56 protein-coding genes and 1 other annotated feature (2 of these 57 running past the window's edge) are annotated in these 57,671 nt (G+C 30.3%); of the genes, 49 read left to right on the top strand and 7 right to left on the bottom strand.

Going from position 1 to position 57,671, the window contains the following annotated elements; all coding sequences use genetic code 11:
* The 19 genes from L1S47_RS08800 to L1S47_RS08890 all read left to right on the top strand — a co-directional run.
* Window positions 1-212: the 3' portion of a TIGR02530 family flagellar biosynthesis protein gene (locus tag L1S47_RS08800; RefSeq protein ID WP_238883225.1), read on the top strand. The gene continues 190 nt to the left of window position 1, outside the view; the window shows 212 of its 402 coding nt (coding positions 191-402); the start codon falls outside the window, past its left edge; its stop codon occupies window positions 210-212.
* Between the two features lie 74 nt (window positions 213-286).
* Window positions 287-2,920: a flagellar hook-basal body complex protein gene (locus tag L1S47_RS08805; RefSeq protein ID WP_238883226.1), complete on the top strand. Its 2,634-nt coding sequence runs from the start codon at window positions 287-289 to the stop codon at window positions 2,918-2,920.
* A 59-nt stretch (window positions 2,921-2,979) separates the two neighbouring features.
* Complete coding sequence (locus L1S47_RS08810) at window positions 2,980-3,171, top strand: flagellar FlbD family protein (protein WP_202768316.1); 192 nt, start codon at window positions 2,980-2,982, stop codon at window positions 3,169-3,171.
* Window positions 3,172-3,184: 13 nt separating this feature from the next.
* On the top strand, window positions 3,185-3,997 hold the full coding sequence (locus L1S47_RS08815; protein WP_238883227.1) for a motility protein A: 813 nt from the start codon (window positions 3,185-3,187) through the stop codon (window positions 3,995-3,997).
* Window positions 3,990-4,721: an OmpA family protein gene (locus L1S47_RS08820; protein ID WP_238883228.1), complete on the top strand. Its 732-nt coding sequence runs from the start codon at window positions 3,990-3,992 to the stop codon at window positions 4,719-4,721. The genes L1S47_RS08815 and L1S47_RS08820 overlap by 8 nt, the downstream gene beginning before the upstream one ends.
* Before the next feature lie 6 nt (window positions 4,722-4,727).
* Window positions 4,728-5,186, top strand: coding sequence for a flagellar basal body-associated protein FliL (gene fliL / locus L1S47_RS08825; protein ID WP_238883229.1), 459 nt, complete (start codon window positions 4,728-4,730; stop codon window positions 5,184-5,186).
* A gap of 11 nt (window positions 5,187-5,197) precedes the next feature.
* The gene (locus tag L1S47_RS08830) at window positions 5,198-5,590 is read left to right on the top strand and encodes a flagellar biosynthetic protein FliO (protein WP_238883230.1); all 393 of its coding nucleotides are present in this window, start codon (window positions 5,198-5,200) and stop codon (window positions 5,588-5,590) included.
* A complete protein-coding gene (gene fliP / locus L1S47_RS08835; RefSeq protein ID WP_238883231.1) occupies window positions 5,583-6,338 on the top strand; it encodes a flagellar type III secretion system pore protein FliP in 756 nt (251 codons plus the stop codon). The genes L1S47_RS08830 and fliP overlap by 8 nt, the downstream gene beginning before the upstream one ends.
* 9 nt (window positions 6,339-6,347) lie before the next feature.
* Entirely contained in the window at window positions 6,348-6,617 is a 270-nt protein-coding gene (fliQ, locus tag L1S47_RS08840) for a flagellar biosynthesis protein FliQ (RefSeq protein WP_238883232.1), read from the top strand.
* Between the two features lie 10 nt (window positions 6,618-6,627).
* Window positions 6,628-8,454 (top strand): fused FliR family export protein/FlhB family type III secretion system protein, encoded by a 1,827-nt coding sequence (locus L1S47_RS08845; protein ID WP_238883233.1) that lies wholly within the window; start codon window positions 6,628-6,630, stop codon window positions 8,452-8,454.
* A 23-nt stretch (window positions 8,455-8,477) separates the two neighbouring features.
* Window positions 8,478-10,541 (top strand): flagellar biosynthesis protein FlhA, encoded by a 2,064-nt coding sequence (gene flhA / locus L1S47_RS08850; protein ID WP_238883234.1) that lies wholly within the window; start codon window positions 8,478-8,480, stop codon window positions 10,539-10,541.
* Window positions 10,542-11,705 (top strand): flagellar biosynthesis protein FlhF, encoded by a 1,164-nt coding sequence (gene flhF / locus L1S47_RS08855; RefSeq protein ID WP_238883235.1) that lies wholly within the window; start codon window positions 10,542-10,544, stop codon window positions 11,703-11,705.
* Window positions 11,699-12,553, top strand: coding sequence for a MinD/ParA family protein (locus L1S47_RS08860; protein ID WP_202768326.1), 855 nt, complete (start codon window positions 11,699-11,701; stop codon window positions 12,551-12,553). Before flhF ends, L1S47_RS08860 begins: the two co-directional genes overlap by 7 nt.
* A 9-nt stretch (window positions 12,554-12,562) precedes the next feature.
* Complete coding sequence (locus tag L1S47_RS08865; protein WP_238883236.1) at window positions 12,563-13,198, top strand: flagellar brake domain-containing protein; 636 nt, start codon at window positions 12,563-12,565, stop codon at window positions 13,196-13,198.
* Window positions 13,199-13,217: 19 nt separating this feature from the next.
* The gene (locus L1S47_RS08870; RefSeq protein WP_202768328.1) at window positions 13,218-13,943 is read left to right on the top strand and encodes a FliA/WhiG family RNA polymerase sigma factor; all 726 of its coding nucleotides are present in this window, start codon (window positions 13,218-13,220) and stop codon (window positions 13,941-13,943) included.
* A 36-nt stretch (window positions 13,944-13,979) separates the two neighbouring features.
* The gene (locus tag L1S47_RS08875) at window positions 13,980-14,540 is read left to right on the top strand and encodes a hypothetical protein (RefSeq protein WP_238883237.1); all 561 of its coding nucleotides are present in this window, start codon (window positions 13,980-13,982) and stop codon (window positions 14,538-14,540) included.
* 29 nt (window positions 14,541-14,569) lie between these two features.
* A complete protein-coding gene (locus tag L1S47_RS08880) occupies window positions 14,570-14,734 on the top strand; it encodes a hypothetical protein (RefSeq protein ID WP_202768330.1) in 165 nt (54 codons plus the stop codon).
* Window positions 14,731-15,510, top strand: a complete 780-nt coding sequence (locus L1S47_RS08885; protein WP_238883238.1) for a flagellar hook-basal body complex protein — start codon at window positions 14,731-14,733, stop codon at window positions 15,508-15,510. The genes L1S47_RS08880 and L1S47_RS08885 overlap by 4 nt, the downstream gene beginning before the upstream one ends.
* An 11-nt stretch (window positions 15,511-15,521) precedes the next feature.
* Window positions 15,522-16,295: a flagellar basal-body rod protein FlgG gene (locus tag L1S47_RS08890; protein ID WP_238883239.1), complete on the top strand. Its 774-nt coding sequence runs from the start codon at window positions 15,522-15,524 to the stop codon at window positions 16,293-16,295.
* Between the two features lie 124 nt (window positions 16,296-16,419).
* Here L1S47_RS08890 and L1S47_RS08895 read toward each other — a convergent pair whose 3' ends face one another.
* On the bottom strand, window positions 16,420-18,063 hold the full coding sequence (locus L1S47_RS08895; RefSeq protein ID WP_238883240.1) for a putative manganese-dependent inorganic diphosphatase: 1,644 nt from the start codon (window positions 18,061-18,063) through the stop codon (window positions 16,420-16,422).
* 210 nt (window positions 18,064-18,273) lie between these two features.
* On the opposite strand from L1S47_RS08895, the gene L1S47_RS08900 reads away from it, so the two are divergent.
* From L1S47_RS08900 to L1S47_RS08910, 3 genes are all read left to right on the top strand, one after another.
* Window positions 18,274-20,817: a calcium-translocating P-type ATPase, PMCA-type gene (locus L1S47_RS08900; RefSeq protein WP_238883241.1), complete on the top strand. Its 2,544-nt coding sequence runs from the start codon at window positions 18,274-18,276 to the stop codon at window positions 20,815-20,817.
* A gap of 142 nt (window positions 20,818-20,959) precedes the next feature.
* Complete coding sequence (locus L1S47_RS08905; protein ID WP_238883242.1) at window positions 20,960-21,880, top strand: transposase; 921 nt, start codon at window positions 20,960-20,962, stop codon at window positions 21,878-21,880.
* Window positions 21,881-22,058: 178 nt separating this feature from the next.
* The gene (locus L1S47_RS08910) at window positions 22,059-22,271 is read left to right on the top strand and encodes an aspartate 1-decarboxylase (protein ID WP_373689054.1); all 213 of its coding nucleotides are present in this window, start codon (window positions 22,059-22,061) and stop codon (window positions 22,269-22,271) included.
* 72 nt (window positions 22,272-22,343) lie between these two features.
* Here L1S47_RS08910 and L1S47_RS08915 read toward each other — a convergent pair whose 3' ends face one another.
* Window positions 22,344-23,687, bottom strand: a complete 1,344-nt coding sequence (locus tag L1S47_RS08915; RefSeq protein ID WP_238883243.1) for a PLP-dependent aminotransferase family protein — start codon at window positions 23,685-23,687, stop codon at window positions 22,344-22,346.
* Window positions 23,688-23,815: 128 nt separating this feature from the next.
* Between L1S47_RS08915 and L1S47_RS08920 the strand changes: the two genes are divergently transcribed.
* Window positions 23,816-25,129: a 6-phospho-beta-glucosidase gene (locus L1S47_RS08920; RefSeq protein WP_238883244.1), complete on the top strand. Its 1,314-nt coding sequence runs from the start codon at window positions 23,816-23,818 to the stop codon at window positions 25,127-25,129.
* A gap of 70 nt (window positions 25,130-25,199) precedes the next feature.
* Here L1S47_RS08920 and L1S47_RS08925 read toward each other — a convergent pair whose 3' ends face one another.
* Window positions 25,200-25,613, bottom strand: a complete 414-nt coding sequence (locus tag L1S47_RS08925) for a hypothetical protein (protein ID WP_238883245.1) — start codon at window positions 25,611-25,613, stop codon at window positions 25,200-25,202.
* Between the two features lie 260 nt (window positions 25,614-25,873).
* Here L1S47_RS08925 and L1S47_RS08930 point away from each other — a divergent pair, with 260 nt between their 5' ends.
* From L1S47_RS08930 to L1S47_RS08940, 3 genes are all read left to right on the top strand, one after another.
* Window positions 25,874-26,089 (top strand): HypC/HybG/HupF family hydrogenase formation chaperone, encoded by a 216-nt coding sequence (locus tag L1S47_RS08930; RefSeq protein ID WP_202768339.1) that lies wholly within the window; start codon window positions 25,874-25,876, stop codon window positions 26,087-26,089.
* An 11-nt stretch (window positions 26,090-26,100) separates the two neighbouring features.
* Window positions 26,101-27,171 (top strand): hydrogenase formation protein HypD, encoded by a 1,071-nt coding sequence (hypD, locus tag L1S47_RS08935; RefSeq protein ID WP_238883246.1) that lies wholly within the window; start codon window positions 26,101-26,103, stop codon window positions 27,169-27,171.
* A gap of 156 nt (window positions 27,172-27,327) precedes the next feature.
* Window positions 27,328-28,068: an NUDIX hydrolase gene (locus L1S47_RS08940; RefSeq protein WP_238883247.1), complete on the top strand. Its 741-nt coding sequence runs from the start codon at window positions 27,328-27,330 to the stop codon at window positions 28,066-28,068.
* Between the two features lie 90 nt (window positions 28,069-28,158).
* On the opposite strand, the gene nadC is transcribed toward L1S47_RS08940, so the two are convergent.
* Genes nadC through nadA form a run of 3 tightly spaced genes read right to left on the bottom strand, consistent with a single transcriptional unit; the run spans window position 28,159 to window position 31,196 of the window.
* Window positions 28,159-28,998, bottom strand: coding sequence for a carboxylating nicotinate-nucleotide diphosphorylase (gene nadC / locus L1S47_RS08945; protein WP_238883325.1), 840 nt, complete (start codon window positions 28,996-28,998; stop codon window positions 28,159-28,161).
* A complete protein-coding gene (locus L1S47_RS08950; RefSeq protein ID WP_275297806.1) occupies window positions 28,976-30,280 on the bottom strand; it encodes an L-aspartate oxidase in 1,305 nt (434 codons plus the stop codon). Before L1S47_RS08950 ends, nadC begins: the two co-directional genes overlap by 23 nt.
* Before the next feature lies 1 nt (window position 30,281).
* Window positions 30,282-31,196, bottom strand: a complete 915-nt coding sequence (nadA, locus tag L1S47_RS08955; RefSeq protein ID WP_238883248.1) for a quinolinate synthase NadA — start codon at window positions 31,194-31,196, stop codon at window positions 30,282-30,284.
* Window positions 31,197-31,411: 215 nt separating this feature from the next.
* On the opposite strand from nadA, the gene L1S47_RS08960 reads away from it, so the two are divergent.
* The 14 genes from L1S47_RS08960 (at window position 31,412) to holA (ending at window position 46,179) form a co-directional block, all read left to right on the top strand.
* Window positions 31,412-32,314 carry a DUF4003 family protein gene (locus L1S47_RS08960; protein ID WP_238883249.1) on the top strand — a complete coding sequence of 301 codons (903 nt, stop codon included), beginning with the start codon at window positions 31,412-31,414 and terminating at the stop codon, window positions 32,312-32,314.
* A 50-nt stretch (window positions 32,315-32,364) separates the two neighbouring features.
* Window positions 32,365-33,408 carry a DNA polymerase IV gene (locus tag L1S47_RS08965; RefSeq protein ID WP_238883250.1) on the top strand — a complete coding sequence of 348 codons (1,044 nt, stop codon included), beginning with the start codon at window positions 32,365-32,367 and terminating at the stop codon, window positions 33,406-33,408.
* A 19-nt stretch (window positions 33,409-33,427) separates the two neighbouring features.
* A complete protein-coding gene (locus L1S47_RS08970) occupies window positions 33,428-33,760 on the top strand; it encodes a hypothetical protein (RefSeq protein ID WP_238883251.1) in 333 nt (110 codons plus the stop codon).
* A gap of 72 nt (window positions 33,761-33,832) precedes the next feature.
* Window positions 33,833-34,507, top strand: a complete 675-nt coding sequence (gene deoC, locus L1S47_RS08975; protein ID WP_238883252.1) for a deoxyribose-phosphate aldolase — start codon at window positions 33,833-33,835, stop codon at window positions 34,505-34,507.
* A 356-nt stretch (window positions 34,508-34,863) separates the two neighbouring features.
* Complete coding sequence (locus L1S47_RS08980) at window positions 34,864-37,161, top strand: AAA family ATPase (RefSeq protein WP_238883253.1); 2,298 nt, start codon at window positions 34,864-34,866, stop codon at window positions 37,159-37,161.
* A gap of 236 nt (window positions 37,162-37,397) precedes the next feature.
* Window positions 37,398-37,736 (top strand): anti-sigma F factor antagonist, encoded by a 339-nt coding sequence (gene spoIIAA / locus L1S47_RS08985; protein WP_238883254.1) that lies wholly within the window; start codon window positions 37,398-37,400, stop codon window positions 37,734-37,736.
* An 11-nt stretch (window positions 37,737-37,747) separates the two neighbouring features.
* The gene (gene spoIIAB, locus L1S47_RS08990) at window positions 37,748-38,176 is read left to right on the top strand and encodes an anti-sigma F factor (protein ID WP_202768348.1); all 429 of its coding nucleotides are present in this window, start codon (window positions 37,748-37,750) and stop codon (window positions 38,174-38,176) included.
* Window positions 38,177-38,194: 18 nt separating this feature from the next.
* Window positions 38,195-38,950 (top strand): RNA polymerase sporulation sigma factor SigF, encoded by a 756-nt coding sequence (gene sigF, locus L1S47_RS08995; RefSeq protein ID WP_238883255.1) that lies wholly within the window; start codon window positions 38,195-38,197, stop codon window positions 38,948-38,950.
* Window positions 38,951-39,128: 178 nt separating this feature from the next.
* Complete coding sequence (gene spoVAC, locus L1S47_RS09000; RefSeq protein WP_238883256.1) at window positions 39,129-39,584, top strand: stage V sporulation protein AC; 456 nt, start codon at window positions 39,129-39,131, stop codon at window positions 39,582-39,584.
* 15 nt (window positions 39,585-39,599) lie between these two features.
* Window positions 39,600-40,628 carry a stage V sporulation protein AD gene (gene spoVAD / locus L1S47_RS09005; RefSeq protein WP_238883257.1) on the top strand — a complete coding sequence of 343 codons (1,029 nt, stop codon included), beginning with the start codon at window positions 39,600-39,602 and terminating at the stop codon, window positions 40,626-40,628.
* Window position 40,629: 1 nt separating this feature from the next.
* Complete coding sequence (gene spoVAE, locus L1S47_RS09010) at window positions 40,630-40,989, top strand: stage V sporulation protein AE (protein ID WP_202768352.1); 360 nt, start codon at window positions 40,630-40,632, stop codon at window positions 40,987-40,989.
* Between the two features lie 71 nt (window positions 40,990-41,060).
* Window positions 41,061-43,403: a cation-transporting P-type ATPase gene (locus tag L1S47_RS09015; RefSeq protein ID WP_238883258.1), complete on the top strand. Its 2,343-nt coding sequence runs from the start codon at window positions 41,061-41,063 to the stop codon at window positions 43,401-43,403.
* Between the two features lie 49 nt (window positions 43,404-43,452).
* Window positions 43,453-45,120, top strand: coding sequence for a ComEC/Rec2 family competence protein (locus L1S47_RS09020; protein ID WP_238883259.1), 1,668 nt, complete (start codon window positions 43,453-43,455; stop codon window positions 45,118-45,120).
* 18 nt (window positions 45,121-45,138) lie between these two features.
* Window positions 45,139-46,179, top strand: a complete 1,041-nt coding sequence (gene holA, locus L1S47_RS09025; RefSeq protein WP_238883260.1) for a DNA polymerase III subunit delta — start codon at window positions 45,139-45,141, stop codon at window positions 46,177-46,179.
* Between the two features lie 32 nt (window positions 46,180-46,211).
* Here the strand turns inward: holA and rpsT are convergent, their stop codons facing one another.
* Window positions 46,212-46,475, bottom strand: a complete 264-nt coding sequence (rpsT, locus tag L1S47_RS09030) for a 30S ribosomal protein S20 (RefSeq protein ID WP_202768356.1) — start codon at window positions 46,473-46,475, stop codon at window positions 46,212-46,214.
* 189 nt (window positions 46,476-46,664) lie between these two features.
* On the opposite strand from rpsT, the gene gpr reads away from it, so the two are divergent.
* From gpr to dnaJ, 9 genes are all read left to right on the top strand, one after another.
* A complete protein-coding gene (gpr, locus tag L1S47_RS09035; protein WP_238883261.1) occupies window positions 46,665-47,639 on the top strand; it encodes a GPR endopeptidase in 975 nt (324 codons plus the stop codon).
* Window positions 47,640-47,715: 76 nt separating this feature from the next.
* A complete protein-coding gene (locus L1S47_RS09040; protein ID WP_238883262.1) occupies window positions 47,716-48,777 on the top strand; it encodes a stage II sporulation protein P in 1,062 nt (353 codons plus the stop codon).
* A 79-nt stretch (window positions 48,778-48,856) separates the two neighbouring features.
* Window positions 48,857-49,195, top strand: a complete 339-nt coding sequence (locus tag L1S47_RS09045; protein WP_202768359.1) for a hypothetical protein — start codon at window positions 48,857-48,859, stop codon at window positions 49,193-49,195.
* A 303-nt stretch (window positions 49,196-49,498) separates the two neighbouring features.
* On the top strand, window positions 49,499-51,304 hold the full coding sequence (lepA, locus tag L1S47_RS09050) for a translation elongation factor 4 (RefSeq protein WP_238883263.1): 1,806 nt from the start codon (window positions 49,499-49,501) through the stop codon (window positions 51,302-51,304).
* Between the two features lie 90 nt (window positions 51,305-51,394).
* Window positions 51,395-52,525, top strand: coding sequence for a radical SAM family heme chaperone HemW (gene hemW, locus L1S47_RS09055; RefSeq protein ID WP_238883264.1), 1,131 nt, complete (start codon window positions 51,395-51,397; stop codon window positions 52,523-52,525).
* Between the two features lie 235 nt (window positions 52,526-52,760).
* Entirely contained in the window at window positions 52,761-53,792 is a 1,032-nt protein-coding gene (gene hrcA / locus L1S47_RS09060; RefSeq protein ID WP_202768361.1) for a heat-inducible transcriptional repressor HrcA, read from the top strand.
* A 10-nt stretch (window positions 53,793-53,802) separates the two neighbouring features.
* Entirely contained in the window at window positions 53,803-54,423 is a 621-nt protein-coding gene (grpE, locus tag L1S47_RS09065; RefSeq protein ID WP_373689049.1) for a nucleotide exchange factor GrpE, read from the top strand.
* A gap of 33 nt (window positions 54,424-54,456) precedes the next feature.
* Window positions 54,457-56,310: a molecular chaperone DnaK gene (gene dnaK / locus L1S47_RS09070; protein ID WP_238883266.1), complete on the top strand. Its 1,854-nt coding sequence runs from the start codon at window positions 54,457-54,459 to the stop codon at window positions 56,308-56,310.
* A gap of 88 nt (window positions 56,311-56,398) precedes the next feature.
* Window positions 56,399-57,556: a molecular chaperone DnaJ gene (dnaJ, locus tag L1S47_RS09075; RefSeq protein WP_238883267.1), complete on the top strand. Its 1,158-nt coding sequence runs from the start codon at window positions 56,399-56,401 to the stop codon at window positions 57,554-57,556.
* A gap of 65 nt (window positions 57,557-57,621) precedes the next feature.
* Window positions 57,622-57,671 (top strand) — a sequence feature (sodium ion sensor (DUF1646 type); this cis-regulatory element may regulate processes involved in with the transportation of sodium ions) (it continues 7 nt past the right edge of the window).

Raw genomic sequence — 57,671 nt, forward strand, 5'->3', positions numbered from 1 at the left:
TAAGTGAAATTAATTTCACACAAGCAGACTATAAAGAACTTGAGAAGGGGTTAGGAAAAGCTAGAGAAAAAGGTTCAAAAAATACCTTAATGTTATATAAAGACGTAGCTATAATCGCTTCAGTTCAAAACAATACCATAATAACAGCAGTTGATAAAACAAGGGCACAGGAAAATGTGTTTACAAATATCGATAGTGTAGTAATATTATAGGCTGGACCTTATTAGGAAGCCTAAGCCTGTGGAATGACGGAAGCAGGAAAAAATGAATTTATGGAGGTCAAAAAATGTTAAGATCAATGTATTCAGGTATAGCTGGTATGAAAGCTAACCAAACTAAATTAGATGTTATAGGTAATAATATATCAAACGTTGGAACAACAGCTTTTAAAGCTTCAAGAGCTACATTCCAAGACACATTATATCAAACAGTTAAATCTTCAATGTCACCAAACAACAACCAAGGTGGAGTTAATGCTCAACAAGTAGGTTTAGGTGTTCAACTTGCAAGTATTGATACTATAATGACTAACGGTATGATGCAACCTACAGGAAGAGCATTAGATGTTGCTATAGATGGGGATGGATTCTTCATGGTTAGTAGCGGACCTACAGTATTTGGCGATAAAACATTACAAGTAAGCCAAAGAGCTGGAGCACACAACATAACAGAACAATCACTTGCAACATCAGGTTCTCAACTTATGTACTCTAGAGATGGAGCATTTGTACTTGATGAAGAAGGTAATCTTCTTACTGCAGATGGATATAGAGTAATGGGTTACTCTCTAACAAACGATGATAATGGAATAGATGCATCAGGATTATCGCCAGCAGAGGAATCAATTGGAGACCTTAATTTCTCCTTCGGACCAGGATCACAACTTAATGGCTACAGTATAGCATTAGGTGAAGTTGGACCAGGTACTGTAACTTCAGCTACAGTAGACAAAGTAAGTAAAAAGATAATTTTAAGTGGAGATTTTTCTACAAATTCAACTTTAAATTCAGATCAAGTGGAATCAGCTCTTAATAAAGGTATATCAGCAGCAGGTATATCACAAAGAATTAATGTAAAAGGAAATATACCAAGATATGCTAACTTAGGTAGTGATCAAATTCTTGGAGGATCTGATGATACAGCTCCAAGTTCACTTAATTTCTTAGGTGTTAATTTTAAGTTTGAACCAGGTTCTAAGTTAAATGGATATTCCTTTAAATTAGGAAAGGTATCAGATCCAGCTACAACTGCAGATATTACTGGAAAAGTAATTACAATTAATGGAGACTTTTCAAATGGAACAGTAACTGCATTAGATATTATAAACGCAGTAAATACTAAACTTGACTCAGTTGGTGGGTTCAACAAACTTTCTTCTGATTATACAGGTTCGGTAACAAGTGGATTATCACAACTTAAAGATACCTTTGATAGTACAGGTAATAATGGAAGTGCACCAACAGCAGTAACTGCAGCAGGATATGGTATTACTTTCACAGGAAAAAGTTCAGCTTTAAATGGATTTAAAATAACAGTTGCTGATGATAAAACAAAAACTCCAAGTGTAACAGTAGATAGAAGTCAAAATACTATTACTATAGTTGGAGATTTAGCTGGAGCTGGTGTAAATTCAGGAACTCCATATAGTGCAGCACAGCTTCAAACTGACTTAAATAATAAATTAAAACAAAGTGGAATAGATCCAACTGTATTAACTACAACAGTAGGAGGAAGCTTTACAGGAGCAGCAAATTCAACTACTACTGTAACAGTTGATAATGCAGGTAAAGAATTTACAGCACCTACAACAGTAGATTTCCTTGGCTTAAAAGTAACTTTACCAAAAGGCTCAACTTTTAATGGATATACTATTAAAGCTGGTGACTTAAATGCAACTGTAACTAATGTTAATGTGGATACAGCAACAAACACAATAACAGTTGATGGACCATTCTTACAAGGAACTGTAACAGCAACTGATCTTGCAAATCAATTAAATTCAAAGCTTACACCAGCACCAGTAGCACCAAATTTAGCTGCTGTAACAGGAAACTTAACATCACTTTCATATCAATCAGATATAATTGATGGTGGTTCTGATTTAAAAGCACCAGGAACTGTAACAGTAGATGGTATGACATTCGCACCAGTTCCAGGAGGTTCTTTAAATGGATACACAGTAAGAATGGGAACTGTAACTGCAGGAACTAAAACAAGTGCTGATGTTGATGAAAAATCTAAGACAATCACAATTAATGGTGATTTCCAAACATTTGGAGCTACTGACGTAGCAACAATACAAAATGCTGTTAAAAAAGCACTAGCTGGAAAGAGTATTTCTCAAGGAATTACTGTTTCAGGAGTACCAGGATTAGTACAAGGAGAAACTCAAAGAACAAGTGGGGGTACTCCAGTACAAAGTATTGATACTGATGGAACAATAGAATATGTTGATGGAACAAAGGATCTTAAAGCATATGATGAAAAGCTTAAAACTTTAAGAATCCCAGAAAGTGTTAAGGTTCCAGGAACTAGTGAAACTTTAAAAGTTAAGTCTTACACAATAGATAAAACTGGAGTAATTAAAGCAGTTCTTGAAGATGGATCCGTTGCCGCACTTGGTCAAATAGCAATTGCCGGATTTAAAAACCCAGAAGGTTTAAGTAAATTAGGTAAGAACCTATATGCACAATCAGCAAACTCTGGAGAAGCAACAGTAAAGAGTGGATTAGAAACAAAGGGTGAGGATAACTCACAAGGTTTTGGAGATACTGTACAAGGGATGCTTGAAATGTCAAATGTTGACTTAGCAGAACAATTTACTAACATGATTGTTACAAATAGAGCGTTCCAAGCTAGTGGAAAGATGATTACTACTGGTGATGAAGTTCTACAAGATATAATTAACCTAAAAAGATAAAAATTAGACTATTAGGGAGCTTCTCTTTGAGAAGCTCACTAATATAAATTGGAGGAATTATGATAAAGTTAACTGGTATGAATGGAAAAGATTTTCTTCTTAATGCTGATCATATTGAAAAAGTAGAAGAAGTTCCTGAAACTTTAATAACATTAACCAATGGAAGAAAGTACATAGTGTTGCAATCTACAGAAGAATTAGTTGATGAAGTAATAAAATATAAGAATAAGATATTCAACATAAAGATCTAGGAGGCGCTAATTGATGAAAAAATCAGATAACCTAACTTTCATTGGGCTTATCCTAGGTGCAATTGTACTTATCATAGGGATGGCCATAGGAGGAAATAGTTTACTGATATTTTTGAATATACCAGCTTTATTTATAACTGTAGGTGGGTCAATTGCAGCATTATTCGTAAATTATTCGGTAGCAGAAATAAAAGATATAGGAAAATTATTTGGCCAATCGTTAAAAGAGAACAAATTTACAGGTGTAGACCTTATTATACAATTTTCTCATTTCTCTAAAAAAGCTAGAAAAGAAGGATTATTATCGTTAGAAAACGATATAGCTATTCTAGAGGATGACTTTATGAAGAAAGGTCTTCAAATGGTAGTGGATGGGTTTGAAGCTGATACCATCAAAGAAATTTTAGAACTTGAAATTGATGAATTGGAGAACAGACAAGAAAAGGGAGCTACTATTTTTAAAGCCTGGGGAAGTTATGCACCAGCTTTCGGAATGATAGGTACTCTTATTGGGTTAATCCAGATGTTAGCGGGACTAAATGATTTAAACACAATTGCATCTGGAATGGCAAAAGCATTAGTTTCAACGTTTTATGGTGCAATAATTGCATATTTATTCTGTAATCCAATTTCACAAAATCTTTTAGTTAAAAGTTCTAAAGAAGCTTCCTTTAGAGGGATGATTCTTGAAGGGATTCTTTCAATCCAAGAAGGAGTAAATCCTAGGATAATTGAAGAAAAATTAAGCACTTATTTATCACAAAAAGACAGATTAGAATATTTAAGATGGAGTTCTTCTATAGAAGGAGAGAGTCTAAATGGTTAGGAAAAGAAAAAATAGAGGTGGACAGTTGAGTGGTGATGAATGGTTAGGAACATTTTCACACACAATAACGATAGTACTAATATTTTTTATACTTCTATTTTCATTTTCGTCAGTAAATGAAAATAAATTAAAAGGAGTTTCAGAGGCACTCAATAATATTGTTAATGGCGGAGGAACTAATATTTTATCAAATAATCAAAGTACTCCAGAAAGTGACAAAGTAGACACATCTAAAGTTACTACAGAAGATACATCATCTGTAAATACAAATAAACAAATGCTTAGCAAGGTAAATGATTTTATTAAAGAGAACAACCTTGGGAGTGTAACAGAGGTAAAAAGTGACAAGAGAGGAATTACTATAGACCTTAAGGATACAATATTGTTTGAATCCGAGAAGGCTGATTTAATTCCAGAGAGTAAGAATGTTTTAGATAAATTGAGTACACTATTATCATCAATTAATAATGAGATTATTATTGAAGGTCATACAGATAATGTACCAATTAACAATTATAAGTTTTCATCAAATTGGGAATTGTCTTCTATAAGAGCTGTTAATATTGTTAGATATTTTACTGAAGTAAAAAAACTTGAACCATCAAGGTTTGAAGCATCTGGATATGGTGAATTTAGACCTTTAGTAGATAATTCAACACCAGAAAATAGAGCGAAAAATAGAAGGGTAGATATTTTGATAGTTGCAACTAGTAAAGGAGAGTAAGGGATTATGGCAGAGAAAGAGAAAAAAGATAAGAAAGAGAAAAATGGTGGAAAAGGCAAATTTTTAATATTAGTGATTTTAATTGTTGCTGTGGCAGGAGCTGGAACATTTGGGGGAGTTTATTTTTACATGAAATCCCATGGATCGGCTGCTGAAAAGACTGTTGAAACAACTTCATTTGAACTAAGTAAAGAAGGTCAATTAATTAATCTTAAAGACAAAAGATATGTTAAAGTTAAGGTAACTCTTGTATATGATATTAAAAATACAAAATTGGCAGAAGAACTTACAACTAAGACGCCAATAATTAAAGATAGAATAATTAATATTTTTAACTCCAAGACTGCAGATGAAGCATTATCTAATAAAATAGCAATTCAAAAAGAATTATTGAAACCAATTAATGCAGAGTTAACTAAGGGACAAATTATTGAAGTTGTCTTTGATGATTTTGTAGTTCAATAAAGGGAGATAAAATGACTGATACAATTGAATTAGTATTTAGATTAGCTATTGTATTACCATTAATATTATTTTTACTAATAATAACATTAAGATATATAAATAAAAAATCAAACACTTTAACTAATGGAAGATATCTTAATGTAGTTGAAAGAATTCAAATTAGTAAGGAATGTTATATAACTATTGTAAAGATGGGAGAAATAGGGGTTGTTATGGCTGTTTCCCCGGGAAATACTACAGTAGTAAAAGAATTATCAAAAGAAGAATTAGAAAGTATCATGAGAGATAAAAAACAATCTCAGCAAGAACTTATAGATACATATCAGAAGTACGTATTAGCTTGTTCAGATACATTAAAGGATAAATTAAAGAAATTTAGAGATAGAGGAAGAGGCAATGAATAAGAAAAGAGTATTTAAATATTTACTAGTTTTTTTTGCAATATTTTTAACATTTAGTAATAAGGTTTTAGCAGCTGAACCTCAGTTTAATGTATCTGTTAATCCTGGTACTACTCCAACTGATTTTGTAACAGATATAAAGTTACTTATTTTCTTAACAATCTTGACATTATTACCTTCATTTATAGTTATGGTAACATCATTTACAAGAATTGCAGTGGTATTATCATTTCTAAAAAATGCATTAGGCGTTCAGCAGGCTATACCATCACAAGTTATGGTTGGACTCACCTTATTTTTAACATTATTCATAATGCAGCCAGTATATACAGATATAAATGCAAATGCACTTCAACCTTATATGCAGAATAAAATTACTCAACAGCAAGCAATTGACGCAGGGTCAAAACCTTTAAGGGAATTTATGTTGAAACAAACTAGGCAAAAGGATTTGAAGTTATTTATTGAAACTTCAAAACTTGATCAAACTAAAATCGATAAGGATAATGTTCCACTTTATGTAGTGGTACCTGCATTTGTTATTAGTGAGCTAAAAACTGCATTCCAAATAGGATTCTTGATTTTCTTACCATTCTTAATAATTGATATGGTAGTAGCATCAGTTCTTATGTCCATGGGTATGTTTATGTTACCACCAGTAATGGTGTCCTTACCATTTAAATTATTACTATTTGCAATGGTTGATGGATGGTATTTAGTTGTTAAATCTCTAATTATGAGTTTCTCGTGAGGTGTACAAATGAGTGAAACAATGGTTTTAGGAATAGTAAAAGATACATTAGTTACTGCACTTAAGGTATCTGCTCCATTTTTGGTAGTAGCGCTTGTAGTTGGATTAATAATAAGTATTATTCAGGCTACCACACAAATACAAGAACAAACATTGACTTTTGTTCCTAAGTTAGTTGCTATTGCAGCTGTAGGATTAATTTTAGGTAGTTGGGTTTTACATCAACTTCTTAGTTTTACGGAGAGAATATTTCAAATAATTGCAACAGTTGCAAAATAGGAGGAGAATCTTGATTAACACAGTATATTTTTTAGCAATTTTCTTGATTTTTCTAAGAATAGGTTCTTTTCTTATTATAAGTAGAATATTTTTTCCATCAGGAACACCAAATGTAGTTAAAGTATTTTTTGCATTTATTTTATCATATATGATAATAACAGGAATAAATTATGATCAGCTTAAGACAATTAATGATAATTTTGCGCTGATTTTTAATTGCGTAAATGAAGTAATGACTGGAATAATGCTCGGAATTATTGTGAATTTATGTTTTGAATTCATAAAGTTTGCTGGTGCATGGATGGATATACACATAGGGCTTAGTATGATAAACTTGTTTGATGTAACATCTCAAAGTAGCTCCACTTTGCTTAGCAATATATTTCATTGGATTGCACTAATGGTTTTCTTTTTAATAGATGGACATCATATGTTAATAAGGGCATTAATTGAAAGCTTTAACGTTGTGCCTCTAGGGCAAACAATTGTTTATCAAGATACTTTAGATCAAGTATTTTTAGCTTTTAGTAAATATTTTGTAATAGGTTTGAAAATAGCAATACCAATTGTATTGATAATTATAATTGCAGACCTTTGTATGGGTTTAATTTCTAGAACAGTTCCACAGTTAAATGTTATGATACTGGGAATGCCTTTAAAGATATTAGTAGGATTTTTAGCAATAATGGTTGCATTACCAACATTAGTTAAATTTATTATTGGTGCATTTAATGTGTTGCCTGATATTTTTAAAGGAATTTATGGTGCTGTCCCCATGGTTTTAATCTTTGCAGATGAAAAAACTGAGGAAGCAACCCCTAAGAAGAAAAGTGAATCTAGAAGAAAAGGTCAAATTGCTCGTAGTAAAGATGTTAATCTATCATTAACGCTACTTGCATGTACTTTACTCATATCACTATTAAGTGGGTATATGGCTAATAATTTTAGAAGTGATATGATTTATTTTCTCAGCGAAAATTTTAATAAACAGCTTACAGAACTTACTGCAAGAAATTATATCATAACAGCTCTTTATAGAATTGCAATAAATGCATTACCAATTATTTTACCAATTACAGTAGCAGGGGTAGTGGCATCATTAATGCAAACAGGCTTTTTAATTACTGGTGAATCAATAAAACCATCACTAGGGAAGCTGAATCCTTTAAAGGGATTTAAAAATATGTTTTCTAAAAGAAGCTTTTTAGAATTAGGTAAAAATATTATCTTAATAATTTTAATCGGATATTTAAGCTATAGCTTTGTTATAAGTAATTTTAATAGCATATTGAGTATGGGAAGTGTTTATTTACCCTCAATAGGAATAGAAATAAAATCATTAGTAATGGGGATATTTACCAAAGTAACCTTATTGATGATTGCATTGTCTTTAATGGATTATATTCTACAGGTGAGAATATTTAATAAAGAGATGAGGATGTCAAAACAAGAAGTAAAAGAAGAATATAAGCAAATGGAAGGAGATCCTCAAATTAAGGGTAAAATAAAGCAAAAGCAAAGAGAAATAGCTTCAAGAAGAATGATGCAAGCTGTTCCAGATGCAACTGTAGTAATTACAAACCCTACACATATAGCTGTTGCATTAAAGTATGAAGAAGGCGGAATGGAAGCTCCTAAAGTAGTGGCAATGGGTGCAGATCATGTAGCTATAAAAATAAAAGAAATAGCAAAAGAAAATAAAATTCCAATTATAGAGAATAAGCCACTTGCTAGAGCAATGTTTGATACATTAGATGTTGACTCAGAAGTTCCTGCAGATATGTATCAAGCAATTGCAGAAATTTTAGCTTTGGTATACAAAATGAAAAAGTCGTAGTATAAAAGGATGGATGAATATTTATGGAAGCCTTTGGTAAAAATAAGTTAAAAGATAATATAGGAGTAATATTTGCCTTTTTAGTTATTGGAATAGTACTTATGATTATTATTCCATTGCCTACATGGTTATTAGATATTTTAATTGCAATAAATATTACTGTTTCAATTGTAATTATATTAACTACAATGTTTACAACAAATGTATTGCAATTATCTGTATTTCCTACGTTGTTATTAATTACTACATTATATAGGTTAGCACTTAACATAACATCTACAAGACTTGTATTATCACAAGGTGATGCTGGAACAATAATATCAGCATTCGGTGGTTTCGTTGTTGGTGGAAACTACACTGTAGGTATAATAATATTTATTATTATTATGGTTGTTCAATTTATAGTAATTACTAATGGTGCTGGTAGAGTATCTGAAGTATCTGCAAGATTTACTTTAGATGCAATGCCAGGAAAGCAAATGAGTATTGATGCTGATTTAAATGCAGGGCTTATTGATGAAGCTGGTGCTAAGAGAAGAAGAGAAGATCTACAATTAGAAGCAGATTTTTATGGAGCAATGGATGGTGCTTCGAAGTTTATTAAAGGTGATGCCATAGCAGGTATAATTATTACATTAGTAAATATACTTGGTGGAATAATAATTGGTGTACTTCAAAGAAATTTGCCATTAGCGCAAGCAGCACAAGATTATGTTAGATTAACAGTTGGAGATGGACTTGTATCTCAGATTCCTGCATTATTAATATCTACGGCTTCTGGTATATTAGTTACACGTTCAGGATCAGCGGATAATCTTGGAGAAACTTTAGGTAAACAATTAACAGCCTTTCCTATAGTTTTGGCTATGGCTGGAATAATTACATCAATAATAGGATTACTTCCAGGATTTAACCCGATCCCCTTCTTTATAGCAGGAGGAGCATTAGGAACTGCATCATATTTCCTATTCAAAGAAGAAAAGCAAAAAGAAGAGATGGAATTTCTTCAAGCTGAAGATGATCAAATGGAAATTGAGAGCAAGGAGCCGGAAAATGTTATGAATTTAATTTCTGTAGAGCCTATGGAAGTTGAAATAGGATATGGATTAATTCCTTTAGCGGATGAAAGTATTGGTGGTGATTTACTCCAAAGAATAGCATCTGTTAGAAGACAATGTGCTATTGAAATGGGGATAATAGTCCAACCAATAAGAATAAGAGATAATCTTCAACTAAAAACTAATGAATATGTAATTAAAATTAGGGGTACGGTGGTAAATTCGGCAGAATTAATGTCTAGTATGCTTTTATGTATGGATCCAACAGGAGAAAGTACAGATATTCCAGGTATTAGAACTATAGAACCTACTTTTGGATTGCCAGCTGTATGGATAAATAAAGATCAAAAAGAAGAGGCTGAAATAAGAGGATTTACAGTTGTAGACCCTACTACAGTAATGGTTACACATTTAACTGAAACAATTAAAGCACATGCGTTTGAGCTTTTAGGAAGACAAGAAGTTAAGATGATTGTAGATAATACTAAAGAAAAATACTCAGCTGTTGTAGAAGAACTTATACCAGATTTACTTACTATTGGAGAACTTCAAAAAGTATTACAAAATCTTCTTAAAGAGAAAGTTCCAATAAAGGATATGGTTACAATTTTAGAGTCTTTAGCAGATAATTCAAGAAATACTAAAGATCTAGAACTTTTAACTGAATATGTTAGATTTGCGTTATCAAGAACAATATGCAATGGGTTAATAGATGAGGACAGAGCAATAACAGTTGTTACCTTGCAACCAGGAATTGAAGATCTAGTCGCAAATAATACTCAAAAATCAATACAAGGTTCATTCCCAGCAATAGATCCAGATACAACTACTAGAATATTCAACGGAATAAGAGATGTGGTTGAAAGAATTAATTTCTATAATAATCAACCTATAATTTTGGTATCGCCTAAAATAAGACCTGCGTTTAGAAGGCTTATAGAGATGGTATTTCCTCATATAATGGTTATTTCATTAAATGAGATACCAAATGATGTAGAAATTAGAACCGAAGGAGTTGTAACTATATAGATGATAATAAAGAAGTACATAGTAAAAAATATGAATGAAGCTATGACAAGAATAAGATATGAACTAGGGAAGGATGCCGTAATTCTTAGCAATAGAAAGATAAGAAAAGATGGAATTAAAGGTTTTTTTTCACCTAAATTATTAGAAGTTACAGCTGCAGTTGAGAAGCTTCCGGAAGCAAAAACTGAAAAGAAAAATAAAGGTGAAGTTGAAAATTCCATTGATTCTTTAAGAAAGATAATGGAAAGAGAAATATCTAATAGAAGTACTGAAAATAGAGACTCACTATTTGAAGAAAATAAAGCAACTGAAAGTATTAAAAAAGATACTTCAGATAGTCAGCTTAAAAACGAAATGCAAGAAATCAAATCAATGCTTGCTAAGGTCATTGATAAAGATGAAAATGCAATAAAAGATGAGTTTGATGAGTTCTTAGATGAAAGAGATATTGAAGAAAAATATATACAAGATTTTAAAAATGATTTAAATAATAATCTATCTTTTGAGGATAAAAAAGAACAACTTAGGGAATATCTAAGAAATATAGTACAAATTGATTCTAAACCATTATCCGGAAGAGTAGTATTTATAGGACCAACTGGGGTAGGCAAGACTACAACAATTGCAAAAATTGCAGGAAAGTTATCATTGATAGAAAGAAAAAAAGTAGGCCTTATTACTATTGATACATATAGAATTGGTGCTGTTGAACAATTAAAAACATATGCAGAAATAATGGGTATAACCTTAGAAGTAGTAATTACACTTAAAGAGATGGAATTAGCAATAGAAAAACTAAGTGATTGTGATGTTATATTAATAGATACTACTGGAAGAAGTTCTAAAAATAAGATGCAATTATCTGAATTAAGAGCTTTTGTTGAGAAAGCAAAACCGGATGAAACATATTTAGTAATTTCATCAATAATTAAAAATAAAGATATAGAAATTATACTGGATGGATATAAATTATTAAGCTATGATGGTATAATAGTAACAAAGCTAGATGAAACTTCTGTGTATGGTGGATTAGTTCAAATAATAAAAGAATCTAATACTCCAATATCATATATTACTACGGGTCAGTCAGTTCCAGAAGATATTAGAGCTGCTGACAAAGAAGAAATAGTGAAACTTATTCTTGGGGAGGATACTGTATGCTAGATCAAGCTGTAAAACTCAGAGAATTAGCTGGTCAAGATTTAGGAAAAACCAGAAGTAAGATTTTAACTATTACCTCTGGAAAAGGTGGAGTAGGTAAAAGTAACATAGTAATTAATCTAGCTATTGAACTTCAAAAGCAAGGAAAAAAAGTTCTAATTTTTGATGCTGATATTGGAATGGGAAATGATGATGTCTTAATGGGGATATTCCCTAAACATACTTTGTTTGATATCTTAAATGATGAAATGTCCATTGATAAGGTTTTAGTTGAAGGGCATATGGGGGTTAAACTTTTATCTGGGGGTTCGGGTATAAATCGAGTTGAAGATTTATCTGAAAGAGAGAGAGAAAAGTTTTTAGATAAGATTCAAAAACTAGATGAATATGATTATATTCTTATTGATACAGGAGCAGGAATTAATAGAAGTGTATTAGCATTTATTTCTTGTTGTCAAGAACTGATTGTTGTTACAACACCTGAACCTACATCATTAACAGATGCATATAGCTTATTAAAAGCAACAAAGCATTTTAAAATCAAAGACAAAGCAAGTGTAATAGTGAATAAATCTCTTTCGTTCAAAGAAGGTCAAGATACCTTCAACAAGTTCAAAAGCGCAATTGATAGATTCTTATTTTTAGAAGTAGACTATTTGGGTGCAGTTCTTGAAGATAGAAAACTTGTTCAAGCAGTAAGAGAGCAATCACCATTTACCATATCATATCCTAACAGTGATGCAGCAAGATGCATTAAAGATATTGCTAAAAAATTAGAAGGGGAAGTAAATAATCAAGCCAATATTGGAGCAAATGGATTATTTAAAAGAATTTTTAGTATATTTTCTTAGGGGGAAATGATGAAATCACTTAGAATTGGGTTAAATAGGGTTGTATCAATATTTTGGAAAGATGAAAAAGTATATAAGGCAAGTGTTCAAGATGAGGAAGAAGGTTTCTTCTACATAAATTTGCCAGTTTGTGACGGAGAGTATTTATTCTTTGTAGAAGGGCAGAAACTATCGATGCTCTTCAATGATGAAAATAATATATATAAATTTGAAACTACGGTTATAAAAAGAACTTTAGTTAATCAAATGCCATTGTATAAACTAGAAATTCCAGAAAATTATGAAAAAGTTCAAAGAAGAGATTATGTAAGAATTGAGTTTGTACAAAAATTACAATATGTAAGATTAAGTGATAAAAATGAAGAATTAGATGATGAGTATAAAGCAGCATTACTACTAGATATTAGTGGTGGTGGATTAAGAATGAAATCAAAAGAAAAGAATTCTATAAATGATAAAGTTCTAATAAATATTTCTTTTGAAAATGAAATAGTTGGCATAATAGGAAGAATAGTTAGAATAAGTAAATCAGAAGATAAAGAATTTATATATGGAATAAAGTTTGATGAAAATCAACGATCTTCTAGGGAAAAAATAGTTAGAATAGTATTTAAATTAATGAGAAAACAAAGAGGGTTAGTTTAGAATTTAAGGGGGAAAGACCATGGAATTAACTGTACCTGATCAATCAAAAGAACAGTTAGTAGAAAAATATATACCTTTAGTAAAATATATAGCTTCAAGGGTAATAATAGGTAAAACTAAATATATTGAGTATGACGATCTATTGGGATATGGTATGGTAGGATTAATGGATGCGATTAATAAGTTTGATTATAGCAGGGGAATGAAATTTTCAACGTATGCATCTATAAGAATTAGAGGTTCTATGATTGATGAAATACGAAAGAATTCCCCCATCACAAAAGGTGCTATAGATAAGCTCAATAGATATAATGAAGCGGTGGAAAACCTTCAAAGGAGATTGCTTAGAGAACCTACAAATGACGAAATTGCAAAAGAGCTAGGTATTTCAATTAAAGATATTGGAGAAATAGAAGGTTACATAAATTATATTTCTGTTCTATCATTAGAAGACATAATATTTTCAGATGATGAAGATGTTACTGTAAAAGGAATGATTCAGGATAAGAATAGTCCTTCACCAGAAAAAGAAATGGAGGATAAGGAAGAAATAGAAATGTTACAAAAATCCTTAGAAATGCTCAATGAGAAAGATAGAATGATACTTAGCCTTTATTATTATGAGTCATTGACTCTTAAGGAAATTGGGAAGGTACTTGAAGTATCAGAGTCAAGAGTTTGTCAATTACATAGTAGAGCAATAAGAAATCTAAGAAGTAACATGAAAACTTTAAATTATACATAAAAAAAGAATTAAGACTATACATAAAGTGGGTGTGCTATGGCAGTTTTCATTATAATAATATCTATTGCTCTAATTTACATAAACTATAGAGCATTGAAAAAAGATAATAATTCAAGTTTTAGTGACATATTGGCTCATAAGGAAGAAAATATTAGTGATATACAATATGAAGTTGGTAAATTGAGACGAGAGTTTAGTGAAACTATTCTAGAACTCCAAAAAGAGATTATTGAGTTAAAAGCTAGGGACAGAGGCAATGAAAGTAATAAAGATGATTTAGATATAAAGAAAAATGGTACATATTTCGATAATGAAAATGTGGAAGAATTTGAAGAAGTTGATGAGAATGAGACTATACAAGTAAATGATTCCAATGGCGATAAAGATATTGAGCTATCTTCAAAAAAAGAGTATTCTAATGATATAGAAGAAAATAAAGTTGATGAAGTTGATGAAAATCAATCTAAAGACAAAGTAGAGTTAGTTAAGGAACTAATAAACAAAGGGTATGATGATGATAAAATATGCGAAAGCCTTTCAATTGGAAAGGGGGAAGTACTATTAATACGAGGATTGTTAAAAAATTCAAAGAATTAATTAATTTTTTAAGTGATAAAAAATTACTAATGGGAATTGGAATTGGTATGATTTTAGCAACAATACTAATGTTAGGATTTAATAGGAACAAGGAACTTTCAAAAAGTCAGATTGAAGAGAAGGCAAGATCATTTGGAATGTTATATGAGGATGAATGTAAAGTGATTTTTAATAAGGATGTGACAACAAAATGATAAGAGGATTATATACGGCAGTTTCTGGATTAGTTTCACTAGAAGCTAAACAAGATTCAATAACCAACAACTTAGCAAATGCAAATACAAATGGATTTAAAAGTGATGATGTTAAATTAAAGAGTTTTAAAGAAGTTTTAATTGAGAATAGAGATAAGGTTTCTGGCGGAATGAATGTAAGAAACCAACTAGGTTATTTAAGCTTAGGATCAGCTATAGATGGTACATATACAAAATGGACTCAAGGTTCAATTAATGATACTAATAAGGATACAGATTTTGCAATTGAAGGTGCTGGATTCTTTGTAGTAAGAACTAATACACCTGAAGGTGTGAAAGAGCATTATACCAGAGATGGGAGCTTCAGGATCGATGCTCAAGGGTATTTAACTACTAGTTCAGGTGATGCTGTTATTGGGACCAATGCATCTGGTGCACAAGGGCCAATATATGTTGGAAATGGTAAACTTGCTGTTGATGGTAGTGGAAATATTAATGTTGATGGAAAACCATCAGGTAAATTATTAACAGCTAATTTCCAAGACTACGGTACTCTTAAAAAAGTTGGGGACAACCTATACGAAGGACAAAATCCAAATTACCAAGCAAATACTTCTATTAAGCAAGGTGCATTAGAAAAGAGTAATGTAAACATAATGAGCGAAATGGTTGATATGATTTCGGTAATGAGAAGCTTTGAAAGTAATCAAAAAGTTATACAAACTATTGATGAAACTTTGGGTAAAGCTGCAAATGAAGTTGGAGCTGTTAGGTAGGAGGATGATGTATGTTTAGAATATTATGGAATTCAAAGAGTGCAATGAATGCTAATCAAGAGAAGTTAGATTCTATTTCAAATAATTTAGCTAATGTAAACACAACTGGTTATAAAAAAGTTGATGCTCAATTCAAAGATTTACTTTCAGAATCGTTTGATAGATTAGGCTATCCTGTAAATGATAAAGACGCATACACTGGAACAGGCGTTAGAACTACAGAGTGGTCAAGAGATAAAACTCAAGGACCTATGCAGGAAACAGATATACCAACTGATGTGGCGATAGATGGAAAAGGTTACTTTAGAATACAAGCACCAACAGGTGAAGTAGCTTATACTAGAGCTGGTGCATTCAACATAGATCCAATGGGGAGACTTGTAGACTCAAATGGAAACAAGCTATATGTTGAATATGCTAATGGATATTCAGAAGGAAATCCTAAATTAGATAGCAAGAATTTAGTGATAAATCAAGACGGAAGCATTTTGCAAAAAAATGGAGGTAAGTCTGAAAAGATAGGAACTATTCCTTTGTATAATGCAGTCGGTGATGATTCTATGGTTTCAATTGGAGAAAACTTATATTCACCAAAGCCAGGAGTAAATATGTTTAGAGAAACTGATGCTGATATAAATCAAGGTTATTTAGAAGGATCAAATGTTGATATGGCTCAAGAATTTACTGATATGATAATTACTCAAAGAGCTTTTCAATTAGCATCAAAAGGTGTTACCACTGCAGATGAAATGTGGGGCATGGTAAACAATATGAGAGGTAAATAGCATGTTTAATATGTGCTAATTTTAAATAACTATATACTTGTTTGTATATAGTTATTTTTTATTTTATAACAATATTAAATAAATAAATAAAAAATGTTTGGCCTTATAGCCAAACATTTTTTTATTATAATGATGTTATTGTATTAGTTAATGGTGGTATTACCTGCTTCTTTCTTGATAATACACCAGGTAAGAATGCAGTATTATCTACAAGATTAATATTAAATGTATGCTCAACAATTTCAGGTCTAGAACCAGCAACTAAAATTTGAGAACCTTCATTTAAGATATCAGTTAGTAGTAATACAACAAGCTGTAAGTCATTTGCAGCAGCTTTATTATTCATGTATTCAAGCATCTCAGCTTTTAGTGGCATAAAGCCTTCTATATCCATTGTATTAACTTGAGCTACACCAATTTTGGTATCTTCTATGGTAAAAGGTTTGAAATCTTGGTTGAATATTTGTTCAACAGTCTTTCCTTTTAATGAAGTACCAGCTTTAAACATTTCCTTTGCGAACTCTTCTATGTTTATTTCAGCGATATTGGCAAGTCTCTTACATATGGTTTTATCAACCTCTGTGCAAGTAGGACTTCTGAATAGCAAAGTATCTGAAATTATAGCTCCGCATAATAGCCCAGCAGCTTCTCTAGATGGTCTAATACCATTTTCAAAGAATCTCTTAGCAACTATAGTTGAAGTTGAACCAACAGGCTCATTTCTAAAGTAAATAGGGTTACTAGTTTGTATATCAGCAACTCTATGATGATCTATAATTTCTAGTATTTCAGCATCTTCAAGTCCATTGATAGATTGACTTCTCTCATTATGATCAACTTGTATTATTTTCTTTTTGAAGTTTGGTATCAAGTGATATCTAGAAACTGTTCCAATAACCTTGTTATTAGTATCAATAACTGGATAGTTTCTAAATCTAGTTTCTGCCATTACACTTCTAATATCATCTACTAAGTCATCAGATGATATAGTAACAAGCGATTCTTTTGCCATTACAAAATCAACAGGTATAGATTGAACAACCAATCTTGAGGCTGTGAAAGAATCGTGTGGTGTTGATATAACTGTTATATTATTTTTCTTAGCTTCCTCAAGTAATTCATCACTTAGGACAAAAGATCCAGTTAATATAAGAAGTGATACCTTGCAGTCAATAATTGCTTCTAAAGCTTCGGCTCTGTCCCCACCAACTATAACAACATCACCCTCTTGAATATATTCTTTAAATCCTTGAGGTTGCATAGCAGCAACTAATATCTTTCCAGGGAATACTTTCGTATCTTCATTTATTGTAAGAGGTTTAGCTGATAGAGTATCAACTATATTATCTATAGTAGTCTTACTCTTAGCTAAAATTTTATTATCCCATATATCCATATAACTAGAAACAATGTTAGAAATAGATAATATACCAATTAAATGTGTATTAGAATCAACCACAGGAACTGATTTCATATTTTTTTCTTTCATTATGTTCCAAGCTGTTTTTATTGAAATATCTGCCCCAAATGGAGTGAATCTGTCGAAATTCAAATCTTTTACCTTTAACTTAATTGTTTCTAAGAACATTGGTTTTTCGACATTAAAAAAGTCTAATATGTATTGAGTTTCTTGATTTACGTTACCTAATCTTACAGGTATTGCAGGAAGTTCTCCCGTTTTATTTTTAAATTCCGCATATGCATAAGCAGCACAAATAGAATCGGAGTCTGGATTCTTATGGCCAGTTACATAAATTACATCTTTCATTAAATTGCCTCCTTAGTAGTCACTTTATAGTATTATTCTAAATTTAAATGTTGTAATTGTAAAGGGGACAGAGGAATCAATATTATAAAAAGACAAGAATTTTTGAAATTAGCAATTTTATTTATAAGATTTTATATTTAAAAATTTTTCATAATTAATATATGTATACACATATATTAAGTTAAAGGCAATATTAAAGGAGGAGCATAAGTGATTGAAGAAAAAGAGCTCTTATTAGGATTAACTAATAAAGAAGCAGAGTTTAGAATGAAAAAGTTTGGACCCAATGAATTAACTAAGGGAAAAAAGAAATCGCCATTTATGGTTTTTATATCTCAATTTAATGATTTAATGATTTGGGTATTATTAGCATCAACAGTAATATCTTGTTTCATGGGTGATACTGCAGATGCCATAACAATTATTATAATTGTGCTTATAAATGGAATTTTGGGATTTATTCAGGAATATAGAACAGAAAAATCACTAGATGCATTAAAAAGTTTAGCAGCACCAACTTGTAAGGTAATAAGGGATGGAAATATGAGAGTCATAAATGCAATAAATTTGACAGTTGGTGATTGGGTTGATTTAGAAGCTGGGGACAGAGTGCCAGCAGATGGTATATTAGTTGATGGAAATGGACTAACAGTTGATGAGTCTTTATTAACCGGAGAGTCAGTCGGGGTAAATAAAGATACAAGAGACAAGCATGGAAATGTATATATGGGGACAACGGTACTAAAAGGTAAAGGTTTAATGAAAGTTTCAACTATAGGTATGGGGACAGAGATGGGAAAAATAGCAGGACTCCTTCAAAATATAGAGGAGGAAAAATCTCCATTAAAGGACAGACTTGAGTCATTAGGAAAAGTATTAGTATTCTTATGTTTAGGAATATGCGCAATTGTAACAGTAGTAGGTGTAGCTAGAGGGAATAACCTTGGAGATATGTTCTTATTGGGGGTAAGCCTAGCTGTAGCAGCTATTCCAGAGGGACTTCCTGCCATTGTTACCGTTTCTTTAGCACTTGGTGTATCACGTATGTTAAAACGAAATGCGTTAGTTAGAAAACTACCAGCTGTTGAAACATTGGGTTGCACTTCGGTAATTTGCTCAGATAAAACAGGAACATTAACTCAAAATTCAATGACTGTCAAAGAAATATATATTGATAATAAAATATACAATTTAGATAAAGGAGAAAAGGTAAGAAATGAGGTATTTATTAAAACATTAATATATTGTAATGATTGTAATTATAATTTAAGTGAGAAAAATATTGATAAAGCTTTGCATGGAGATCCAACAGAAACAGCATTAGTTAAAGCTTTTTTTAAAGACGTACAATTGTTAAAGACATTTATTAGCAATAAGAGAAGAGTATTTGAAGTACCTTTTGATTCAAACAGAAAGATGATGTCAGTAATTATTAGGGAAAATGGAAAGGAAACTTGTTACACTAAAGGGGCTCCAGAAAAAGTTTTAGATAAATGTAGCTATATAGTTGAGGATGGAAGAATTAAGCCATTAACTTCAACAAAGAAAAAAGCAATATTAAATTGTGTTGATAGTATGTCCAATAGGGCTTTGAGATGTCTAGCTGCAGCATATAAAGATGGGTTTTTAGAAAAAAATGATGGCTTGGAAAAAGGGTTAATCTTTATTGGAATAGTAGGAAGTATAGATCCTCCAAGAGAAGAAGCTAGAGATGCGGTATTACAATGTAAGCTTGCAGGAATAAAACCTGTTATGATTACTGGTGATCATAAAAATACAGCTTTTGCAATAGCTAAGGCATTAAGCATTTGTAATTCAAGTGATAGTGTATTAACTGGTGATGATATAGAGGCATTGAGTGATAGGGAATTGGAGAGAGAGGTAGAAAAGGCAAGGGTATTCGCGAGAGTAAACCCTAACCACAAATTAAGAATAGTAAAAGCCTTAAAAAAAAGAGGTAATATAGTAGCAATGACTGGTGATGGGGTAAATGATGCCCCTGCAATTAAAGAAGCAGATATAGGAATTTCAATGGGAATTTCGGGGACAGACGTAACAAAAGAAGCATCTTCAATGATATTAATGGATGACAATTTTACTACAATTGTAGCTGCAGTAGAAGAGGGTAGAGTTATTTATGATAATATAAGAAAGTTTATAAGGTATCTATTGTCATGTAACTTAGGAGAGGTATTAACAATGTTCCTTGCTTCAATTTTTTATATGCCAAACCCACTTACACCAATACAAATCTTATTTGTAAATCTCGCAACAGATGGTTTGCCAGCAATTGCCTTAGGAGTAGATCCTCCAGATAAAGATATAATGTCTCAGAAACCTAGGGATAAAAAAGAAAGTATATTTGCAAGAGGACTTACTGAGAAAATTATGGTGAGAGGAACACTTATAGGTATATGTACATTGATGTCTTTTATAATTGGACAATACTTAGGCTTTGATTTGAAAACCTGTAGAACCATAGCATTATGTACTTTAGTAATGTCACAATTAATTCATGTATTTGAATGCAGATCAGAAAGACATTCAATATTCGAAATTAAACTCTTTACTAATCCTTATTTGTTGGGTGCGGTTCTAATTTCGATATCTATGATAATGTGTATATTGTATATTCCATTTTTTAGAGATGTTTTTCAAACACAAGCTTTAAGCCTAATGAATTGGGGAATAGTTATATTCTTCTCAGGAATAATTGCAACTATAAATTCAATTTATTTATATATTAAAAGGTAGAACAAATTAGAATGGAATCTTAAGGGGACAGAGGGAGAAAAAGTAATAAAACCAAAATTTAATATAGATCGATGTATATCACCATTCATTAATGACAATAATCACAAATATTAGAAGTTAAATTAATGGATGGTGATTTTTTGTGGCTAGAACATCTAGAATTAAGAGAAAACATGGTATATATCATATTATGGTTAAAAGTATACCAGAATTGAGATTATATAATGATAACGAGGATAAAGATAAATATCTTAAAATTATAAAAGAAAAGCAGGTGTTATTTGGGTTCAAAATTTATGCATTCTGTATTATGAGTAATCATGGACATTTTATAATAGACTCGAATGGGGCAGATATTTCTGAAATAATGCAATCTATAAATTCGAAATATGCATTTTATTTCAATAGAAAATATAAAAGAAATGGGCATCTTTTTCTAGATAGATTTAAAAGCAAATTAATTAATGATGATAGATATTTGTACTTATTGTCACTATATATACACAGTAATCCTAAGGATATTAATATATATAGAAACTCATTAGAAAATTATTATTATTCTAGTTTATCAAACTATTTTTATGGAAGAAAAGATAAATATAATATTGTTGACACAAGTAGAATATTGTTTTTATTTTCAAATAATATTAAAACTCCAAGGAAAAATTATAAATTAGCCATTGAAAACTACAACAAGCTGAAACATCAGGATATTAATTTTAAAAATGATATAAATAAGGAAATAGTTGAGCTAAAGAATAATAAAAGCAATGGTAGAGATTTAAAACATTCCATAGATAAAATAACTAATTATCTAAGTGAAAAATTTATGATAGATAAATCACTTATGAATTTAAAATATAATAATGAAGTAAATATTGTAAAATCTTTTTTGTTTCTTTTTATGAGGTGTTTTTGCAAAATGAAGGTAAGAGAAATATATGATATTTACAATAATCATTCAATAAATACAATATATAAGCTAAGTAATTCAGGAGTTGCTCTTATGCTTAAGAATCCCAATTACGCATATATAATGGATGAATATTTATCAGTAATATAAAATAATTAATAATTTTTTATTACTAAAACTATTTCTAACAATGGATTTACTGTGATACCTTTTATATTAGGTGGTGCTAGATTGAGCTGTAATTGATGGGGTAAGCTGATTTATTAGGTTATGAAAAAGTACAAATTGTAGATGGGAATAATTAAGATACATTTGAAACATAAACAATATAAATAAAGCTGGGGACAGAGGAAGTAAAAATTTCTTCCTAAATGGAGCAGCAACTCGTATAATTAAAGGGAGCTACAAGCTTATTTTAATGGCATACTGTGAAATGGATAAAGAAGAGGTGAAAACTCATAAACCAAAGGTAGTAGTTCTGGAAGCGGGAAATAATATTAGTTTAGTAACAAGTTATGAAAAGTATGAGGGATTTTCGTAACTTTTCATATGATGTCGTGAAATGAATGAAATTATAAAATAATAATGTAAAAGTTTAATGGATATCAGTATTTTATTGATATCCATTTTTTAATAGAGTTATAATTTCATCCATACCTGTAATAATTTCATTGGTATTAGGCTTTGCTACACTTAATCTTATTCCTTTTTTATAGGTTGAATTTGATAAAAAGTAAGGTCGACCTTTAGCAATTTTTATGCCTCTGTCCCCCAATTTCTTAGCAAATAAATCCTCATTTATATACTCAGGGAGAAATATGTAAGAGTAAAATCCCCCGGTTGGCTTAGTGAAAGATATATTTAAATTTGATAGTTCATCCATCTTTTCTTTTAGAAGGTTAAGTCTAATTTTATGCTCTGTCTTTATTGACTTTATATGTTTTGATAAAAGATTACTTTTAAGATAAATCTCTAGAGTGGCTTGAGACACTAATGAAGGAGCAAAATAAGAGTAATAATATGAATAATTTGCATGTAACTTGAAATCATCGATTAAATTATCAGGTACTACAGTTAGACCAAGTTTTATCCATGGAATTATCTTGGTAAAACTTTTTAAATATATAAAGTGATGATGATCTCCGTATGAATATATTGGATCATACTTAGAATCAAATTCAATATCACCAAAATAGTCGTCTTCAACTATATAAACATTATATTTTTTAGCTAAATCTGCAATTGCTAATCTTTGAGATTTTGAATACCTTGTGCCTAGGGGATTATGATTCCTCGGTATAGTATAGAAAAATTTAATATCACCATATTTGAAGATATGTTCAAGTTCATTTAAATCAATACCATACTCGTTACGCTCAATTCCTATTGGCTTTATACCAGAGTTTTCTAAGAATGAGATAAAGTATCTGTAAGTAGGATTTTCTACTAAAATATTTTTTTTATCATTTGGGAAAGGCATATTCGTTAATATACTTAAAATTTGCTGTATTCCAAGATTAATAAATATATTATCAACCGATGTAAAAACTTGAAATTTTGCAAGGTAGCTTGGTAATAAGTGTCTTAAAGAATCAATACCATAAACATCAGGATCAATAGGTTGATTTGCATAGATATCTACAGCTCTGTTAAGACAATGTTTTAAATCAGGAGTTAGAATTTTACCTATATTGGGATTACCCGTAGAGAAATCTATAAATGTATTTGGCATTGATATAGGTGTGATATGCTCCTCAACAACATAATATCCGCTTTGGGGGACTGAGTAAATCAAATGACTATTCTTTAACGATTCATAAGCTTTAATAACAGTTGATTTACTACAGTTATAAGCTATAGATAAGTCTCTAACAGAAGGCAATTTCTTTGAGGTTTTATATTTTTTGCCGTTAATATCATTTTTTATATCATAAATGATTTGTTCATACTTTGTCATAGATAACCCTCCAAACTGTACTGGTACAGTTTAATTATATCTCAATTGAATAATCGATTTCAATGATATAACATTAATCTATAGACGAAATAAATATAATTTTCTGTAACTAAAAGGAGGAATAATTTATGGATGGATTAAAGATAGTTACTATCGGCGGAGGCTCAAGTTATACACCAGAATTAGTTGAAGGATTTATCAAAAGACATAAGGAATTACCAGTTAGAGAACTATGGTTAGTTGATATTGAAGCTGGAAAACATAAGCTTGAAGTAGTTGGGGATTTAGCTAAAAGAATGGTTAAAAAAGCTGGAGTACCTATGGAGATACACACAACGCTAGATCGAAGAGAAGCTTTAAAAGGAGCAGATTTTGTTACTACTCAATTAAGAGTTGGACTTTTAGATGCAAGAATTAAAGATGAAAGAATACCATTAAGTCATGGAGTAATTGGACAAGAAACAAATGGTGCAGGGGGAATGTTTAAAGCATTTAGAACAATTCCTGTAATATTAGATATAGATAAAGATATGGCTGAACTTTGCCCAGATGCTTGGTTAATTAATTTTACAAATCCTGCTGGAATTGTAACAGAAGCATTACTTAGACATGGAAAAAATAAAAAAGTAATCGGATTATGCAATGTTCCTATTGGAATGGAAATGGCTGTAGCTAAAATGTGTAATGTAGAGCATGAAAGAGTAAGAATGGATTTCGCAGGTTTAAATCATATGGTTTATGGTTTAAATATATATGTAGATGGAAAAAGAGTAAATGAAGAAATAATTCAAACAATTAGTGAAGGAAAGGTAGACGGGATAGTAAAAAATATAAAAGACTTCGAGTGGACACCTGAATTTATCAAAGCATTAGGCGTTATGCCTTGCCCATATCATAAGTATTATTATCAAAGCAAAAATATGCTTGAGGATGAATTAAAGGAATTTGCAAAAGGAGAAACAAGAGCAGAAGTCGTAAAGAGATTAGAAGATGATTTATTTAAGCTTTATGATGATCCAAATCTTGATATTAAACCACCTCAATTAGAAAAAAGAGGAGGAGCATATTATAGTGATGCTGCATGTAGATTAATTAATTCTATATACAATGACAAAAAGGATATCCAAGCTGTAAATACAATAAATAATGGAGCAATTGCAGACCTACCAGCTGAATCAGCTGTAGAAATAAGTTGTATCATCACAAAGGATGGTCCTAAACCAATAAATATAGGAAAATTACCAGTACAAATTAATGGATTAATTCAGCAAATTAAGAGTTTTGAAAGGACAGTAGTTGAAGCAGCAATATCTGGGGATTATAACTTAGCATTGTTAGCATTAACAATTAATCCATTGGTAGCGGATGAGAAAATGGCTAAGATTCTTTTAGATGAGTTATTAGAAGCACATAAAGAATATCTACCTCAATTCAATAAATAATTTTCAGTCAATAAAAAAACATCTCATGAAGTTAAAACATGAGATGTTTTTTGTTTAAGCTTAAGAAGCGTTATCCCCTCATTCTTGGAGTTGGTTGCTTCATTTTTTTAAGTTGAGAATGGTCAATAGGAACTAAATCCACTTTTGTTGTTAAATTGATTAGGTTCATTATAGTAATTAATTCTGAACCATCTTTTCCTTTTTCACCTTTTAGGCCCATAACAATAACCTTATGACCTTGATTAACTTGAATGAAGTCAGGTTTCTTGAACCAACGACCTTTTGTATAACTACATTTGATAACCATTTTACTAGTGTCTGGTTTTACTATTATTGTGGCAGTTATTTTGTGGAAAATCCATAGAATGGTTTTTTCCTCTATTTTAGTGGATAGAATATTTCCTTGGAATTGAGTCATTCTATCACCATACTTCTTTATGTAGTTATCAGTATAGTACTTTTGCATTTTTTCTTTAAAACCCATAAATATAGCTCCTTTGCAATAAACATTATTATGAAATCTATTATATAAACATAAAATAACAATGTAATTATAACATAACACAATTGTTAATAAAATAGTAAAAATATATTTATATCTAGTATTTTCATTTTCACAAAATGATACTTAAATTAATAATTTATTAACAAAATAATTTATTTAATTTAAAAAGATTGATAAAAAGTGGAATTTATATATGTAAATATGATAAAATATTATTATTAGGTTTAGGAGGGGGTTAAATGGGAATTACAATACCACTTAAAGTGATTGAGATTAAGGGTAATGAAGCAGTGGGTGAAATTAACGGAATGAGAAAAAATGTTAGAATAGATTTTATTGATTCATTAGAAGAAGGAGATTATATATTAATTAATTCAGGAGTAGCATTAAACAAAGTATCAAAGAAGGATGCTTTGGAAATAAAAGAGTACATGGACAGTATGTCAAAGCTTTAAAGGAGAATTGAATGAGAGGAATTAATCTTGTTATTAAGGATACGGTCAATAGAATTAATGATTATAAAGATGATATTAATATAATGGTGTTTAGTGAAACACATATTTCAGCAATAGAGAAGTATGTATTAAAGGATATTTTAAATAGTAACTTTAAATTTTCTATAGGAAGTAGCTGTCCAGTAACGCTTATTCCCCCATATTATATTGATTATTTATATAATTTAGCGCTGACAGAAGATGTTATTCTTGCAACTTACGGGGAATTGCTTAGAATTCCAGGAAGCTCAAGTGAGATTACCTTAGAAAAAGCAAAAGTTAAAGGTGCAAGTATACAAGTGATTTTTTCAAGTTTAGATGCTATTAACATAGCAATTCATAATCAAAGTAAGAAAGTCATATTTCTTGCAACAGGCTTTGAAACAAATATTGGAGCAACAATAATTTCTTTAACTGAGGCTATAAATAAAGAATTGAATAATTTTTATATACTTTCACTTCATAGACGTATAAAAGGAATAATAAGTTATTTTGTTAATGAATCAAAAGAAAAAGTAGATGGATTCATTCTCCCAGGAAATATTTCGCTTATTATTGGTGAAGAAGGATATAGTTTTATTAATAAACATAAGATACCATCAGTTATAACTGGATTTTCTTTTCTAGATATAGTAAGCTCAGTGGAAATGATTGTTAATCAGAAGATAAAAAAAGAAGCTAAAGTTGAGGATAACTATAAATTATTTATACCTTATGATGGAAATGGACTTGCTAAATCACAAATAGAAGAATTCTTTTATTCAAAAGCTGGAGATAATAGAGCCATAGGGAAGTTAGAGGAATCTATATATTCACTTAAGAGTAGGTATGATAGATATGATATTGAAAAAATATATCCATTAAGTAAATATATAGGTCAGACAGGTAGTGGTGAAAACAAGATATGTGAAAAAGTAATTAAAGGAGAACTAAACCCTACTAAGTGTATTTATTTTAAAAATGAATGTAAAGTTAGCACACCAATAGGTCCTACTATGGCATCAAGTGAAGGTGCTTGTTATGTATTAAATAAATATTTGTAATATATAATAAAAACACAATGAGAATAAATAGAAATGCAGATAATTATAATGCATTTAGTATTCTTTACATGTGTTTTTATCTTTTTTATATAAAGATTATTTTACTTTTGAAAAACCAATAGTAAAATTAAGTTAGTGAATGAGAGGTGTATATAAATGGAAGATCGAGAAAACTTAACAGAGGAAGAATTCCTAAGAAATTATGATAGTTCAAAATATAAAAAGCCATCTGTAACAGTAGACAATATTATTTTCTGCATTAATAATTTGGGGGACAGAGACACCAAAAGTAATGAAACAAAAAGTGAAGACACCAAAAACTTGGGGGACAGAGGCACAAAAACTGTTGAATATTTTAATTGTGATATGGAAGTTCTTCTTATTAGAAGAGGAAATTATCCTGATAAAGGGAAGTGGGCTTTCCCAGGAGGTTTTATCGAAATGGATGAAAACTTAGAGGAGTCGGCACTTAGAGAATTAAGAGAAGAAACATTCATTGAAGGATTGGATTTTCAGCAATTGCAAGCATTTGGGGATGTAGGCAGAGATAAGAGGGATAGGATAATTACTGTAGCCTACTTGGCGTTAATTAAGGAGAAGAAGGAAGCAAAAGCAGGTGATGATGCTAAAGAAGCAAGCTGGTTTAAGGTTGAATGTAGAAAAACTCCTATAAATAATAATGCAGGAGAATATATTTTGGATATTTGTCTTAGAAATAATGAACTAGAAATTTGCCCTAAAGTCAAAGTAATAAGTAAAAAAGGCTATATATTAGAGAATAAGTCCTATGAAATAATAGATAAATCAGATATTGCTGGGGATCATGCAAAGTTATTAAGTGTTGCCATAGAAAAAGTTAAGGAAATAGAAAGACTAAAAAGTTATGAAGATAGATAGTAATACTAAATTAAAAGAGAGCTGCACTTGAATAATAATTTCAAATGCAGCTCATTTAGCTCTCATAGCATTCATTGTTCTTAAAACATACTATTTAATTTCTCTAAGATTTTTCATAGATAGGTCTAAAGGAGTCACGGAATGTGTTAATGCGCCAGAAGATATATAATCTATTCCAAGATTACTGTAATTCTCTAGATTGTTAAGAGTGATATTACCAGAACATTCAACTAAACATTTTCCATTAATAAGAGACAAAGCTTCTTTAATATTCTCAATACTCATGTTATCTAACATAATAATATCAGCACCTGCATCTAAGGCTTCCTTGACCATTTCTAGGGTTTCAGTCTCAACTTCAATCTTTCTAACAAATGAATTATTATTCTTAGCTAGTTCAACTGCTTTTTTTACACTTCCAGCAAAGGAAATATGATTATCTTTTAAGAGAACTCCATCAGACAAATTTTGTCTATGATTTTCTCCACCTCCAACTTTAACAGAATATTTTTCTAATATTCTTAGGTTAGGCGTGGTTTTTCTAGTATCCAAAATTTTTGTTTTAGAACCCTCAAGAATTTTAACAGCTTTATTTGTTGTAGTTGCTATCCCACTCATCCTACCTAAAAGATTTAGAGCAACTCTTTCCCCCATAAGTATATTATGAGTGTTGCCAACCAATTCTCCAATTTTTTCACCAGTGAATGCTCTGTCCCCATCATTTTTATATAAAGATACAACAACATCTCCTAAAATAGCAAAAACTCTTTTAAATACATCTAGTCCTGCCAATATTCCGTCCTCTTTGGCAAGTAAATCAATTTTACTTATAGAACCAAGTGGAATAACTGAACTTGCTGAAATGTCTTCAGTTGGAATATCTTCTACTAAAGCATCTTTAATTATTTTATCGACTATAAGAAAATTCAACATTTATATTATTTGCACTCCTTTTAAATAAGTTTATTGTATTAACTTTGTTTTCATAAATAAAGTTATTAATATTGCCGTCAATTAATGGATGATTCATATTAATAATTGGAATATCACATATACAAGAATTAATAGATTTAGCTGCTCGTCTTGAAAATACAAGGGCTTCTAAAATAGAATTTGATGCTAATCTATTGGCACCATGAACTCCTGTACAACTTGTTTCTCCCACAGCATACAGGTATTTTAGAGAAGATTCAGAATGCGTATTTACCTCTATGCCTCCCATAAAATAGTGCTGGGCGGGAGAGACTGGTATAGGTTCTTTAGTAATATCAATCCCTTTATTAAGACAATTTTCATATATAGCAGGAAATCTATTTTTAATAAAATCTTCATCTAAAAATGAAATGTCTAGAAAAACATTAGGAACATTAAATTTTTTCATTTCATCAAATATTGCTTTTGAGACAACATCCCTTGGGAGAAGCTCATTTATAAACCTCTGTCCCCTCGCATTTAGCAATTTTCCCCCCTCGCCTCTAACAGCTTCGGAGATTAAAAAACGTCTTGAATCTGAATTGTTATCATATAAAGCTGTAGGATGAATTTGGATGTATTTAAGATCTTTAAGCTTTATTTTATGCTTTAATGCTATGTTTATAGAATCACCAGTCAAGGCTCTTTGGTTAGTAGAATTTGCAAACAGCCCCCCTATACCACCTGTAGCAAGAACAACTACTTTAGAATGAATAGAGATTTGATTATCATTAATTAAAACTTGTCCGCCCACACAACAACGATTTTTTACTATTATATCTAGAAGAGTTGTATCTTCTAATATGGTAATATTCTTATGCTTTTTAACTGAACTTACTAATGTTTCTTGTACTGATTTTCCTGTTGAGTCTTTAACGTGAACAATTCTATTAATGCTGTGAGCACCTTCTCTTGTAAACTTAAAACCTTCAGGTGTTGAATCAAAAGGAACTCCTAAAGCTTCCAATCTCAATATATTTTCCATTGATTCCTTAGCCAGTATTTCTACAGCTGCAACATCATTTTTATATTTGCCAGCTTTTAAGGTATCACTTATAAATAGGGGAATATCTTCATCTGAAAGAGCAGTGGAGATACCTCCTTGTGCTAGATAACTATTGGTATCATTTAGTTTCCCCTTTGTAATAATGGTTACATTGATATCTTTATCTAAATTCAGTGCAAGATAAAGACCAGAAATTCCACTACCAACAATTAAAACATCTGTGTATTTTTCCAACTTAATCCCTTCTTTGTGATAAAATATGCATATTTTCTAAAGATTTATATGCTTTGATTCTTATATCATCGTCTATATTAATTTCATTTATGTTATCTCTTAACGATAAATAAATATCTTCTAAATTAGTTTTTTTCATATTAATACAAGTCATAGTAGTACCAGGCACATAAAATTCCTTATCAGGACTCTTTTTTTTCATTTCATGAAGTACTCCTGATTCAGTAACTACAATAAATTCTTTGCTTGGAGAAGTTATTGAATAATCTATTATTTCCCCAGTGCTTCCAAGAAAATCAGCTAATTCGCGTATTTCCTTTTCGCATTCAGGATGAACTAATATCTCAGCCTCAGGCTTTATTCCCTTTATAGCTTGTACATGTTTAGCCTTTACTTTCTTATGTGTTATGCAATATCCATCCCATAAGTAAAATTTCTTATCAGGAAATTGTTCTGCAATGTATTCGCCTAGATTTTTGTCAGGCAAAAAGATTATCTCCTCATTAGGTATATTTTTTATAATATTAACTGCAGAGGAGGATGTTACGCATACATCACAAAGGCTTTTAACATCTGTATTTGAATTGATATAGCAAACAACAACTGCATTTGGATGTTCTTCCTTAAAATCCTTTAACTTATCTGCACTTGCCATGTCTGCCATCGGACAGCCTGCATCAGGATTTGGGAAAATAATTTTTTTGTTAGGTGAAAGAATTTTCGCACTTTCTGCCATAAATTTTACTCCACAAAAAACAATAGTATCTGCAGGAGAATTCATAGCTACCTTACTTAGATAATAAGAATCACCAACATAGTCAGCTATATCTTGAACATCATCAGACTGATAATAGTGTGCTAAAATAAGTGCATTTTTTTCTCTTTTTAGTTTGTTTATTTCCTCAATTAAATTCATAAATTCACACTCCAAAGTATATTTACAACTGTATATACAGCAGTATATCATTACAGTAAACTTTATTCAACTATGGAGGAAAATTTATAGTTTTGTAGCATAATTTAAGAAAAATTTAAATATTGTTAATTTGACTAACAAAAAAATAAATGTAATAATTATAATAGGTTATTAAATAACTTATAAAATAATATGATTAACTGGAGTTGTTTTACATGGATAAAGTTAGAAGGTTATCAAATATAATTATAGACAAATATAACAGAGTAAAATTAGATTTAAGATTTGATGGGGAATATTTAAATTACTTTGCAGCCTTACTTGAAATGGTTAATAAGAAGGAAGTTAATACAATCAATGTGAAAAATATAAGGAAGTATTTTTCTAAAAATACTCCTTGGCATTCATCATTTAGAGGGACAGGTTTATACATAGTTTCATTGCTGATTTCACTAAAGCATGAGGACTATAAATTTAAAGTAGATGAATTAATAAAAATAGAAGAAGAATTAATTTCGATGGGGTATAAAGAAGGTGGGTACCTAGCTTTAGCATGTTACATTTTATCTGAGTATGGAAAAGAGGATTTTGTTAATAAGTTTCATAATATTTTTATTAAAATTCAAAGGAAAAATTCCAAGATTACTTGGGAAGAAGATTATCCAATAGTGGCTTTGATGGTAGCTAAAGAAATTACATTAGAATATATTGAAAAAAATTATAATGAATGTTTTAATTTATATGAGAACTTAGAAGCTAAAAGTTCAAATATCACTCAAGATATTGTGAATATGTCTTTAATATATAATGAAAAGTTTGATATTAACGAAAGTATTATAGATAATAAATTTGAACATCAATATGCTATTTTATATCCTTTATTTTTTAAGGATTATAATAAATACACAAATAAATTCGAGAGATGCCAAGACTTTCTTGAAGAACACACTGAGTTACAATTGTTCATGGATAAAAGCTTTAGAAAATTTTTGTCTTTTGCTCTAGTAATAATTAATGAAGAAAAACTAATTAAGGATGAAATTTGTGAGCTTATTGCAATTTGTATATTTAACTTTACAAAGACACAGGAAATGTCTATTTTAAGCGAATTAATGTAATTAAGAGTTAATTCAATTAAAATTCACATAATTGTTTGAAAAGAGGAGTTATGGAAAGAAGAATAATTCATGTAGATATGGATGCTTTTTTTGCCTCCGTAGAGGTTATGGATAACAAATCCTTGAAAGGGAAACCCGTTATTGTTGGTGGAACAAGTGAAAGAGGGGTTGTATCAACATGTTCATATGAGGCGAGAGCTTATGGGGTACATTCTGCCATGCCTATTTTTATGGCTAAAGAAAGGTGTCCACATGGAGTTTTTCTGCCAGTAAGATATGGACGATATAAGGAGATTTCTAAAAAGGTATTTGATATATTAGAAGAGGTTTCTAATATAATAGAACCCCTTTCTATAGATGAGGCATACATAGATATAACCTCTTCAAAGTTTGAGCCAATAGAAGCAGCTAAATATATAAAGAATAGAGTTAAGACAGAACTTGGTTTAACAATATCTGTAGGGATTTCCTATAATAAGTTTCTTGCAAAACTAGCATCAGATTGGAATAAACCTGATGGAACCATGGAAATAACAAAAGAGATGATGCCGGAAATTCTATTTCCATTACCTATTTCAAAGGTATATGGATTAGGGGTCAAATCAGTACAAAAATTGAATAATATCGGGGTATTTAAGGTGCATGAATTATATAAATTACCTAAAGAATTATTTTCATATTATTTTGGTAAGTTTGGTAACGAAATTTACGATAGAATAAGAGGCATAGATAATAGACCAGTTAAAATAAGTCATGAAAGAAAATCTATAGGTAAGGAAACAACTTTGAAACATAATACCAATAACATAAATGAGCTAAGACCTTACTTGGATAATTTCTCAAGAGAAATAGCATATTTATTATCTCAAAGAGAATTATCAGGAAGAACCGTAACTATAAAATATAAGACCTGGGATTTTAAATCCCATACAAGAAGCAAGACGCTTAATACTTATATAAATAGTTATGAAGATATATTTAATGAGTCTTTCAGTATTTTATCAGAAGAGAACATAGAAGAAGACCTAAGACTTATAGGGTTATCCATTTCTTCATTAAAAGAGAATACTATGTATCAAATGAGATTGTTTTAAATCTACTTATGGAGGAAAGATGAAAAGACTAGCGAAATGGGGAAGCTTTACTTTCTTAATTTTATTTAATATTTTTTTGAGTTTATTTTACTTATTTTATACAGTTGGTTTTAAGTGGAGAGGTCTAGAATTTGATTTTGTATCATCTGCTATTCTATCAATAATAGGAGGACTGCTAATTTTATTTATTCTTATTTCCTTGGGAATAAAAGCAATAAAATACTATGTTTTAATACCTTTGGAGGTATTACTCATAATAAACTTACTAATGGTATTTCCTATTGGATTAAATAATATAATATTGTATTTTATACAAATTGCATTATTTTTAATTTATATAGTAGAGAAATAAATAAGGTAGACATAATGTGAAATTTGCTTTATAATTTGTTTGAAAAAGTTTTCGAAGGTGAGGTTTTAAATTATGAATGGTAATGAATTAGCTAAAATAATAGACCATACTATACTTAAACCAGAAGCAAGTATTGAAAGTGTTAAAAAGATATGTGAAGAAGCAGTAAAATATAATTTTGCATCTGTATGTATTAACCCTACAAATGTTAAGTTAGCTGCTGAATTGGTAGCAGGAACAGATGTTAAAGTTTGTACAGTGATAGGATTCCCTTTAGGAGCTAATACTCAAAAAGTTAAAGCATTTGAGACAGAAGATGCAATAGCAAATGGTGCACATGAAGTAGACATGGTTATAAACATAGGAAGACTTAAAGATAAGGACTATGACTATGTAAGAGAAGATATAAAAGCTGTTGTTAATGCGGCAAAAGGTAAAGCGCTTACAAAAGTAATAATTGAAACATGTCTTTTAACTGATGAAGAGAAGGTAATGGCTTGTAAGCTTGCAAAAGAGGCAGGTGCTGATTTTGTAAAAACCTCAACAGGATTTTCAACTGGTGGAGCTACACCAGAAGATATAAAATTAATGAGAGAAATAGTAGGTCCTGATATGGGAGTTAAAGCATCTGGTGGAGTTAGAAGTTTGGCTGATGCTGAAGCAGTAGTTGCCAATGGAGCAACAAGAATAGGGGCTTCATCTTCAATAGAAATAGTTGAAGGAAAAACAGCAAAAGGAAACTATTAAAAAGTTAATAAAATATTATTTAAAAGATCGTCAGTTCATAAATGTGTCCTGACGATTTTTTTACTCTTTAGGAATTTATAATATTTTATGGTTGTGTATAAAATTATAAGTTTGAATTATCATTTAAGGATTCAATGGATATCACTAAAGAGTAAAAAAAAGAATTAGTCGCCTGCCAAATTTTCCTCACATGCGTTTGGAAAGGCAGATGCGAGAAAAAAATCGACGGCTCATAATCGCCTTGGCGATTTTTTTACTATTTAAATAAAAACTATGCCTAAAATAGACTATTTGGAATATTTATATATAAACAATTATTTTAAGGAGGAAACTACTCTCGCGAGTGGTTAAAGCCTATGAAGAGAATATTGCCAATAGATGAAGTTATATATAATATTGATTTAAATAATGCATTCCCCTTAAGGGAAAAAATTAACCTTCCAGAGTATTATGATGTATATAAGAAGATTAAATTTGCTTTTAATATTAATAAGGAAGGATACAATGTGTATGTTGTAGACTCCTTTTCAAAGGATAAGATAGAAAATATCATGAATTATGTAAAAGAATCTCTTAGTAGTAAGGAGAGTCCAAAAGATATTTGTTATGTAATATATGAAGATTCAAGATATCCAACACCCCTTTTAGTAAAAAACTCCTTGGGGAAAAAATTGAAAAAGGTGATAGAATCCATCAAAGAAGATTATTTTGATGCTATAGTTGATTTTTATAATTCTTCTGACAACAAGGAAAAAGAAGATATCCTTGATGACATTTATAAAAAGAGAAGTCAACATATAGGAGTGTTAATAGATTTAGCAAAAAATCAGGGATTTGATCTTAAGTCAACCAGTCAAGGTTTTGCATTTATTCCACTTAAAGAAGGCATAGCTATGACAGAAAAGGAATATGACACACTTAAGCATAAGGATAGAGAAGATATACTAAATAAAGCAAGCAAGCTAAAAACTGATGCAGCTGAAATATTAGAAGAGTTAAAGGAGTTAGAGATAACTTCAATTAAGAAGATAAAAGACATATTAAAAGAGTATCTTAAGAAAATTCAGTTAGCAAATGAAAGTAAATATGCAAAAGATCTTGCTGATGATGAAAGCTCTTTAGAATATTTTAAATTTGTTAATTATGATATTCAAGAGGCATTAATAGAAAATTATACTATGAGTTTTGATGATGATGAAGATAAAATCATAGAAATAATAAATAAATATGTAGTAAATGTAATAGTAGACAACAGCGATAATAAAATCCCTAGAGTAATATTTGAAGAAGATCCAACTATAAACAATCTTTTAGGAAATATAGAATATGAAAATCATAATGGAGTGTATACAACAGATATCTCATTAATTACAGCAGGGTCTATTTTAAAAGCGAATGAGGGATGTTTAATTTTACGTATGAGTTCCTTAGTTAATAATGCAGGGAGTTACTACTATTTAAAAAAGACTCTTTTAAATCAAAAGGTTTCCTATGATTTTAATAGGGGGTATTTTGAACTTCTATCATTAAATGGACTTAAACCATTACCAATTGATGTGAATTTAAAGGTTATATTAATTGGAGATTTTGAAAGTTATGATTTGTTATATAACTATGATGAAGATTTTGAAAATTTATTTTCATTAAGATCACAATTCAATCCAGTTGTAGATATAAATAATCAAGTTATTTCTGAGATTATGAACAGTATCTTAGAGGTGGTTGATAATAATAATCTTCATAAAGTTACAGAATCTGCCATAAAAGAAATATTTAAATATTTATCACGTAAGGCTTCTAATCGTAAAAAGATTTATATAAATAAAAAAGAAATTGAAAAAATATTATTTTTAGCAGATAACTATTCCAAGATATATGGAAATGAAATCACGGAAAAAGCCATAATTGAAGGATTATATGATCAGGAATTAGTGGAAAAAGAAATATTAAAATCTTATGGTGATAAAAAAATTCTTTTGGATGTTATGGGTGAAAGAATCGGAGCAGTAAATGCATTATCAGTCATAGATTTAGGATATTTAAGTTTTGGAAAACCTATTAGGGTAACTTCTATTTGTACAAAAGGGCAAGGAAGAATAATTGATGCTCAAAAAGAAAGTAATTTAAGTGGTAATATTCATAGTAAATCTGTAGCTATAATACATGGGGTATTAAGTAATTTTTTCTCAGCCTATGAGACGATGCCAGTAGATTTCCACTTGAGTTTTGAGCAAACTTATGGAATGTTAGATGGAGATTCAGCATCGGTGGCTCAATTAGTATCAATTCTTTCCTCACTAAGTAAAATACCAGTAAGACAAAATATAGCAGTTACAGGATCCATAAATCAATTTGGAGAGGTACAGCCTATTGGAGGAGTTAATGAGAAAATTGAAGGGTTCTTTAATGTATGTTCTCTAATGAATAATGTGGAGAATAAGGGGGTACTTATACCTTCATTAAATGCCGATGAGATTGTTCTAAACCCAAAGGTTGAAAGAGCGGTAAAAGAAGGAATATTTACTATATATACTATGGATACTTTATCAGATGCATTAGAAATTCTTATGCTAAAAGAAGGAGAGACTATTGAAAATCTTCTTGGTACATTGAAAAGTGAAGTAGATAAATATAAAAGTATGAAAAAGTTATAAAACTAAAACAAACCTCAAGAAATAACTAACGTAGTTCTTGGGGTTTTATTATGATTAAAATTGAAGCAGTGATTAGTTCAACTTAAAACCCTATAAAAGTAATATAAATTCAATAATAAATAAAAATCCTTTGACTACATAAGTAATAATATGGTAATATAAGGAAAAAGAAGGAAACAACGGATAAAGAAAAGGAGGTGTGGAACTCTAAAGTAATTTACTTTGGAGTAAAAGTTATGTATCTAAAATTCAATAAAAGTAATGATAAATTAATAGTAACTTTAAGAGGAGAATTAGATCATCATAGTGCTGAAGAAGTACGTGTTAAAATAGATGATAGGATTGATAGAGATGGAGTTAAAAATTTGATATTAGATTTTTCTGCAGTGACATTTATGGATAGCTCTGGCATTGGCGTAGTAATAGGAAGATATAAAAAATTATCAAGTAAAAGTGGAAAAGTTGTTATTGCAGAAGCCACAAAAAATGTTAAGAGAGTATTTGAGCTTTCGGGATTATTTAAGATTATTAAGGCTTATGATAGCATAGAGGAAGCTATAAACTGCAATAATTAGGGGGAGTGAAGATGATTGATAATAGTATGAAAATTGAGTTTTTAAGTAAGTCAGAAAATGAGGCATTTGCGAGAGTTGCTGTAGCTGCTTTCGTATCACAATTAGATCCAACTCTTGAGGAGTTAACAGATGTTAAAACTGCAGTTTCTGAAGCCGTTACAAATTCTATAATACATGGATATGAGAATAATCCTAATGAAACTATAAAGATAGAAGTTTATATAGAAGGTAATGAAGTTAAGGTAATAATTGAAGATCATGGAGTTGGTATCGAAAATATTGAAAAAGCAAAAGAACCACTTTATACTTCAAGACCTGACCTAGAGCGAAGTGGAATGGGATTTACTGTAATGGAAAGTTTTATGGATTCCTTAGAAGTTGAAAGTGAGTTAGGCAAGGGGACAAAGATTATATTAGAAAAAAAGTTCAACTCAGTATAGGCTAGGTGATGAAGTTATATGAGTAAAAGTGATATGAAAATAGATGAATATAACTACAACGATAATTCAGAGTTAATTAGATTATCAAAAGCTGGAAGTAAAGAAGCTATGGATAAACTAATCCAAATGAATATGCCGCTTGTTGCTTCCTTAAGTAAAAAGTTCCTAAACAGAGGTTATGATTATGAGGATATACTTCAAATAGGGTCAATTGGACTAGTGAAGGCTATTAAAAATTTTGATGATTCTTATAATGTAAAATTCTCAACCTATGCAGTTCCAATGATAATAGGAGAAATTAAGCGCTTTTTAAGAGATGATGGAATAATAAAAGTAAGTAGGAATACCAAAACACTAGCTAAAAAATTACATTTCTTTAAGGAAGAATTAACTAAAAAATTAAATAGAGAACCAACACTAGAAGAGCTTTCAGAGTACTCTTCAATAGAAAAGGAAGAAATCGTTTTTGCACTAGAGTCAACTTCCTCCTTGCAGTATCTTTATGATACTATACATCAAGAGGATGGTTCTCCGGTACTTCTAATTGATAAATTGAGTGAAACTGGAATTGAAGATACAAGTATGGTTGATAAAATAGCTTTAAAAGAGGCTTTGAGAGGTATAGATTTAAAATCAAGACAAATAATCCTATTGAGATATTTTAAAGATAAAACACAAGTTGAAGTGGCAAGATTACTGGGCATTTCTCAAGTACAAGTTTCAAGAATTGAAAAGAAAGTTTTATCAGAAATGAGAAAAAAATTAGGAGATTAATATAGGGTTTTTCATAGAAAACTTAATTTATTCTTATATGAATAAGTTATCAGTTGAACTTAAAACCCTATAAATAGTTCTATGGTTATATATATAATGCATTATATATTAATAATCATAGAACTATTTTTTTGGGAAATAATAAATATATCTCGTAAATAGAAATGGGGAATGTAGTTTGAATAAAAAAGAAGGAAAAATAAAAAAAGAATTCTATAAGCTTTCAAAGGAGTTAGAACCAAAGCCGAAGCTCTTAAGAAATTGCATAAATGCTTTTTGGGTAGGAGGTCTTATCTGTGTAATTGGACAGGGATTAACAGATATACTTTTAAACTTTAATATATCAAGAGAAGATGTAGTAATTTGGATTCCGATAATAATGATATTTATTGGAGCACTATTAACTGGAATTGGGATATATGATAAGATTGCTTCTTTTGCTGGTGCAGGTACTGTTGTTCCAATAACAGGATTTTCAAACGCTGTGGTATCTCCTGCAATTGAGTTCAAAAAAGAGGGCTTTATATTAGGAGTAGCAGCCAAAATGTTCACAATTGCGGGACCAGTTCTAGTATACGGAATAGGGACATCTGTAGTAATTGGAATTATACATTACTTTATTAATTTTCTATAAGAAAGAGGGATAATTATGAAGAACAAACGCAGAGGGTTACAAACTGTAGAGCTTCAAAATCCTCCTAAAATAATTGCTTCATCAACTACTGTAGGCCCAAAAGAAGGAATGGGTCCATTGAGTGAATATTTTGATACAATTTTAGAAGATGATAAGAACGGTAAAGAAACATTTGAACAAGCAGAAAGTTCTATTATGTATAGTACTATAAAAGATAGCATAAGAAAGGCAAATCTTAGTGAAACAGATATCAATTACTTATTTGCAGGAGACCTTTTAAATCAATTGACCTCATCTAATTTTGTTGCAAGAGAATTAGACATTCCTTTCTTTGGACTCTATGGAGCATGTTCTACTATGGCAGAATCATTAGGATTAGCTTCATTAATAATGGATGGAGGATTTGCAAAATACGTAGTAGCAAGTACATCATCACATTTCTCAGCTGCAGAGAGGCAATTTAGATTTCCTTTAGAATATGGGAGTCAAAGACCAGAAACAGCACAATGGACCGTAACGGGTGCTGGGGCAATGGTTTTGGCGAATGAAGGTAATTTTCCTAGAATTACTCATGTAACCACAGGGGTTGTAAAAGACTATGGAATTAAAGATGCAGGAAATATGGGAGCAGCTATGGCGCCAGCAGCAGTGGATACAATCTGTAGAAATTTCAAGGATTTAGGAAGAGGCCCTGAAGATTATGATATAATAGCTACTGGTGATTTGGGGAAATTCGGGAAACAATTGACTCAAAGATTAATGATGGAATATGGTTATGATATGAGTAAATGTTATATAGATTGTGGAGAAATAATTTATGATAACGAGAAACAAAAAACTAATTCTGGTGGCAGTGGCTGTGGATGCTCAGCTGTAATAGCATGTGGTTATTTATATAAGAAATTAATGGCAGGAGAAATTAAGAGAGTATTTTTAGTATCAACAGGTGCACTAATGAGCAATACATCATCACTTCAAGGAGAAAGTATTCCAGGTATAGCACATGGAGTAGTAATAGAGTATGATAAAGAGGGAGTGATGTAAGGTGAATGATTATTTAAGTTCATTCATAGTAGGAGGAACTATTTGTGTAATAGCTCAAATATTAATGGATAAAACCAAGCTTACTCCTGGAAGAATACTAGTAGTATTTGTAACACTTGGTGCGATACTTGGTGCTTTTAATATATATGATAAGTTGCTTGAAATAGGCAAAGCGGGAGCAAGTGTTCCTTTGCCTGGCTTTGGAAACGCATTAGCAAAGGCAGCAATTAAGGAAGTTGATGAAAAAGGTTTAATTGGAGCATTTACAGGAGGAATAAAAGGAACGGCTGGGGGAATAACGGCAGCAGTATTTTTTGGTTATGTTATGGCATTGATTTTTAATCCTAAAACAAAATCCTAAGGACTAAGGGCTTAGGATTTTTGAATATTGGACGATAAATTATATTATACATTTTGCAGGGAGTGATTTTTTTGATTAATTGGTATTTGAACTCCTGGAATAAGGTAGTAGAATTTCTAGAAAGTGATATTGATTATGGGTTAAGTGAAGCAGAGATTTTAAAAAGAAGAGAGAAATGGGGAAATAATAAAATAAATATTATTTTTGAAGAAAAAGCATGGAAATCTATTTTGAAATCTATCAAGAATGTTTGGTTCATTATACCCATTTTAATTTGTATTTATGGAGTTTATTTAGGAAAATATATTAGTTCGATTTTTACATTAGCGATTCCTATTGGAATTTTAATTTTTAAATTAAGACAACTTGTCAACAGAAAGAAAGAAATGACAACGTTAAGTGCTATTAGCTATGGTAAAATTACAGCTGTTAGGGACGGTAGAGAAAGGCTAATTAATTCGGAAGAATTGGTAGTAGGAGATATTGTAATAATAGATGACAGATCCATTATTCCAGCAGATATTAGGATAATAAGTTCTGATAACTTAAAAGTAAACGAGAAAAGCTTAACAGGAGAAGAGTTTTTATCAGAGAAATATGAAAGTAAGTTAACTCAAGAAATAACAAGTTTAGGTGAAATTAAAAATATACTTTTTAAAGGTACCAAGGTTGTTTCTGGACAAGTTACAGGAATAGTTATCGCAACCGGTAACTATACACAGCTTGGTAAGATAATGAATATGCTAAATAGCACTAATATTAGAAAAGAAACTATAAATGATAAGGCAGAAAATCAATTAAATAAAACACTTACCTTATCACTATTATTTGGGATAATAGTAATTGTTTTAGGAACAATGCTTAAAGGAACAGATGAAAACTTTATATTTAGTATACTTATATCATCTACCTCTTTTGGAAGTATTATTGTAATGATGTTATTTTTAAGGTTAGTTAATAAAACTGCTGATAAAGAGAATATCAATATATTAAACCCTTCATGGATTGATTTGATAGATGATATTGAAGTATTATTTATTGATAAAGTAGGATCAATTTCTAAAACTCATATGAATGTATCAAAGATTTTTACAGATGGAAAGTATACTAACTTAGAAGAGGATGACAAGTCGAATTTCAACTTTATTAGACTTATGGAAATAGGCTTATTAGTTAACAATGCTACCTACAACTCTTCTGATGATAGTGGAACAGGAGATTTAAAAGATATAGCAATACTTAAATATGCAGGGATAAAGCATATCTATAAAGCTCAAGTAGATAGTAAAAATAGAAGAGTATTTGATATTCCAATGGATTTTAGTAAGCGTATATATACAACAATAAATAAGGTTGGAAAAGGATATAGAGCTAATATAAAAGGTAACCTAGATGAGCTTCTTGATTGTTGCACTCATATAATGAAGGATGGAGTAGAAGTAGAATTTACAGATGAAGAAAGAGAAGTAATAAGGGAAAAAGATTATGAAATATCTAAAGAAGGATTAATAACTCAGGGAGTAGCCTATAGAAATTTCAGTTACGAACCTTCTACATCAGAAAATATAGAAAGTAATTTAGTATTTGTTGGAATAATAGCATTAGAGAATCCAACAAATCCAAGTATTAATGATTTGTTAAGAAGATTAATAAGAGAAAAGATTCACCCTATATTGATAACTGAGGATAACAAAATAACTGCAGCTACTGTTGGTAAAGAAGTAGGGTTAATTGGAGATGATACAGAGGTAATATCGGGTATAGAATTAATTAATTCAACTAAAGAAGAGAAAATAGAGATTCTTTCAAAAACTAAAGTTTTCTCGAAAATTGTTCCAGAGTTAAAAAATGCTATATTTACGATGTTTAAAGAAGATAATTATAAGGTTTGCTGTACAGGAGAAGAAGTTATAGATTTGCCTTTACTTGCACTTTCTACATTAGCGATTGCTAAAGGTAAGGCATCAGCATTAGTAAAGAAGGTAGCAGACCTATATATAAAAGAAGATTGTTTAGAAAAGTTATTATTTTTGAAGTCATTAAAGAGAGAAATTAATAGAAAGATAAAATCAGGAAAGGCATTTTATTGGATATTGATTATTGCAGAGTGCTTAATTAGTTTAATTTCTTTTGAGTTTTATGGACAAGTAATTTCAAACGAATTAATTATTTTAGCTATGAACATTTTGATTTTGCCGTTGATACTTATCAGAAATATATTTAATAAAAATATGTTTGAATTAACTCCTAAAAATATATTTTTAAGAGGAATGTTAATAGTAGTTGGTAGTACTGTTGTAAAGATTTTGACAATAGATATAGTAGACTATGGATTTACAGCAGTAGGTGCATTTTTAATGTTAACTTTTATAGCAACATTTGATATTAGATTTAAAAAAGCGGAAATAGAATGAATTAATAGCACTTCCCAAGGTAAGAATTGAAAGGGAGGTGCTATTTTTTGTGCAAAATGAAAATATCATTTTAAAGAATCCGTTAGTAACAGTTTTTATATGTTTGATTTTAGGTTCTATTGTATATAATTCAAGCTTTAATTTATCATATATAATATTATCAATAATTACATTTATTATTATATTTTGGTTCGGGGGCAAGAAAAGTACCATTTTATTTTTTTTATTCTTTGCATTAAGCATAAGCAGTAATCATTTTTATTATTCAATCCCAAAAGTTAATGATGGAAGATATATAGTGAGAATAACAAATCAGAGTTATGGAAAATTTACTGGAATTTATAAAGGAAGAAAAGTTATAATTCAGGGCAGTAAATTAAGTTTTAACATTGGGAGTAAATATCTAATAAGTGGAGATTTTACCCCAAGCAAGGAAATGGATAAAGGCATTGTAGGTATTATTTATGGGGGAGATTATAAACAAGAAAAGCGGGATTTAATTTCGTATATATATGATTATAAAGAGGGGATTTATAAGAAAATAGAAAGTAAACTTGGAAAAGAATCCGCAGCTATGATATCAGCAGTTTCTTTCGGGTATGTAGATGGATTAACACTAGAACAAAAGAATGATATGAAGTATTGGGGATTGATACATATAATATCTGTATCTGGATTTCATATGGCTCTTATATATAAGCTGTTAGAAAAGCTTTTTGGCTATAAGGTTGCCCTAATAACCTGTGCATTTTATACTTTATTCACTGGAGCATCCTCAGCTACCTTAAGATCATTTCTTATGATTCTAATATTAAAAATTGGAGAAAAAATATATAAGGAGTACAATCCAATTTCATCCTTATCCTTATCAGGAATATTAATATGTTTAATAACTCCATATAGCCCCTTGGACTTAGGATTTCAATTATCTTACTTAGCAACACTCGGAATAATACTCTTTAATACTCCTTTAAATAAAAAGTTTTATAAGTACCCTAAATATTTAAGAGAAGCAATGGCCATAAGTATTTCCCCTCAAGTTTTGACTTATCCTATAGTTGGGATTTCAATAGGATATTTCTCGGTTAATTCACTATTAACCAATCTAGTTTTAATGCCCTTTTTTAGTGTTGTAGTTATTTTGGGTAACTTGCTTCTTTTAACATATTGGTGGAACTTTTGCTTTGATATCTTGGTTGGGGTTACTGGAATTATAAATGGTTTGATAAATTTAATGCTAAATTTTATGGAGATAATATCATTACCTTTGATGAATATTGAAAGAGAATTGGTATACTACTATATTATTTGTCTTGGCTGTTATTACTTTATCAAAAAAGGATTTAATGAATTTAAATATATACCTATAGTTCTATTAATTCCATTAAGTATTTATATCTATTCTCCAATTACAAAAATAAATATAAGTAATGGAAAGGATATTAGAGTTAGTTATAAGGGAGACATATGGAAATATAGAGTAACCAATAGTAAAGTGAGTAATATTAGTAATACTCAGTATAACAACAAAAGTATTATACCGTTAAATTCTGTAGGTGATAGCTTTTATATAAATAATAATATATTCAATATAAGAACTAATAATAAGAAGTTGTATCGCTTTTCTTTAATTAAAAATAAAGAAAAATATGATATAATAACTCTTAGAGATGATGAAACTATTTTTATTTTGGGAGACAAAGTAATTAGGTTTTAAGTTAGTGAGGAGTTAAAAGTGATAAAACTAAATGAGCTTGAGAGAGAAATTAAAAGTAACAATATTAAAAATTCATATATTTTAGCTGGTACAGATGAAGCGTTAATGAAGGAGACCATTGATAATATCTCACAGAAGGTTCTCTCAGATGATCTTAAGGACTTTAATTATATAAAGCTTGATGGAGTTAATATAACGTCAGAAACAATAATAAATGCTTGTGAAACTCTTCCTTTTATGAGTGATAAGAAAGTGGTTATTATATATAGAGCAAATTTTTTAAAGGGTTCAAAGGATTTTCCAGAAAGTGAACTTAAAAAAGTAATAGAGTATTTCAAAAATACACCTTCATATTTAGTTCTCTTAACCTATGTGCTTTTAGATGACAAAAGAGATAAGCCTAATAATAAGAAATATAAGACACTAATAGCATTAGATAAGAGTACTACATTAGTGCATATAGATAAGCAAAAAGAAGATAGACTATCTAAAGAAGCTTTAGATATATTTGCTTCATATAATAAAGAAATCGGAAAAGTAGAACTAAAATATTTTATAACTAAAGTTGAGAAGAACTTAGATATAATTAAAAGCGAAATAGAGAAGTTAGTAAACTATACATTGGATCGAGCAATAACTAAAAATGATATAGATCAATTATTACCTTCAGAAGGCGATGATGATGTGTTTGACTTAATAGACTTTATATCAGAAAAAAAACCTGAAAAAGCTATTATGCTCATGAATGAACTAATATTTAAAGGTGAAAATTTAAATAGATTATTATCATTAATAGAAGGTCAATTTAGAAAACTTTATGAAATAAGACTAAAGACTCAGAAGGGGTTATCTTCACAGGTGCTAGCAACAGAAATGAGGATGCATCCTTTTGTAATGGAGAAATTAGTAAAACAAAGTAATAGATTTACTGTTGGTCAATTAGAAGAGTGTATGAAGCTTTGTATTATGACAGAAAAACGAATAAAGAGTGTTTCAACAAATATACTAACAGAAATGGAATTCTTATTGATTTCTACTGTAAGAACCACTAAAAAATAATTAACCGGTCCTTAATGGACCGGTTTATAAAATTAAGCTAAAGTCTTTAACTTTGCAGCTAATCTTGATTTTTTTCTTGCAGCCATGTTCTTATGAACAATTCCTTTTGAAGTAGCCATATCTAAAGATCTAACAGCTCCAGCAAAAGCAACCTTAGCGTCTTCAGCATTCTTTGCATCTACAGCAACTTCAAACTTCTTTATAGCAGTTTTAAGTGCTGATTTTAACATCTTATTTCTAAGAGTTTTAGTTTCTATAACCTTAATTCTCTTTTTAGCTGATTTAATATTTGCCATTCCTTTTCACCCCCTTCAATTTTTTAGGGCCTCCGCAGTTTTGGGGAAATCTGCTTTCGAGTTCACATTCAACAAACCATATTATAACATTGAATATTTTTTAATTCAAGTGAAATTTTTTTATTAAATAAAATAATATGTCAACTCTGTGGGAAAACTAGAGACATATCAGAAAAGGAGGCATATTTTATGTATAACGTAAGAACTGATTTAGCAATAGAGGCTAGAGAATTATATAAAAAGCAGCATAAAGGTGAAATTGATGGAGTAATTGTAAAAGAAGAAAATAAGGATGATATAAAAGTTACAAGTGTAGAAGTGGTCAATGAAGATGGTGCTATTAAAATGGGAAAACCAAAGGGAAACTACATAACTATTGAAGTTCCAGAATATACTCACTATGATGGAGAAATAATGGAGAGAGTATCAAATACTTTAGCTGATAGCTTAAAAGATATAATTAAGATAAAAGAAAATGATACCGCACTAGTTGTAGGTCTTGGAAATTGGAATGTTACACCTGATTCCTTAGGGCCAAAAGTTACAGAAAAAATAATGATAACAAGACATCTTAAGTCAGTAATGCCAGATTCAATTGATGATTCTGTTACTTCTGTTTGTGCTTTGGCACCAGGAGTTCTTGGTACAACAGGGATAGAAACAGGGGAGATAATAAAATCAATTGTGGACAGAATTAAACCTTCTATCTTAATATGCATAGATGCTTTGGCTTCAAGAAGGTTAGAACGTGTTAATAGAACTATACAAATTGGAGACACTGGAATATCACCTGGCGCTGGAGTAGGAAATCATAGGATGCAGATAAATAAAGAAATTTTAGGGATACCAGTTATAGCTATAGGTGTACCAACTGTAGTAGATGCAGCTACTATTGCAAATGACACCATCGATCTAGTGTTGGATGAAATGATACACTCAGCTGAAGAGGGTGGAGAATTTTATAAGATGCTTAAAAGCATTGATAAAAGAGAAAAAAGTAAAATGATCAAGGAAGTATTAAATCCTTATATAGGAGATTTAATGGTTACACCAAAAGAGGTAGATGTGGTAATAGACTCTGTATCTAAAATAATTGCAGATGGTATTAATATGGCATTACAACCTCAATTAGATATGGATGATATAAATAAATTTATGAATTAAAAATATAATAAGAAAATTTAATAATAATTATGTAAATTCCCCCATATAAATTATAAAGAGAGAGGGGGAATTTATTTTGCTACAAGATAGATTAGCCAGAAGCAGAGGTGTTAAGTTTAATGTAAAAAAAATTATTATTACATTATTAATTGCTATATTTGCTTTAAGGAGTACTTACATTATATTATCAAAGCAATTTCATAATTCTAATTTGTATATTGATATGTTAAATAGGGGAATGCCGTATTTAAATTCATTGGATTTACCAAGTAAGGATAATGAGAACTTAACCTTACAAAATTATTTAGCAAGTATCTTAGGGATAGAAGATATTAATTTCTTTACAGTAGTAAAAAATGAAATTCCTTACTTTAAGGAATTGCCTAATAATATGGAATATGATGAAAATACTATAGCTACACTAGACCCTTTTGAACTTAATGATAAGAGTATAATTAAGTATACACCTGAAGAAATGCCTAAAGAAGGCACTAATATAGTATCAAAGGCCTATGATCCAAAGCTTAAAAAGACGCTTAATATAGATAAGCCAGAAGTACTTATCTATCACTCACATACTATGGAGTCATATTCACCAGCAACAGCAGAAAGCAGTGATCCTAATATGAGTGTTGTAGGAGTTGGAAATGCATTAACAAAAGAGCTTGAGGAAAACTATGGCATTGCAACAATACACGATACTACCATTCATTCATTATCCTATGATGATAGTTATAAAAGATCAGGGGAGACTTTGAGCAAATATTTAAAAAAATATAATAGCTTTAAAATCATTATTGATTTGCATAGAGATGCTATGGAAAATAAAACACCAGTAACCGCAACTATAAATGGTGAAAGTGTTGCTAGAATAATGTTTGTATTAGCTCAAAACAATCAATATTATCCAAAAAATAAAGCATTAACTGATAAGTTAAATACACTATCAAGAAATATCTTTCCAGGGTTAAGTAGAGGAATTGATGAATATAGAAGAGGAAAAGATTCTTTTAACCAAAATCAGAGTCCAAATGCAATTCTTATAGAAGTAGGGGCAAATTGTAATTCAAATGTAGAGGCACAAAATACAGCAAAGTATATAGCTAGATTATTAGCAGAAGATATAAATGGGAAATAAAGGTATAAAAATATAAAAAATGAGCATCCTTATAGATATATACAATGCATTATATGTATAAAATCTAGGGGGTGCTTTTTTGAAAAAGTTACGTATAATATTACCATTAATAATTATATTAATTACTATATTTTTGGGGATTATTAAAATAAACATTATAAATACTAAAGCATTTAGTGAAAAAAATAATAATCTTCAAGGAGTAAATTTCGATAACATTAAAGATGACTTTGGAAAAGAATTTTCTAATTTTATTCTTGATAAAGCTATACTTAAGATACATCAGGTTGATGGTGGAAAATATATTTTAGAGATAAATGGCCAAGAGTATAAACTAAAGGGGAACTTTAACTTTGTAAACTCAATTAAAAGCAATATTGATGGAGCTTATGAGGATATAAAAAATATATTTAAATAATTGTTATGTTATCTTCAAAGTTGAGCAATATAAAAAAGCAGATGAAATTACCTAAATATCTATATAAGGTTTTTGATAGGAAACTTAACTTATACATGTTTGAAAATGTCGGCTTTTGAGCATTTTCAGACAAGTATAAGTTAATAGTTGAACTTAAAACCCTATAATTAGTTGACATGATGAAGGATACTTGTGTTATAATTTATCTGATTATTTTACACGGGGGTGAGTGCTGTTCTTATAACCTTAAAGATAACAAGCATTAACTATTGATTATCAATAATTTATAAGAATGGATTTAATATGCAGAGTGAAAGAAGAAAACATATAAGAAATTTTTCAATAGTAGCACATATAGATCATGGTAAGTCAACTCTTGCAGATAGGTTGTTGGAAGAGACTGGAACCCTTACTCAAAGAGAAATGGAAGAGCAAGTTTTAGATAACATGGAACTTGAGAGAGAAAGAGGGATTACAATTAAATCTCAAGCTGCAAGATTAATTTATAGAAGGGATAATGGAGAAGAATATATATTAAATCTTATAGATACACCAGGTCATGTAGATTTTAACTACGAGGTTTCAAGAAGTTTGGCTGCATGTGAGGGAGCAATTCTAGTTGTTGATGCAACACAGGGAATTCAGGCACAAACATTAGCCAATTGTTATCTTGCCTTAGATAACGATTTAGAAATAGTACCAGTTATAAACAAAATAGATCTTCCGAGTGCTAGACCGGATGAGATAAAAGGAGAAATCGAAGATATAATTGGAATTGAAGCACATGATGCACCTTTAATTTCAGCTAAAACAGGATTAAATATTAAAGATGTTCTAGAAGCTGTTATTGAAAAGGTTCCATATCCACAAGGAGATGAAGAAGCTCCATTAAAGGCATTAATTTTTGACTCATATTATGATAGTTATAAGGGTGTAGTTTGCTATGTAAGAGTTAGAGATGGAGTAGTTAAGCCTGGAACTCAAATTAAACTAATGGCTACAAATAAAGTATACGAAGTAACAGAAGTAGGAGTTTTCACACCTAACTTTTTACCAATAAATCAATTGAGTGCAGGAGATGTTGGATACATTACTGCATCAATAAAGAATGTAAGAGATGCTAGAGTTGGTGATACTATTACCGAAAAGGGTAGAGAAACCACTGAAGCTTTAAAAGGATATAAGCCTGCAGTACCTATGGTGTTCTCAGGAATATATCCAGTTGATGGAGCTAAATATGAAGAACTTAAGGAAGCTTTAGAAAAACTTCAAATTAATGATGCTGCTCTGAACTTTGAACCGGAAACATCAATTGCCTTAGGATTTGGATTTAGATGTGGATTTCTTGGATTGTTACATATGGAGATAATACAAGAAAGAATTGAGAGAGAGTTTAATTTAGATATCATAACCACAGCCCCATCAGTTATATACAAGGTTTATAAAACAGATGGAACTCTTATAGAATTAACAAACCCAACTAATTTACCTCCAATGACTGAGATAGATTATATGGAAGAACCTATGGTAAAGGCTTCAATAATTTCGCCAACAGATTATACAGGTGCAGTTATGGAATTATGTCAGGAAAAAAGAGGTAACTTTATTGATATGGAATACCTAGAAGCAACAAGAGTTGTTATCCATTATGATATTCCTCTAAATGAGATTGTTTATGATTTCTTTGATACCCTTAAGTCAAGAACAAAGGGATATGCGTCCTTAGATTATGAATTAAAAGGATACGTAAGAACTGAATTAGTAAAATTAGATATTCTATTAAATGGTGATTCAGTAGATGCACTTTCAATGATTGTTCCTAAGGAAAGAGCATATAGCAGAGGAAGAGCAATTGCAGAAAAATTAAAAGAAATTATACCAAGACAGCTTTTTGAAATACCTATTCAAGCTACTGTTGGAGCTAAAGTAATAGCTAGAGAAACAGTAAAAGCAATGAGAAAAGATGTATTAGCTAAATGTTATGGCGGAGATATTTCAAGAAAGAAGAAACTTCTAGAGAAACAAAAAGAAGGAAAGAAGAGAATGAGACAGGTAGGTTCGGTAGAAGTACCTCAAGAAGCATTCATGGCTGTTTTAAAAGTAGATTAAATATAAAACTCAGATGGATAAGGATTTTGCAAGTATATTTAAAATCCTATGCTCCTTCTGAGTTTTAATTATAATTAGGAGGCAATTATAATGAAAAACATTTCTTTATATATACATATTCCTTTCTGTAAACAAAAGTGCATGTATTGTGATTTTCCATCTTATAGTGGAAAAGATGCATTGATGGAGGAATATATAAATGCATTGTGCAAAGAAATAGCCAGAGAAGCATCAAAGTATAGTTATAATACAGTGTTTATTGGAGGTGGAACTCCAAGTTATTTAGATGAAGATAATTTAGAGAAGCTTCTTAAAGAAATAAACAAATTGTCCTTAAATAGGAATTTAGAGTTTACAATGGAATGTAATCCAGGAAGCCTAACAAAAGAAAAATTAGATATCATGAAAAGTTATGGAGTTAATAGACTAAGTTTAGGGTTACAAAGTACTAAAAATAGTATTCTTAAAGAAATAGGAAGGATTCATAGCTTTGAGGAGTTCAAAAGTAATTATTCTTTAGCAAGAGAAATGGGATTTAATAATATAAATGTTGATACAATGTTTGGTCTGCCAAATCAATCAGTAGAAGATTTTAAAAACACTTTGGGTGAAATAACAGAGCTAAATCCAGAGCATATTTCAGCCTATTCACTCATAATCGAGGAGGAAACAGCTTTTTACAAGTTATGGGAAGAGGACAAACTAAAGTTACCCTCAGAGGATGAGGAAAGAGAAATGTATGAGTATTGTGTGGATTACTTAAATGAAAAAGGATACTTGCAATATGAAATTTCAAACTTTTCGAAGAAGGACAAAGAATGCAGACATAACAAGGTATATTGGGAGCTAGAGGAATATTTAGGTTGTGGATCTTCTTCAGCGTCATTAATAGATGGAAAACGAATAAAAAATACAGAAGATATAAAGGAATATATAGAAGCTATTAACAGTAATAAAAGTGCCAAGATTGAAATTATAAATTTGAAGGAAGAAGACTTAATTGAAGAATTTATGTTTTTAGGTTTAAGAAAAAAAGAAGGAATTGATGAATCTATATTTAAGAGAAAATTTAATAAAGAACTAGATAGTATTTATGAAAAAGTTATAAAATTTCACATAAATGAGGGTTTATTAGTACGAGAAAAAGGAAAGATATATTTAAGTAAAAAAGGCATAGAACTAAGCAATTATGTTATGAAAGACTTTATTTTAGATAAGTAACAGAGAATTTGTTATCTTTGAATTTATCATAATCATGTAAATATTTTTGAAAAATATAGTAATATAGAGATTTATGGAGCAATTTAGAGTAAACAATAGTTTTTCTTCAAAAACAATAAAAAAGCAAACATTATTATACTATCTGTTAATTGACAAAAAAACTTAGAAATAATATATTTAAATCGTAGTCATTAGCACTCGATTATAGTGAGTGCTAACAAAAAGAGGTGAAACTATGGCAATAGATGATAGAAAGATAAGAATTCTACAAGCTATAATTAATGATTACGTGAAAACAGCTGAACCAGTAGGTTCAAGAACACTATCAAAGAAGTATGACTTAGGAATAAGTTCTGCAACTATAAGAAATGAAATGGCAGATTTAGAAGAGATGGGATATTTAGAGCAACCTCATGCGTCTGCAGGAAGAGTTCCCTCAAGCAAAGGCTACAGACTTTATGTTGATAAGCTTATGGAATATAAAACCTTAAGCACAGAAGAAGAGTTAATGATAAAAAAATATATTATTGATATGGCATTATTTGAAGTTGATAAGGTGTTAAAACAAACTTCAACATTATTATCAGAACTTACTAGATTAACTTGTGTTGTAAAAGCGCCTTCGGTTAAAAAGAGCTATATGAAATCAGCTCAGCTTGTTAAGATAGATGATTTTAATGTTCTTTGCATAATTGTAACAGACAATGGAGTTGTAAAGAATGGTTTGCTTAGAGTAAGCAGAAGTTTAAGCCCAGAAGTTTTAAATAAAATAAATAATATATTAAATGAGAGACTTGTTAATTTAACAATTGAAGAAATCAATCTTGAAGTAATTAATAGGTTAACATTAGAGTTAAAAGGCTTTGATGAGATTCTAAATGGAATGCTCTCTTTGCTTTATGAAACCCTTAAATCCTCTAACTCTTCGGAGGTTTTTATGGAAGGTACAACCAATATATTTAATTACTCTGAATATAACGATATAGAAAGAGCTAAAGAAATACTAGAACTTTTGTATAATAAGGAATACGTTAATGAACTTATTACAACAGACAAAGGTATTTCAATAAAGATTGGTGATGAAAACTTCTTACCACAAGCTAAAGACTGTAGTGTCATTACTGCAGAATATACTTTGGGAGAAAGACCGTTAGGTACTATAGGACTTATCGGGCCAAGGAGAATAGATTACTCAAAGGTAATATCTATCATGGCTGAGGTAATGAAAGAGCTAAATACTTTGTTTAATAAGCAAAGCTTAAAATAATACTAGAGAGATGAGGTGTGATTTCTTGACAAAAAAGGAGAATACAACTGAAGAATTTGAAAATGAAAACTTGGAAGTAGAGGAAAACGCAAACTTAGATGAAACTTTAGAAGAATCTGAAGTTTCAGAAGATAAAGAATTTGAAGAAGTTTTATCAATCGAAGAGATTTTAAAAGAGAAAAACTCAAAATTAAGTGATGAAAACACTAAATTGAATAATGAAATTGAAGCATTAAAAGATAGACTACTAAGAATAACTGCAGAATATGAAAACTTCAGAAAAAGAACTCAAAAAGAAAAAGAAGGTATCTATACTGATGCAACTACTGATGTAATTAAAGAAATTCTTCCAGTTCTAGATAACTTAGAAAGAGCTTTAGCAGTAGATGGATCTATTGAAGATCTAAAAAAAGGAATAGAAATGACTCAAAGAGGATTTAATGGAGCACTAGAAAAACTTGGTGTAGAAGAAATAGATGCCTCAGGAGATTTTGATCCAAACGTTCATCAAGCAGTTATGCATGAACAAAATGAAGATTTTGGTCCAAACAAAATATCAGAAGTTTTCTTAAAAGGTTATAAGAAAGCTGATAAAGTAATTAGATATTCAATGGTTAAAGTTGTAAACTAGCAAAATTTAATTGATAAATAGGAGGATATTATTATGGGAAAAGTAATAGGAATTGATTTAGGAACTACAAACTCTTGTGTAGCTGTTATGGAAGGAGGAGATCCAGTAGTTATAGCTAATGCTGAAGGTGCTAGAACTACTCCATCAGTTGTTTCATTCCAAGCTAATGGAGAAAGATTAGTAGGTCAAGTTGCTAAAAGACAGGCAATCACAAATCCTGATAAAACTATAATTTCAATAAAAAGACACATGGGAACAAATCATAAGGTAAGCATAGATGGAAAAGATCATTCGCCACAAGAAATATCAGCAATGGTTCTTCAAAAGATTAAAGCTGATGCTGAAAGTTATTTAGGTGAAACTGTAACTCAAGCAGTTATAACAGTACCAGCATACTTTAATGATTCCCAAAGACAAGCAACTAAAGATGCAGGAAGAATAGCTGGATTAGAAGTGTTAAGAATTATAAACGAACCAACAGCTGCAGCTTTAGCATATGGTATGGATAAAATGGATACTAACCAAAGAATATTTGTATATGACTTAGGTGGTGGTACATTCGACGTATCAATACTTGAACTAGGAGATGGAGTTTTTGAAGTTAAGGCAACTAATGGAGATACTCGTTTAGGTGGAGATGATTTCGACCAAAAAGTTATAGATTATATAGCAGATACATTTAAAGCTGAAAATGGAATAGATTTAAAGAATGATAAGATGGCACTTCAAAGATTAAAAGAAGCAGCAGAAAAAGCTAAGATTGAATTATCATCTTCAACTCAAACAATAATCAATTTACCATTTATAACAGCTGATGCAACAGGTCCAAAGCACATAGATTTAACATTAACTAGAGCAAAATTCAATGAATTAACTCATGATTTAGTACAAAGAACTATTGAACCTATGAGAAAAGCATTAAATGATGCTGGATTATCTATAGGGGATATTGATAAAGTATTATTAGTTGGTGGATCAACTAGAATACCAGCAGTTCAAGATGCAGTTAAAGAATTTACTGGAAAAGAACCTTCAAAAGGAGTTAACCCAGATGAATGTGTTGCTGTAGGGGCTGCAATTCAAGGTGGAGTTTTAACTGGAGATGTTAAGGATGTATTATTGCTAGATGTAACTCCATTAACTCTAGGAATTGAAACAATGGGTGGAATAGCTACACCATTAATTGAAAGAAATACAACAATACCAGCTAAGAAGAGTCAAATCTTCTCAACAGCTGCAGATGGTCAAACAAGTGTTGAAATCCATGTAGTTCAAGGGGAAAGACAAATGGCTGCTGATAACAAAACTTTAGGTAGATTTACTCTATCAGGAATTGCACCAGCACCAAGAGGAATTCCACAAATCGAAGTTACATTTGATATAGATGCTAATGGTATAGTTAAAGTTTCAGCACAAGATAAAGGAACTGGTAAAGAAGCTAATATTACAATAACTGCTTCAACTAACCTTTCTGATGATGAAATAGATAAGGCAGTAAAAGAAGCAGAAAGATTTGCTGAAGAAGATAAGAAGAGAAAAGAAGCTATAGAAATAAAGAATAATGCAGATCAAGTAGTATATCAAACTGAAAAGACTCTAACTGATTTAGGAGATAAAGTTTCAGCAGAAGATAAGAGTAAGATAGAAGCTAAATTAGAAGAAGTTAAGAAAATTAAAGATGGGGATGATTTAGAAGCAATTAAAAAGGCTACTGATGAATTAACTCAAGAATTCTACGCAGTTTCATCTAAGATTTACCAAGCAGCAAACCCAGAAGGTCAAGGATTTGATCCAAACAACATGGGTGGAAATCCAGGAGCAGGTTCTCAAGGACCAAAAGATGATAATGTAGTAGATGCCGATTTTAAAGTAGATGAAGATAAATAGTTGAAACTAAGCTAACAAATAGCATATAATAGTTTGATAGGGAAGGGAGGCTCTCTTCCCTTTAACTAAGTTAATAGGTGGTGAATATATGGCTTCAAAGGACTATTATGAGGTGCTTGAACTTCAAAAAGGTGCCTCGGATGATGAAATAAAAAAGGCCTTTAGAAAACTTGCAATTAAATATCACCCTGATAAGAACCAAGGAAATGCAGAAGCAGAAGAAAAATTTAAGGAAATAAATGAAGCTTATCAGGTATTAAGTGACCCTCAAAAGAAAGCTCAATATGATCAATTTGGTACTGCTGATGGTGCAGGCTTTGGGCAAGGAGGATTTGGTGGATTTGACTTCTCTGAAATGGGAGGCTTTGGAGATATATTTGAAAGTTTCTTTGGTGGAGGATTCAGCGGTAATGCTGGTGGAAGAAGAAGAAATGCTCCAAGAGAAGGAAATGATATGGAGTATACTCTTCACTTAACATTTGAAGAAGCTATTTTTGGAGTTGAAAAAGAAATATCAGTAACAAGAACAGAAAATTGTGATACTTGCCATGGATCTGGAGCGAAACCTGGTACATCACCAAAGACTTGTACTAGATGTAATGGATCAGGACAAATTAGAGTTGAGAGAAGAACTCCTTTAGGAAGTTTCGTAAGTACTTCAGCTTGTGATGTATGTGGAGGAACTGGTCAGACAGTTGATACTCCTTGTCCAGATTGTAAAGGAAAAGGCAGAGTTAGAAAAAATAGAAAAATTAAAGTTAATATACCAGCAGGTGTAGATACAAATAATGTAATACCACTAAGGGGACAAGGTGAGCATGGTGTAAACGGAGGTCCTCCAGGAGATTTATATATAAAAATTGTAGTTGCACCATCTAAGGTATATACTAGAAAAGGCTTCGATTTATATATTGATGAACATATATCCATGGCAGCAGCTGCGTTAGGTGTTGAAATTAAGGTGCCTACAGTTGATGGTGAAGTTAAATATACTGTACCTGCTGGAACTCAATCAGGAACTTTATTTAGACTTAAGAACAAAGGTGTTCATAGGGTTAATTCTACAGTTAGAGGAGATCAATATGTAAAAGTAATAGTTGATATCCCTAAGAACTTAAATGAACAACAAAAAGAAGCCTTAAGATTATTTATGGAAGCATCAGGTGAAACTCATGCAAATAGCAATGAAAAACATAAAGAAGGTAAAGGCAAAAAGAGTTTCATGGATAAAATTTTTGGTGAATAGTTAAATATTGAATAGATTTTCGTTTTATGCTAGAATGTGACTTAAAAAAGAATATAGCTAAATTCGGTTGGACAAATTTATAATATTTGTTTACAAGCATTTTGTTTCTGGGGTG

Origin of the sequence: Clostridium sp. YIM B02551 (assembly GCF_022324735.1) — a bacterium.
In the GTDB taxonomy this organism is placed as follows: Bacteria; Bacillota; Clostridia; order Clostridiales; family Clostridiaceae; genus Clostridium_T; species Clostridium_T paridis.

Excerpts from the sequence above, each read along its gene's own strand:
- L1S47_RS08805 (WP_238883226.1), top strand. The coding sequence starts at position 287 with ATGTTAAGATCAATGTATTCAGGTATAGCTGGTATGAAAGCTAACCAA.
- L1S47_RS08810 (WP_202768316.1), top strand. The coding sequence starts at position 2,980 with ATGATAAAGTTAACTGGTATGAATGGAAAAGATTTTCTTCTTAATGCT.
- L1S47_RS08815 (WP_238883227.1), top strand. The coding sequence starts at position 3,185 with ATGAAAAAATCAGATAACCTAACTTTCATTGGGCTTATCCTAGGTGCA.
- L1S47_RS08820 (WP_238883228.1), top strand. The coding sequence starts at position 3,990 with ATGGTTAGGAAAAGAAAAAATAGAGGTGGACAGTTGAGTGGTGATGAA.
- fliL (WP_238883229.1), top strand. The coding sequence starts at position 4,728 with ATGGCAGAGAAAGAGAAAAAAGATAAGAAAGAGAAAAATGGTGGAAAA.
- L1S47_RS08830 (WP_238883230.1), top strand. The coding sequence starts at position 5,198 with ATGACTGATACAATTGAATTAGTATTTAGATTAGCTATTGTATTACCA.
- fliP (WP_238883231.1), top strand. The coding sequence starts at position 5,583 with ATGAATAAGAAAAGAGTATTTAAATATTTACTAGTTTTTTTTGCAATA.
- fliQ (WP_238883232.1), top strand. The coding sequence starts at position 6,348 with ATGAGTGAAACAATGGTTTTAGGAATAGTAAAAGATACATTAGTTACT.
- flhA (WP_238883234.1), top strand. The coding sequence starts at position 8,478 with ATGGAAGCCTTTGGTAAAAATAAGTTAAAAGATAATATAGGAGTAATA.
- flhF (WP_238883235.1), top strand. The coding sequence starts at position 10,542 with ATGATAATAAAGAAGTACATAGTAAAAAATATGAATGAAGCTATGACA.
- L1S47_RS08860 (WP_202768326.1), top strand. The coding sequence starts at position 11,699 with ATGCTAGATCAAGCTGTAAAACTCAGAGAATTAGCTGGTCAAGATTTA.
- L1S47_RS08865 (WP_238883236.1), top strand. The coding sequence starts at position 12,563 with ATGAAATCACTTAGAATTGGGTTAAATAGGGTTGTATCAATATTTTGG.
- L1S47_RS08870 (WP_202768328.1), top strand. The coding sequence starts at position 13,218 with ATGGAATTAACTGTACCTGATCAATCAAAAGAACAGTTAGTAGAAAAA.
- L1S47_RS08875 (WP_238883237.1), top strand. The coding sequence starts at position 13,980 with ATGGCAGTTTTCATTATAATAATATCTATTGCTCTAATTTACATAAAC.
- L1S47_RS08880 (WP_202768330.1), top strand. The coding sequence starts at position 14,570 with ATGGGAATTGGAATTGGTATGATTTTAGCAACAATACTAATGTTAGGA.
- L1S47_RS08885 (WP_238883238.1), top strand. The coding sequence starts at position 14,731 with ATGATAAGAGGATTATATACGGCAGTTTCTGGATTAGTTTCACTAGAA.
- L1S47_RS08890 (WP_238883239.1), top strand. The coding sequence starts at position 15,522 with ATGTTTAGAATATTATGGAATTCAAAGAGTGCAATGAATGCTAATCAA.
- L1S47_RS08895 (WP_238883240.1), bottom strand. The coding sequence starts at position 18,063 with ATGAAAGATGTAATTTATGTAACTGGCCATAAGAATCCAGACTCCGAT.
- L1S47_RS08915 (WP_238883243.1), bottom strand. The coding sequence starts at position 23,687 with ATGACAAAGTATGAACAAATCATTTATGATATAAAAAATGATATTAAC.
- L1S47_RS08920 (WP_238883244.1), top strand. The coding sequence starts at position 23,816 with ATGGATGGATTAAAGATAGTTACTATCGGCGGAGGCTCAAGTTATACA.
- L1S47_RS08925 (WP_238883245.1), bottom strand. The coding sequence starts at position 25,613 with ATGGGTTTTAAAGAAAAAATGCAAAAGTACTATACTGATAACTACATA.
- L1S47_RS08930 (WP_202768339.1), top strand. The coding sequence starts at position 25,874 with ATGGGAATTACAATACCACTTAAAGTGATTGAGATTAAGGGTAATGAA.
- hypD (WP_238883246.1), top strand. The coding sequence starts at position 26,101 with ATGAGAGGAATTAATCTTGTTATTAAGGATACGGTCAATAGAATTAAT.
- L1S47_RS08940 (WP_238883247.1), top strand. The coding sequence starts at position 27,328 with ATGGAAGATCGAGAAAACTTAACAGAGGAAGAATTCCTAAGAAATTAT.
- nadA (WP_238883248.1), bottom strand. The coding sequence starts at position 31,196 with ATGAATTTAATTGAGGAAATAAACAAACTAAAAAGAGAAAAAAATGCA.
- L1S47_RS08960 (WP_238883249.1), top strand. The coding sequence starts at position 31,412 with ATGGATAAAGTTAGAAGGTTATCAAATATAATTATAGACAAATATAAC.
- L1S47_RS08965 (WP_238883250.1), top strand. The coding sequence starts at position 32,365 with ATGGAAAGAAGAATAATTCATGTAGATATGGATGCTTTTTTTGCCTCC.
- L1S47_RS08970 (WP_238883251.1), top strand. The coding sequence starts at position 33,428 with ATGAAAAGACTAGCGAAATGGGGAAGCTTTACTTTCTTAATTTTATTT.
- deoC (WP_238883252.1), top strand. The coding sequence starts at position 33,833 with ATGAATGGTAATGAATTAGCTAAAATAATAGACCATACTATACTTAAA.
- L1S47_RS08980 (WP_238883253.1), top strand. The coding sequence starts at position 34,864 with ATGAAGAGAATATTGCCAATAGATGAAGTTATATATAATATTGATTTA.
- spoIIAA (WP_238883254.1), top strand. The coding sequence starts at position 37,398 with ATGTATCTAAAATTCAATAAAAGTAATGATAAATTAATAGTAACTTTA.
- spoIIAB (WP_202768348.1), top strand. The coding sequence starts at position 37,748 with ATGATTGATAATAGTATGAAAATTGAGTTTTTAAGTAAGTCAGAAAAT.
- sigF (WP_238883255.1), top strand. The coding sequence starts at position 38,195 with ATGAGTAAAAGTGATATGAAAATAGATGAATATAACTACAACGATAAT.
- spoVAD (WP_238883257.1), top strand. The coding sequence starts at position 39,600 with ATGAAGAACAAACGCAGAGGGTTACAAACTGTAGAGCTTCAAAATCCT.
- rpsT (WP_202768356.1), bottom strand. The coding sequence starts at position 46,475 with ATGGCAAATATTAAATCAGCTAAAAAGAGAATTAAGGTTATAGAAACT.
- gpr (WP_238883261.1), top strand. The coding sequence starts at position 46,665 with ATGTATAACGTAAGAACTGATTTAGCAATAGAGGCTAGAGAATTATAT.
- lepA (WP_238883263.1), top strand. The coding sequence starts at position 49,499 with ATGCAGAGTGAAAGAAGAAAACATATAAGAAATTTTTCAATAGTAGCA.
- hemW (WP_238883264.1), top strand. The coding sequence starts at position 51,395 with ATGAAAAACATTTCTTTATATATACATATTCCTTTCTGTAAACAAAAG.
- hrcA (WP_202768361.1), top strand. The coding sequence starts at position 52,761 with ATGGCAATAGATGATAGAAAGATAAGAATTCTACAAGCTATAATTAAT.
- grpE (WP_373689049.1), top strand. The coding sequence starts at position 53,803 with ATGAGGTGTGATTTCTTGACAAAAAAGGAGAATACAACTGAAGAATTT.
- dnaK (WP_238883266.1), top strand. The coding sequence starts at position 54,457 with ATGGGAAAAGTAATAGGAATTGATTTAGGAACTACAAACTCTTGTGTA.
- dnaJ (WP_238883267.1), top strand. The coding sequence starts at position 56,399 with ATGGCTTCAAAGGACTATTATGAGGTGCTTGAACTTCAAAAAGGTGCC.